The organism is Cellvibrio sp. PSBB006 (assembly GCF_002162135.1).
In the GTDB taxonomy this organism is placed as follows: Bacteria; Pseudomonadota; Gammaproteobacteria; order Pseudomonadales; family Cellvibrionaceae; genus Cellvibrio.
Genome location: NZ_CP021382.1, coordinates 4,823,285 through 4,880,955, shown reverse-complemented (window position 1 = coordinate 4,880,955; position 57,671 = coordinate 4,823,285). Strand labels below are relative to the sequence as shown.

The window sequence follows — 57,671 nt, the reverse complement described above, 5'->3', positions numbered from 1 at the left end:
CGGCATTTTTTGAGCCGGAGATACGAATCTCACCATTGAGCGGACCACCGCTCTTGATCATTAATTTATCCATTGGATACCTGGGCTAGGGAGAGATAAAGCTGTAAATCGGACATACCGATTATTGTTGCTGCTGTTGCTGCCACTCTTCCGGCGTAAACGTCTTCATGTAATCCACCGCATGTACGCGGCCGTCAGCAAATAATCCGGCCAGCGCGGCATAAACAAGTTGCTGTTTCTTGACGATGGACAAGCCGGCGAATGCCGGGCTGATCACGACCAGATTGATATGGTCGCCCTGCACGCCAACCTGGACCTGGCTATCAGGGATACTGGCTTCGATCAGCGCTTTGATGTCTTCAGACTGCATAAATAAATTTCTCAGGGCGCGCGGCCCGATGATATGAATCGAGGATAAGTCAGGGAGGGAATCTTACCGGAATGCGCCGGGCGGCGCATCCCGCATCTACGGCTCCGGCCGCGATGGCCGGAGAATGTGATGGATATCTATAAGAACACTAGATCACGCTTCAGATAGCCAGTTATTGATAACCTTATCAATGTCACCGCCCTGCTTGGCTATCGCCTGACTGAATTGACTGCGGAACGATTGACCGAGATTAACGCCATTGAGCGTCACGTTGATCAACTTCCACTCATTCGTCTTCTTATTCAGACGCATGCTATAAGCCAGGTGGTGAACATTCCCCTTGTCGGTCACTTCCTGTTTAACCGTAACCGCCGTGGGCTTGTTCGGATTGATGTTAACCGGCAGGATTTTGATGTCGCTGTCGGCGTAGGCAGCAATGCCTTTGGCGTATGAACGGACCAAGCCGCTTTTGAATACCTCAGCAAATTGCTTCTTCTGCTCATCGGTAGCTTTTTTACCGCTTTCACCCATCACAACGTAAGCGATAAACGGGAAATCCACCACTTGCTCAAGGACAGTTTCTATCTTGTTGAAGTATGCCTCTGAGCTGGCTTTCTCGCCCGGATGAGCTTTCGCGACAGCAAACAACTCCTGCGCGACTTCCTCAACCAGATCGCGCGGATCTTTCACGTCCTTCTCGGCAGCGACGGCCTGAAAACTCAATACAAAACAGGCAGCGATTAACAATAAAGCGCCCGTTACCTTGTGCGATATATACGTCATCTGAACTCCTAACCTCATGTTGTCGTGGGGCAATTTCCGGTAGATAAGACTGCTATGACCCCGATAAGTGCCCTTGTCTGTAATCCGAATGAACAGACCTGGCACCATTGCTGAAATCGTGGCCACGCACTATACCACCGCCCTTTAAACGCGAAAACTCCACATCAATTTGAGCAATCGGATGAGCTGCATCCTATGGAGGGTGGCGACAATGATTTCCGTCGTTATAATGCCCGCTTGATTTGCTCCGATTACCCAGCAGCGAGATCTCGCCCCGCATGACTCAATTCGACTTTATCAGCTCCGGCCTGCGCACTATCGAGATTGAAGCAGGCGCCGTATCAGCCTTGCGCGAGCGTCTGGATCAGGAGTTCATTAAAGCCTGCGAGATGATCCTCGCCTGTCGCGGACGCACGGTCGTCACCGGTATTGGCAAATCGGGCCATATCGCCCGCAAAATTGCAGCCACCCTGGCCAGCACAGGCTCTCCAGCTTTTTTTGTTCATCCCGGTGAAGCCAGCCACGGCGATCTGGGGATGATTACCAAAGACGATATCGTTATCGCCATCTCCTATTCAGGCAATTCCGTCGAAATAGTCACATTGTTACCGCTGTTTAAACGCATGGGAATTCCCATCATCAGCATGACCAGTGACCGTAATTCCGTGCTGGGCGAGATAGCCGAAGCACATCTGGATATCAGTGTCGCCAGCGAAGCATGCCCCCTGGCACTGGCCCCCACCTCCAGCACAACCGCCACCATGGTCATGGGCGATGCCTTGGCTATCGCACTGCTGGAGGCGCGCGGCTTCACTGCTGAGGATTTTGCCTTTTCACACCCCGGTGGAGCCCTGGGTCGCAAACTGTTATTACGGGTTTCAGATATCATGCACGCCGGCGACAAGGTCCCACGCGTCGATGCTGATGCCCCCTTGTCCCATGCACTGCTGGTCATGACCGAGAAAGGTTTTGGTATGACCACGGTAGTCGATGAGCAGAATGCTTTACTCGGCATCTTCACCGACGGCGATTTGCGTCGCAGCGTTGATCAGGGGGTCGATATCGGCAAAGCCGTTATGCGCAACCTGATGAATCACCACCCTAAAACCGTGCGCGACACCACGCTCGCAGCGGAAGCACTAAAGATTATGGAAGACCGCAAAATTACCGCCCTGATCGTCGGCGACGAACAAAATCGTCCCATCGGAGTCGTACACATGCATGATATTTTGCGTGCCGGCGTAATCTGATCTACTTCCGAAACCCAGGCTCAGCCACATTTACACACTCACCCGAGAGCAATATTTGAATGACCCCCGATTTACTGGAACGCGCTCGCCGTATCAAATTACTTCTACTCGATGTCGATGGTGTACTCACCGACGGCAAACTCTACTTCAGCAACTCCGGAGATGAACTGAAAACCTTTTGTACTCTGGATGGCCACGGCATAAAACTCTTACAGGGGAGCGGCGTAAAAGTGGGCATTATTACCGGACGCACCAGCACGCTGGTTGCCAAACGGGCGAAGGACCTCGGCATTGAATTGTTAATCCAGGGACGTGAAGATAAATGGGCTGCATTACAGGAAAATCTGGACAACAGCATTTCTCTGGAAGAGATCGCTTTTATGGGGGATGACTGGCCGGACCTCAGCGTCATGAGTCGTGTCGGTCTGGCACTGACCGTCCCCAATGCCCATCTGAGCGTGGCCGATCGCGCCCATTGGCAAAGCCGGTTTCACGGTGGCCAGGGCGCCGTGCGCGAGGCGTGCGATTTGATTATGCAAGCGCAGGGTACTTTTGACTCTGCGCTCGCCCATTATCTACCAACCCATCACTGACGGATCAACTCATGTCACGCATTCCGTTGCCCTGGATTGTTGTTTCATTGCTAGTGATTGGCCTGGTAGCTTTCTGGGATAAATCGCCCACCGAATTATTGGGCGAGGATGTCGTCAGAAGCGCCAACTTTCCGCAAGCCTATATGACCGATATCAAACTGCGCGAATACGATGCCGACGGCAACTTGCGCAATATCCTGACAACTGACACGGCTGAACACTTTCAGATCAACCCGGCCCGGCCCGGCCCGAAGGATTACACCATGCTGAGCCAACCACGGATGTTATTTAGTGAAAACGCTGATATTGCGCCCTGGCATCTCACCGCCAACGAAGGAAAGATTGATCAGAACGGCCAGTTGGTCACCCTGTTTAACGATGTGCGCGTCTACCAGCAATCGGCCAATGAAGGTTTGCTAGAGTTGCTGACCAGCGAATTGCGCATCAAAGCCAGCCAGCAATACGCCGAAACTGATAAAGCTGTTAAGATGCGCGCCCAACAAGGCCACCTCGACACGCTGGGCATGAAAGCTTACTTGGGTGAGGACCGCATCGAGTTACTTTCCAGGGTCCGAGGGACATATGAACCTCAATAACAATGTCAGATTTTCTATGATGGCGTGCAAACCGCTTGTATCATTTTTACTCCTGTTACTGTGCGCCCTGTGGCTGACGACACCCGTTCATGCCCTCCCCAGCGACAAAGAACAACCCATCCATATTTCCGCCAATAGCGCGCAACTGGATCGCAAAAAGCGCACCGCTACCTACAGCGGTGACGTGAGATTAAAGCAAGGCACCCTGGAAATCAGTGCCGATCAGATCACCATCCATACCAACAGCAACGACGAAGTTGAGAAGATGGAAGCCCGCGGTAAGCCTGCACGCTACCAGCAAAAACCGGCAGAGAACCAGGCAACTATTACAGCGCAGGCCAACAGCATTCGCTATACCTTAACCAATGAACAGTTGTTACTTCTGGAGAATGCATTTCTGGAACAGGAAAATGGCGCATCGATTAGTGGTAACCGCATTGATTACGACATCCGCAAAGAGATCATGAAGGCAGCGGGCAAGAAGGATGCACAGCAACCACAGCGCATCGAAATCGTTATCCCGCCACAAACCATCAATCAAGATTGAGTCGACCATGCCGACCCTGCAAGCCCAACATCTCGCCAAGAGTTATAAAAGCCGTAAAGTTGTCATTGACGTGTCAATCGCCGTGACCAGCGGTACGATTGTGGGCCTGCTCGGCCCCAACGGCGCAGGCAAAACCACCTGTTTTTATATGATTGCCGGCCTTGTCGGTGCCGATGAAGGGCGAATATTACTCGACGGCAAAGACCTGACTCATCTGCCTATCCATGGCCGTGCCCGGGCGGGTATCGGTTATCTACCCCAGGAAGCTTCCGTTTTTCGCAAGCTGACCGTGGCAGATAACATCATGGCGATCCTTGAAACCCGCAAGGATCTCAACCGCAAGCAGCGCCACGCAAAACTCGACTCACTACTGCAGGAATTCCATATCACCCATATCCGCGACAGTTTGGGTATGTCGCTCTCCGGTGGTGAGCGGCGGCGGGTAGAAATTGCCCGAGCGCTGGCGACAGAGCCGCAGTTCATTCTCCTTGATGAGCCCTTCGCCGGCGTTGACCCCATTTCAGTGAACGACATTAAACAAATTGTGCGTCACCTCAAGGATCGCGGCATCGGCGTGCTCATTACTGACCACAATGTGCGCGAGACACTGGATATTTGTGAGACAGCCTATATCGTCAGCGAAGGCCATATCATCGCCGAGGGCGATGCAGAAACGGTACTGAGTAACAACAAGGTCCGCGAAGTCTATCTGGGCGAAAACTTCCGCCTGTAACCTCAGGTGCGTTCCGACAAATCACTTGACAAGCCACTAAATTTGTATAACAGGCACAAAGATTGCTAGGTGTTATTGCCTGCAAGACAAAGGCTGTCTAAACTCCACCTGAACAACATCATTTCTTTGGGGTTTAGTTCTACTTACGATGAAGCAGTCTCTACAGCTAAAACTCGGCCAGCAACTGACCATGACGCCCCAATTGCAACAGGCTATTCGTCTGCTGCAATTGTCGACCCTGGATTTGCAGCAGGAGATCCAGGAAGCTCTGGATTCCAACCCGATGCTAGAGGTCGAAGAGGGTTACGACAGCCACTCGCCTGCCGACAGCGGTGAAGGGGAAGACAGTGATTATCCCCGCCAGCAAGAAGTTGCTGCAGATGCCAATGGCGCAGATCTCGATTCGGGCTTTAACGATAAGGACACCTTTGCTGACAAGGAAAGCTACGCAGAAACTACCTATAACGAGACCGAAAGCTTTTCTGATACCGATAATTACGGGGACAGCGAACCCAATACCGAATGGAACGAATCCATCCCCAGTGAGTTACCGGTAGATACCAGTTGGGACGATGTCTATCAGTCCTCCCACACCAGCAGTTCATCCTCTTATGATGGCGAAGACAACGACTTTGACAGCCGGCGCGCCGTTACCGATTCCCTCTACGATCACCTGATGTGGCAGCTCAACCTGACCCCCATGTCAGACCAGGACCGGATCATCGCCATGGCAATCATCGATGCGGTCGATCCCAGTGGCATGCTATCCGTGAGCCTGGCCGATATCTACGAAGGCCTGATCACCGAACTGGATGAACTGGAACTGGATGAAGTCGTTGCCGTACAGCACCGTTTACAACAATTTGACCCCTGCGGCGTGTGCAGCCAAAACCTGTCGGAATGTCTGCTGGTGCAATTGCAACAATTCGCCCCGACCACGCCCTTTCTTGAACCTGCCAAGCTGATCGTCAAGCAGTATCTACCCTTGTTAGGCAGCCGCGATTATCGCCAGTTAATGCGCCGCACCAAGCTCAAAGAGAGCGAGTTAGGCCAGGCCGTGGCATTGATCCAGAGTCTGAACCCTCGCCCCGGCGATATGATTGCTTCCGGTGACACAGAGTATGTTGTGCCGGATGTGTTTGTGGAAAAGCGTGATGGCCGCTGGATGGTGGAATTAAATCCGGATATCGCCCCGCGCCTGAGAATCAATTCGGATTACGCCTCCATGGTGAAGCGGGCTGATTCGAGCAGCGATAACACCTTCCTCAAGGACAATCTGCAAGAAGCCCGCTGGTTCCTCAAAAGTTTACAGAGCCGCAACGAAACCCTGTTGAAAGTTGCCAGCTGTATTGTGGAAAAACAGCGGGGCTTCCTGGAGTACGGCGCCGAGGCAATGAAGCCACTGGTACTGCACGACATCGCCGAAATCGTAGATATGCATGAATCCACTATCTCGCGGGTGACCACCCAAAAGTACATGCATACCCCACAGGGAATTTTTGAACTTAAATATTTCTTTTCCAGTCATGTGAGTACAGACAGCGGCGGCGAATGCTCCTCTACGGCAATTCGCGCCATCATCAAGAAACTGGTGAGTGCGGAAAATCCAAAGAAACCCCTGAGCGACAGCAAGATCACTGAGCTGTTATCTGAGCAAGGCATCCAGGTAGCGCGTCGCACCATTGCCAAATACCGGGAATCACTCAATATCCCGCCGTCTAATGAGCGTAAAAGTTTACTATGACATCCTTTTTCTCCACTGCTAGGCTGATGAATACCCGGATGTGCAGAACACGTTCTACCACTATGCAGAATCAATAATCGTGCCGTCAGGCAAGATTGAGTAACTGTCATAACGAAGAGGAAGTACTATGCAAATTACTATTAGCGGTCACCACCTGGAAGTTACCGACGCCCTCAAGGATTACGTCAACAATAAACTTGAAAGACTCAATAACCATCACGACCGCATTACCAATACTCACGTGATTCTCTCGGTAGACAAGCTGGAGCAAAAAGCGGAAGCCACCGTGCACGTAAGCGGCAAGGATTTATTTGCCGATGCGACATCAGAAGATCTCTATGCCGCTATTGACCTGCTGACCGACAAGCTCGATCGGCAATTGATTAAACACAAAGAAAAAATGCGCAGCCATCGTTAATACATTATGCAAATACAATCTCTTCTCACCCAAGGTCGCACCCTGTGCGATATCGAAGGTGTCAGCAAAAAGCGTGTGCTGGAAATTCTTGCCAACACCATCGCTCAGGATATTCCCGCCATTGATGCCGACGACTTGTTTCGTCGGCTAATTGCGCGGGAACGACTTGGCTCCACCGGCATCGGCCACGGCATTGCTATCCCGCACTGCCGAGTGGAAAACTACGATGGTGTCATCGGCGCCCTGATCACACTGAATCAGCCGATTGACTTTGATTCGATTGATTCCGAGCCCGTGGATATTTTGTTTGCCATGCTGGTACCGGAAAATGCCCACGGCGAACATCTGCAAAATTTGGCAGCCTTGGCTGGCGCTCTCAACGACAGTGGCTTTCGCGAACGTCTACGTAGCGCGGAGAGTGATGCAGCCTTGTATGAGATAGCTGTCAGCAAAGATTGATTGGCGATCTTGGGAAAACACAAGCCCGGCACTCTCGGCGCATTGATGAATGAATCACAGGAATACACGCCCATGCATTTAGTGATTGTGAGTGGATTATCCGGCTCGGGTAAGAGTACTGCACTGCATGTTCTGGAAGATGTCGGCTTCAACTGTATCGACAATCTTCCCGTGAGCCTGCTGCCGGCGCTGGTGGCACAAATCCAGATTCACAAGGACGACACCCAGAAATTTGCCATCGGTATTGATGTGCGCAACGCGTGGCAGGATCTCAACATTTTCCCGATGATGATTGAGACGCTGAAGGAAGCCCATGTGCCATTTCGCGTACTGTTTCTCGACGCGCAACCCTCGGTGTTGATTCAGCGCTTCAGTGAAACCCGGCGCAAACACCCATTGAGCGATACCAATACCAATCTGGAAGAAGCGATTACCGAAGAACAAAACCTGTTGGAACCGATTCGCGATGCAGCGGACCTGGTGCTGGATACCAGCCATCTGAACCTGCACGAATTGCGCGATCTGGTGAAGGAACGAGTCGTTGGCCGTAGCGAATCCAACATGGCGATCCTGTTTGAATCTTTCGGTTTTAAACATGGTATCCCGGTAAACGCCGACCTTGTATTTGATGCACGCTGCCTGCCTAATCCCCATTGGAAACACAATCTGCGACCGCTAACCGGTAAAGATCAGGACGTGATTGATTTTCTTGAAGAACAGGATTCGGTTGAGGAAATGTACGAAGACATCGAGCGTTACCTCACCCGCTGGCTGCCGCGTTACCAAGCTAACAATCGCAGCTATATCACTATCGCCATCGGTTGTACCGGCGGGCAGCATCGCTCGGTTTATCTGAGCGAGCGTTTGCAAAAACATTTCAACCGGTTTTATAACGATGTACAGGTCAGGCACCGTGACATCAATAAACACAAGAAAGCGTGATGTCTTTTTATGCTCATCGAACGAGTAACTATCATCAACAAACGCGGCTTGCATGCCCGTGCGGCCGCCAAGCTGGTAACCACAGCAACGCCGTTCACGGCGCGTATCCAGGTACGCGTTGCCTCGGCAACCTGTGAAAACCACTGGGTCGATGCCAAAAGCGTTATGTCATTGATGCTCCTGGCTGCTACCCAGGGTACCGACATTGAGGTTCAAGTCGATGGCCACGATGAAGCCTGTGCGATGGAAGCCATCCTTAACCTGATCACCCAACGTTTCGAGGAAGATGAATAAGTGCCGGCAAACCACCGCAGATTCCAGTTGTTATTTGCCTGACTTTTACCTAACCTAGCCGCCCTTTTACATACCCATCGCAGATTGGCAACACCATGGTTTATTCATACGACGACATCAACCCCGACGACTACATCCGCAGCAAGTCACAAGCCAAGCGCGAGATGACAGCACTTCAGGAACTGGGCGAGAAGCTGGTGGAGTTGAATGATAACCAGTTGGCCCAGATACCCATCGAGCCCAAGTTGATGGAAGCCATCCATGAAACCCGCAAGATGGTTCACCGTGAAGCACGGCGCCGGCATTTGCAATACATCGGCAAACTGATGCGCACCACCGATCACGCAGCGATTCAGGAGGCTTATGATTTGCTGCAAAGTAAAAGTGATCGCTACATTCACCGTCAGCATCAGGTGGAGCGGTATCGGGATTTATTGATTGGTGGTGACAATCAGGCATTACAGGAATTTATCCAACTGCACCCTGGTGTGGACGTACAACACCTGCGTCAATTGATCCGCGTTGCTCAAAAAGAAGCAGCGGAGAACAAACCGCCTGCCAGCGCGCGCAAATTATTTCGTTATATCCGTGAACAAATGGAAGCCCACGATCACTGATCATTCAGGCGTAGGCTTCGCCTCATTCCTGCACAAAAAAAGCCGGATGGTAAGTCACAAATCCTTGCGGCGTCGGCTGGCAAAACGCCAAGGCAAGAAAATATTCCGCCGGAACATCCCGATAAACCAGTTCCGGCAAATGCCGGAAACCAAAATATTGATAATAATCCGGATCTCCCATCACCACACATCCTTGCGCCCCCGCAGATTGCAAATGCTGTAAACCATGGCGGATAAGCGCTTTACCAATACCGCGCCGTTGATATGCCGGTGCAACAGACACTGGCCCCAGTCCATACCAACGCTCTCTTCCGTCCGATATCTCAACCGGCGAAAAGGCCACATGGCCCACAACATCTTCGTCATCCCATTGCGCAACCAGTGACAAGGTCATGGCCTTGGCGGCACGCAGGGCATTCACAATCAATTGTTCTTTATGGTCACTGAAGGGATGGTCTTCAAACGCTGCCTGGGTGATACGAAAGATGGTGTCGATATCGGTGTGTCGTTCCTGACGAATCAACATGGCTTATTCTCCGATGATGTGAGCCATTTAATGTTGTACCGCAAAGGAGGATTTATCAAATATCACGGCGACGGGGTTTGTTGATCCGGCGCTGAAATATCCTCTTGCCCGGCGTCGCCCTGCGGCGTATCAGACACCGGTTCACCGTTTTCGCCCACACTGTTGCGCAAACTGGTTTCACTTTCGAACAGGCGATCGAATTTCATCTCCGGCTCATCCCAACTGCCGCGGATGCGATAGCTGATACTGGTGGCCTGATCCACCTGCTTTTTAAAGATTTTACTGACCACATACACACCGGCTGCAGCCGGAAGCCCAGTCGCCAATGCCGCGAGAAACGTCAGGTTACCCGCCACCGGCAAGGTGGCAACCAAACGGGAATCGATGGTTTCATCCAGCAGGTTAATACTGCCAGCCATCTGCAATTTGCTCGATGGGCTGCTCATTTGTAAGGGTTCGGTAAAAATTAATTTACCCGCCTCAAAGTTGACACTGCCACGCAGCTCATCATAGGCGAGACCGCTTTTATAAAGATCCGAAAAATCCATCCGCAGACGACGCGCCAGGGTATCGAAATTGACCAGCGCCACCAGCCGCAAAAAGCCATCGCTGCCCACACTGGGATTACGTTTGAAACGACCATTTTCCATCAACAGATTCACTTGCCCTTCGAGCCGCTTCAAACCCACCTGGTGTGGTGAACCGGGCCAGGATAAATCGACTTCATAGCGGGCAGTGGTGCTTTCGATGATGTCCGGTTTTTCCCATTGGCGCATCACATCGGCGATATCACCAGCACTCAACAAACCGACGAAACGCGTGCGCGCCCCATCATTTCCTTTCTGCCAAATTAACTGTGCACCAGCCGGGTTGTTGTTTGCTTCCGTGGGCAATCCGCTGACGGTAATACCACGAATATTGCCGCGAATATTATCGAATACCGTGCCCTGTTCATTCGGGCGCAGCTGCACCGACCAATTGCCGTAATTGCTGTTTTCGTAATGCAATTCTGCGATGCTGATATCCGCGCGGGGCAGACTGCGCGGATCGAATTCCGCCTCAATGCTGTCCAGGTCATCCGCCGATTCGCCCAACATGGAACGCGCCAAATGCAGGTATTTCAAATCCACCGTAATGGGCAGGTTTTCATCTTCTGGCAAACGCACCTGACCAGCCACCGTGGGATTGCCAAATTCAATATGCCAGGCATCAGCGTGCGGCTGAATTTCCAGGGCCAGATTTTCCAACGACACAGGGCCAAGTTCGTGTTTACCCAAGGTGATATCGGCCAGGAAAGGTAACCCGGCAATCCGGGTCGGGTCGGCTTTTTCCGCTGGTGGCGTGCTGGTCTGAACGTTTTCCGATGAAGGGTCAATCGGACTTGTTTCCGCACTCGCCACGGTGACTTTAGGCACGATTTGATCGGTGTAGCGCTGATAGCGTTCCAACACACTTTGCCATTGTTCCAGGTTAAATTCGGGTAAATAACCTTTGAGCAAAAAGCGCGATTCTGCGGGCAGCGATGCCGGTCGTGCGAGGCTGATATTGGCATTGAGCAGACGGTTTCCGTCGCGCTGCAATTTCAGCAAGGCCTGTACGGCGTGATCAGGAATCGTTTTGTTTTGCTCAACGGGAATGTCAGCGTCAGTGCTGACGGCGGCATCAATACCGGGCATGGCATACTTCACATCGATCAGTGAAGTGCGTTGATGAATATGCAGGCTTACTGCCAAGGCGCGTTGTTCTTCGGGTGCTTTACCGTAGGGCGCGGGCAAATCCACCGCCACCCCTTCAAGGCTAGTGTTAACCAGAATATTGGCAAGACGGCGATCCGCCGTGGTGTCAGCAGCCCGAGGTTGATCTTCTACAGGAGCTCCTTCTAAAGACACTTCTTCGCCAGCCTTCGGCACCTGCGCGACAGGGCGATGAATAACTTCAACGCGGGCGTCATAGGGAATCTTGCCGTCGAGGAACAACAGCTCGGGGCGTTTGCTCCATTCCGCCAGACGTTGGTGTTTAACCGCGCCCTTGACCTCAATCAGTGTCTTTCTCTCGTTGGTATTATCAACACTGTCGAGGTTGACGCGCACGGGTTCATCAAACAAACGGCCGGTCAGGTTACGACTACTTAAACCACTCCGACTCGAATAGCTGACCCGTCCACGCACATCTTCCACGTCCAGTTCGTAATCCGGCAGGTTAAAAATCGGCACATCCAGATCGACATCAACACGCTGGTGAGCGCCTTCGCCTGAGCCACCAAGGGGGACGGCGATATCGAGGCGAGCTTCCATGTCACCGTTCAAATCCCAGTGATCCATAGTGTCCCCGATGTATTGGCGTAACCGGCCTTCGCGCAGCGCCCGCAAACCATCGCTGGCCATACCGCTGATGGTGCCCTTTACGCGCAGCAGCGAGCCCTGGCCATTGGGGCGGGGGCGCGATTGCACATGGGTTTGTTGGAGACGGCTGCTGTAGACCCTGCCATCGAAAACACTGGCATCGACGTAATTGTCGTTGACCAATAAGCGCCCCCGTAAGCCGCGCAACGGTGGCCAGCCGTCCTGGTAGTTCAATTCGGCGTTATGGATATCGAGATATAACTGATGACTGCGCGCCATCGCCTCTTTGGTATTCAACGTACCGCGATAGACGAAGCCCACTTCGTTGACCGTCCCATTGTTGTGCTCGCCAATACTCTGCTTCAACCAGGACAACAGGGTTTGCGGTACAACCGCCGGGGTATATTTTTGGTAATGCCCGGCTGCGATCTGACGCGCGCCGATTTGCAGGTATAAATCAATATCGCCGCTGTTGCGCTGCCAGGGAATGGCGAGCCACATATGACCGGTGACTTCCTCTTTGCCACTGCGGAAGCTCAGTTCACCACTGTTGACATAAATCTGGTTATTCTCCGGTCGCAATGACCAGGCGACCTGGCCCTGGGCCGTCTCAAACGCCATGGGTGCCGCATAGGTGGGGATGTAATGCATGCTGAATCCCTGCTGGCTATCAATATTGACAAAGCCACCGCGCTGATCCGCCTGCACAAAACCATCCACCTGCCGCAAGGCCGGCACACCCCGCCAGGCATCCACCCCCACCTGATGGGCATTGGCTTGCAACTGCCAGGTCTTGGGTTCATCCAGCGGCAGGGTTACCTGAAGATTGCGCAACTCACCCTGGGGATTCAGGGTAAGCAGTATGTTCTGTAAATTACCGTCACCGAATGCCCCCGCATCATCGAGAATTCGCGTCCAGCGCTGTAAATCCAGCACATCACTTTGCAACAGCACCGGCCCCTTCAGGTCGGGAGCCGATGCCGAGATATTCAGGTCTTCGATACGGGTTTCATTAACGTCGGCACGAATATCTTGCAACGCCAGTTGCCAACCACCCTGGCGTAACCAATGGCCGTTCACCTGGGTGGTAAAACTGGCCAGGGCCAAACGGCGGTCCAACACCGGCAGGGACAGGGTTTGTAAACCGAGGTTGCCGGTCAGGTTAAATCCCTCGTTGTTTTCACGGGTGCTGAACCACAGGCGAGCATCCAATGAACCGTCACTGCGCCATTGCCAGTCATCGATACCGGGCAAGAGTAAAGCGCCGGCTGCCGCCAGGGGTTCGCTGGTGGGAAACTCGTCCAATTGCAGATAGCCGCGTGCGCTGAAACGTTTCTGCTTGCGCGGATCGCCCTGAGCCTCTATCACCAGCGTCACGGCATTCATATGTTCTTCAACATCGACCTGCAGTGAGAGGCGGTGGAAATTGCCTTTGTTTTCCAGCCTTACGGAGGGGGAGTCCAGCGAGATGGTATGTCCATCGAGAAAGGTAAAATCGAGGTGGGTTTGATGGAATTCGATATGGTTGGACAGCAGCAACATATCGAACAGTGCGTCCAGTTGCGCCGCCTCCTGGTCGTCTCTGGTTTGAAAACGCAGCCCCGGCAGCTGCCAGAAACCCTCAGGTGTCTGCTCAAACTCCAGCTCTGCCTGGTGCACGTTAATCCCGCCCCATACCAAGCGGAAATTGAGCAGCGAACTGATCAGGTCCAACCGCATACGCGCTTTTTGCAAACTCAAGATGGGTTCTTGCGCCTGGCTGGTAATGCGAATATCCCGCGCATCCACCACCGGTTTAAGCCCTTCCCAGTTGGCGCTGATAGCGCCGATGTGAACTTCGGCGTTGAGACGTTCGGAGAGATAGTCGCTTAACTCCTGCGGATACTCACTCAACAGGTGAGAAAAGCTCCGCCCACACTGCACCAACACCGCCAGACTGATCAGGACGATGGCGCACAGCGTGTAAAACTTTTTCACCAGATAGCGAAGCACGCGGATCATTCGAAATTATTCAATTCCAGGTATTAACAGATTTGCACGCAAGCGGTACGCGTTGATCGTGCACACATAAAATTACTCCGTTGACCGAGCGTGATGCGTCTAGACCAACACAATGTCGTATTGCTCCTGGGTAAACAGAGTCTCTACCTGAAACTCGATAGTGCGCCCGATAAAGGCTTCGAGATCCGCCACATAGGCGGCTTCCTCATCTAGCAGGCGGTCCACCACCACAGCGGATGCCAGCACCAGAAATTTCTCATTGTTATAGGTACGCGCTTCGCGCAGGATTTCGCGGAAGATCTCGTAACATACTGTCTCCGCCGATTTGACCTGCCCGCGCCCATGGCAAACGGGGCAGGGTTCACACATCATCTGCCCGAGCGATTCGCGGGTTCGCTTGCGTGCCATCTCAATCAGGCCCAACTCCGACACGCCAGTAATACGCGTCTTGGCGTGGTCTTTTTCCAACGCCTTTTCCAGCGTCCGTAACACTTGCCGCTGGTGCTCCGGGTCCTGCATATCGATAAAGTCCAACACGATGATGCCGCCCAGATTACGCAGGCGCAGTTGGCGGGCAATAGCGCTGGCCGCCTCCAGGTTGGTTTTGAAGATCGTTTCTTCCAGGTTGCGATGGCCGACAAACGCACCGGTATTCACATCCACCGTAGTCATGGCTTCGGTCTGCTCAATAATCAGATAGCCATTGGATTTCAGTGGGACACGGGTATCCAGTGCGCGCCGGATCTCTTCTTCTACACCGTAGAGGTCTAACAGCGGCCGACCATCGGTATAACACTCAATCAGTTCCACCAGTTGTGGGTAGTAGTTGGCGGCAAAGTCGCGCATTTGCTTCCAACTCAGCCGCGAATCGACGCGAATTTTTTCTAATGGCGCCCGCGCCAGATCGCGCAGGGCGCGCAGGTATAGCGGCATGTCTTCGTGGATCACGGCCGGCGCATCGACCGTTGGCTGTTTGGCACTCAAGTCTGCCCAAAGTTTCTGCAGGAAGGGAATGTCCGCCACGATGGAGTCAGTATCCACACCCTCCGCCACCGTGCGCACGATAAACCCGCCGCTAACGCCGGATGCCTGGGCCGCTGTTTCCACGCCCTGGCGCAGGCGTTCACGTTCCTGTTCGTCATCAATACGCGTCGACACGCCGATGTGCAGGCTGTTCGGCATATACACCAGATAACGCGACGACAAGGTCAAGTGCGTCGTCAAACGGGCACCCTTGGTACCGATCGGGTCTTTGGCAACCTGCACCAATAAGGTCTGCCCGTCACGTACCAACGTGCGGATATCCGGCAGGTCATGGCGGCGCGATTCGCCTTCCGGCGGTTCGGGAATCATATCGGCCACATGGATAAAGCCGGTGCGACCCAGGCCGATGTCGACAAAGGCGGCCTGCATTCCCGGCAGCACCCGCACCACCTTGCCTTTATAGATATTGCCTACATACCCCTTGCCGTGGCTGCGCTCAATGTAAAGCTCTTGCACCACACCGTTTTCCACCAACGCCACCCGCGTTTCAACCGGGGAGACGTTGATCAGTATTTCTTCACTCATCGGGTTGGTCCTTAACCGGCTGCCACCAGGGCACACCGAAGATTTGCATTAATTCCACCGTCATGTCGATGGGTAACCCCACCACCCCGCTGTAGCTGCCCCGCAGGCTGCTGACAAATACCGCACCCAGCCCCTGGATCGCGTAAGCACCAGCCTTGTCACAAGGTTCCCCGGAATCCCAATAGGCACTGATTTCCTCGTCGGTTAATACGCGAAACTGCACCTCCGTCACCGACAACCTGCTTTCCGATTGTTGATGATCGGAGAGTGCGACAGCCGTCATGACTTCATGCGTGCGGCCCGATAGCTGCTTCAGCATCGCATGAGCCTGGGCTTTATCCCGTGGCTTTTCTAATATGGCACCGTCACTAACCACAATCGTGTCAGCCCCCAATACCGGTCGTTCGGGCAAATCCAGGGCCTGCATTACGGTCACACCAGCCAGAGACTTTTCCCTGGCTAAGCGTTGGACGTACTCAACCGGCCGCTCGCCCGACATGGGCATCTCCGGCACATCAACTTGCAAAACGCTATGGTTAACACCGATCTGGGTGAGCAGCTCCCGTCGCCGTGGCGAGCGGGAAGCGAGGTAGAGATGAGATGTAGCAACCATCAACTGAACAACCCCTGAATGGTGTGAAGAAGAAGGAAAAAAGTATTTTTCATTATCGTCAGCCCGTCCGCTGCAACACATCATGCGATGCGATAGCGCCGGCGCACTGCCTCCAACCAAAGGTAGCAGATAGGCCAAAAACACGCGCTGGCAAACGCCGGGTATAAAAACATGATGCCACTCAGGGGGCGGCCGCTCATGGCCTGCACCCAGTTATCGGTTAACTGCGCGATGCCTACCAATACAAACACCCAGCAGGATTGTTTCCACAGACTGTAATTGCGTACACGCTGATAGGACAACAGGCAAATATAGGCCACGATCACCAATGCCAGCCCATGCTGGCCGAAAGGTACACCTTCCAGCAAATCCTGGAATACACCCAACAACATCAAGAGTATCAGGCTGGTGCGCAGCGGGAGGGTAAAAATCCAATAGATGGCAACCATGACCACAAATTCAGGCCGCCACCAACGCCAGGATAAGGGTAAGGGGTAAACAGCGAGCAGCAACGCCAGGATAAAGGTCGCAGCAATAACAACCTGGGTTTGATATCTGGCCGGCAGCATCAGGGGGTATTTTCCCGCGAATCAAAGACCAGCAGGACATGACGGCTGCGATCCAGACGCGCCATAGGACGAGCGATAACCGTAGCAAAGGCCTGACCGGGGTCGCGCTCAATGCTTTCCACTTCCGCCACCGGATAGCCCACAGGAAAACGTTTACCCAGTCCGGAACTGACCAGGAGATCGCCTTCGCGGATATCGGTGGTATTGGAAACGTGGCGCAAACGCAGCCGATTGAGATCGCCCGTACCTTCTGCAATCGCCCGCACCCCGTTGCGATTTACCTGCACGGGCAAGGCGTGGGTCGCATCAGAGATTAATAATGCGCGACTGCTGTGTTCACTGACCTCGGTAACCTGCCCCATCAGACCAAAGGCATCCAGCACCGGCTGGCCAATAAATACACCCTCGCTGTTACCACGATTGATCACCACGGTATGACTCAGGGGGTTGGGAGAAACACCGATCAACTCGGCAACCAGCACGCTGTCCTGCAAGATATCCGTCGCGTTCATCAGTTGACGCAGACGCACGTTTTCAGCGGCAAGCGCAGCCATTTGCTGGAGCTTACGCTGGTGAATCAGCAATTCTGTTTTCAGAGTTTCGTTTTCAAGTGCCAGTTCGCGACGGGATACGAAGGTGTTCTGACGCCATACATCCAGACGATGAGGTATATCCGTGAGCTGATAAAAAGGAACCGCGAGGACACTGAGTTGCTGACGCACCGGCGCCAGCCAATTGGTATAGATGCTGATAAAGATCAGGGCGATCATCAGCACAATAAATATCAACGCCCGCGACGTCCCCGCAGAACCTTTTGTGAACAGAGGTTTAATGGCAAGTTCTCCCGTTTAGCGAGGGAGCGGTAGGTACCGCCCCAAGACAACAGGTTATAGGAATTGGAGACCGACAATCCTGCGCACACCTGTTACATGACTATCGGTTGACGCTATGAATCAGGATGACAACAGGTCGATACGTTTGTCATTCATCTCCATTGCCATACCGCCACCACGGGCCACGCAGGTCAGCGGATCATCGGCAATGATAAAAGGTAGTCCGGTTTCGTTGGATAACAAGCGATCAATATCGCGCAACAGGGCGCCGCCGCCGGTTAATACCACGCCACTTTCGGCAATATCCGACGCCAATTCAGGCGGAGATTGCTCCAGCGCGCTCTTGACCGCCTGGACAATACCGGCCAGAGGATCTTGCAGGGCTTCGAGGACTTCATCACTGTTCAGGGTAAAGCTGCGCGGCACCCCTTCTGCTAGATTGCGACCGCGCACATCGATTTCGCGCATCTCACTGCCGGCAAAAGCACAACCGATTTCCTGCTTGATGCGTTCCGCTGTTGCGTCACCGATAACACTGCCGTAGTTACGACGCACATAATTAACGATAGCCTCATCGAAACGATCGCCACCAATTCGCACGGAATCGGAATACACTACGCCATTCAGGGAGATGACGGCGATTTCGGTGGTACCGCCGCCGATATCCACCACCATGGAACCGCTGGCTTCTGCAACCTTCAAACCAGCACCGATAGCCGCCGCCATAGGCTCTTCGATCAAACGTACCTCACGGGCACCGGCGCCCATGGCTGATTCACGGATAGCACGTTTTTCAACTTCGGTGGAGAGACAGGGGACACTGATCAGGACGCGGGGGCTGGGGCTGAACCAACTGTTTTCGTGGACCTTGCGGATAAAGTGTTGCAGCATTTTCTCGGTAACCTGGAAGTCGGCAATCACACCGTCTTTCAATGGGCGAATGGCGGTAATGTTGCCAGGGGTACGACCGAGCATGCGTTTGGCTTCTGCACCGACGGCTTCCACAATCTTGTGACCATTGTGGTGGCGAATGGCCACAACCGAGGGCTCGTTGAGTACGATGCCGCGTCCGCGAACATAGATCAGGGTGTTGGCAGTGCCGAGGTCAATGGAGAGATCGTTGGAAAAAGCTCCGCGCAGGTGTTTTAACATGAGTTGACGAGACCTTAATATTCTGTATCTGCACACCTCGGCAAGAGCACATCAATTAGTAAAAACTGATCTTGCATCTGCCGATAGTCAATGCAGTTATCTAATAAAAATCATTGGGTAAAAAATCCGGGGCCAGTCGGTTAACTGAGGTTCATCCAGAACTTGAATTTGACCGAACCAACCTGAATAAATTCGCCGAGGGAGCAGCAATTATTTTTTGCCCGTCACCCATTATTTTTCTGGTTGACAAACAAAATCTGCGAAGCGCTCACAGGTGCTGGCACTCTATCAACGAGAGGGATTTAGGGCAAGGCGCAAATGTGATAAGTTTAGCGCCCATTTTGACAAGATGCGTTTTTTTCTCACGTTATTCGACCTTTTTAACGAATAGTTAGCGGTCGACGTTCTCTGGAGTGAACCTGACAATGGCTGTAGACCGTTCCGATATTGCAAAACTGGCCGAGCTGGCGCGCATCGCTATCTCTGAAAATACTGCTGACCAGGTGGCCAATAGCATCTCCGATGTACTCGCATTGGTCGATCAATTGCAAGCCGTCAATACTGATGGCGTTGTCCCCATGGCTCACCCGCTGGACGCTGTCCAACGCCTGCGCGCCGACGACATAACTGAACCCAATCAACGTGAGCAGTTCCAGGCCATCGCCCCGGCAACCCAGGATGGTCTCTATCTGGTACCCCAGGTGATCGAATAAACCCTCATTGACCCCAGCCTGCTGGCAAATTTTGCCAGTCCATGAATGACCAGGAATCTTTTGCAATGCATCAATTTACCATTGCCGAGTTGACCCAGGGCCTGCGCCGCAAGGACTTCTCCAGCACCGAACTCACCCAGCATTATCTCGACCGTATCGCGCGGCTGGATAAAACCTACAACAGTTACATCACCGTCACCCCGGAGTTGGCACTGGCACAGGCCGCTGCCGCCGACAAACGTTTGGCGACCGGCAATGCGCCGACGCTGTGCGGCATTCCCATCGCCCATAAAGATATTTTCTGTACCACCGGCGTACGCACTAGTTGCGCATCCAAGATGCTCGATAATTTCATCGCGCCCTATAACGCTACCATCGTGGAAAATTATCTGGCGGCCGGCGTGGTGATGTTGGGTAAAACCAATATGGATGAATTCGCCATGGGTTCATCCAATGAAACCAGTTACTACGGCCCGGTGAAAAATCCCTGGGCCACCGACTGTGTGCCCGGTGGTTCGTCGGGTGGTTCAGCGGCGGCTGTAGCGGCCCACCTTGCGCCTGGCGCAACCGCATCCGATACCGGCGGCTCTATCCGTCAACCGGCTGCCCTGTGCGGACTTACCGGTATCAAACCAACCTATGGTCGCGTATCGCGTTGGGGCATGATTGCCTTCGCTTCAAGCCTCGACCAGGCCGGTACCCTAACCCGTACCGCCGAAGATGCGGCCTTGATGATGAACGATCTGGCCAGCTTCGACCCGAAAGACTCCACCTGTGTCGAGCGTGATGTGCCGGATTACACCGCTGACCTGAACAATCCGCTGCACGGTTTAAAGATCGGTATTCCCAAAGAATATTTCGGCGAAGGTCTGAATCCGCAAACCGCCGCACATGTGGAAGCGGCCATCAAGGTTTATGAAAAACTCGGCGCGAGCATTCACAGTATCAGCTTGCCGCACACCCATCTCGCGGTGCCGGCTTACTACGTGATTGCACCGGCGGAATGTTCGGCCAACCTGTCGCGTTTTGATGGTGTGCGTTACGGTTACCGCTGTGATAATCCGAAAGATCTGGCCGACCTGTACAAACGTTCGCGGGCGGAAGGTTTTGGCGATGAAGTTAAGCGTCGTATTCTGGTGGGCAGTTATGCCTTGTCCGCCGGCTACTACGATGCCTATTACAGCAAGGCGCAAAAAGTCCGTCGCCTGATCAAGCAGGATTTCGTTGATGCCTTTACCCAGGTGGACGTTATCCTCGGCCCGACATCGCCTTCGCCCGCCTTTGCTTTCGGTTCCAAGACCAAAGATCCGGTCGCCATGTACCTGGAAGATATCTACACCATCGCCACCAACCTCGCGGGCCTTCCCGGCCTGTCAATTCCGTGCGGACTGGTGGACAACAAGCCTGTTGGTTTGCAGTTGATCGGTGATTATTTTGCCGAGGCCCAGTTGCTGAACGTGGCACACCAGTTCCAGCAGGCAACCGACTTCCACCAGCAAACTGCACCGGCTATTGAGTAAGCACAAAGCTGAGAGCCAAACCGAACAAGAGAGCATCAAGATGCAATGGGAAACTGTTATCGGCCTGGAAGTGCATGTGCAACTGGCCACCAAAACCAAAATTTTCTCCGGCGCCAGCACCGCCTTCGGCGCTGAGCCAAACACGCAGGCCTGCGCGATTGATCTGGCCATGCCCGGCACCTTGCCGGTGGCAAACGCCGAAGCCTTTCGCTTTGCCACCATGTTCGGCCTGGCGGTGAATGCGGAAATCGGCAAGCGCTCAGTCTTCGAGCGTAAAAATTATTTCTATCCGGACTTGCCCAAGGGCTATCAAACCACGCAACTGGCAGAGCCGATTGTCGGCCCGGGCTATGTGGATCTCGAACTGGAAGGCGGCAGGACTAAACGGGTGCGCATTCACCACGCGCATCTGGAAGAGGACGCGGGTAAATCCTTGCACGAAGATTTTGCCGGCATGAGCGGGATTGATTTGAATCGCGCGGGCACGCCTTTGATTGAAGTTGTCACCGAACCGGATATGCGCAGTGCGGAAGAAGCAGTGGCCTTTGCCAAAAAACTTCATTCCATTGTGACCTCGCTGGAAATCTGTGACGGCGAAATGTCGCAGGGTTCCATGCGTTTTGATGTGAATATTTCTATTCGCCCAAAAGGGTCTGACAAACTCGGTACGCGCACGGAGACCAAAAACCTTAACTCATTTAAATTTATGGAAGAGGCTATCGAACTGGAGGTCGAGCGGCAAATTGATGTATTGGAAGACGGCGGCAAGATTACCCAGGAAACGCGCCTGTATAACGGCGATACCAAAAAAGCGCGCTCCATGCGCAGCAAGGAAGACAGCAACGATTACCGCTACTTTCCCTGCCCGGATTTGTTACCGGTCATTCTGGACGATGCCTATATCGAGAATGTGCGCAAGCAAATGCCGGAATTGCCTGAAGCCAAACGCGCCCGCTTTGTGGAGCAATATGGGTTGGGCGATTACGATGCAGGTCAATTAACAGCGGACAAATTTACCGCTGCATTCTTTGAGGCTTCGGTAAAAATTTCCGGTGAGCCGAAACTGACGGCGAACTGGATCATGGCGGATTTGGGTGCGTATTTGAATCGTACCGAGCAGCGTATTGATAAGTCGCCGGTGACGCCGGCGCTGTTGGCCGGATTGGTGGTGCGCGTTAAGGATGGCACGCTGTCGAGCAAGATTGCGAAGCAGGTGTTTGAGGCGATGGCTAACGGTGAGGGCGATGCGGATACGATTATCGAAACCAAGGGTTTGAAGCAGGTTTCGGATACGGGTGCGCTGGAGAAGATGATTGATGAGGTGTTGGCGAGTAATGCGGCGCAGGTTGAGGGTTATCGTGCGGCAGATGAGGCCAAGCGTGGCAAGATGTTGGGTTTCTTTGTTGGCCAGGTGATGAAGGCGAGCAAAGGTCAGGCGAACCCGCAGGCGTTGAATGAATTGTTAATTAAGAAATTGAATAGTTAGAGTGAGCGGTCAGTGGGTGCAGGGGTTCACGACACGCCGTGAACCCTTCCCTGGGGGCTCAGCGCCAACATCCATGTTGGCGATGGTCGTGAACCCCTGCACCCACCGCCCATAGCAACTTTTTACCACTGGAAGACATCATGAGCTTACGCAAAGACAAAGAAAAAGTACTGGGCGAAATCTTCGACGAAGCCCGTATCAAAACCTTTCTGGAATACACCGCCCCGGCGGGCGTTAATACCGATTTCCATTTATTGGAAAAAGCCTATCGCGGGATGCGCGGTGAAAATTTTGAGACGTTTGTGAAACTGTTTATCGAAGCTGGTAAAGACTTGAATGCTGTCGGGCCGGAGGGCAAAACGTTTTTGCAAGTCATCAAGCCCCATCGCAACAGCGAGGAATATGTCATCGCGCTTGAAAAAGCCGGCGCTCACTGACCGTAGGTCGGATTAGCGTAGCGTAATCCGACACCTCTCTCATAAGAATCACAAAAAACCCAATGAACCTCCCCCGCCCAACACCCGCCCTTTGGCTGACACTTTCTCTGGCAGGAGTGCTGCTGGTGTTGGGCTGGCTTTCCTCGTCGGACAATAATTTACTGGAGCTGGATCGCTTGCATATTGCGGAGGGCGAGTGGTGGCGGTTGTTGTCGGGGAATCTGGTGCATTACGGGTTTTATCATCTGCTGATGAATTTCGCGGCGTTGTTGGTGTGTGGTTATGTGTTTTTTCTGCGCTGCAATCTCTGGCTTTACAGCGGGCTGTTGTTGTTCAGTGGTTTGTGTGTGGGGTTGGGGGTTTATTGGGGTACTCCGGAGTTTATGTTTTATCGGGGGCTTTCCGGGGTTTTGCATGGGCTGATTATCTTCGGCTTTTTGTTTAGCTTTAAACAAACGCCGTGGATTAACGGCATTGGATTGATGTTGGTTATCGGCAAGTTGATCCATGAGCAAAGCGCTGCTTACCAGGCGACAGACCTCCAGCAACTCCTGCCAGTTCCGGTGGTCGTAGATGCGCATTTGTATGGCGCCGTCAGCGGTTTACTGTTTGCTTTAGGCTATGCTGCCGTACAAGGTTATCGCCGCCGTTCTATTCGCTGATCGTTATGGACACTCATTATGCTTAACGGAAATCCTGCCAATGCCCTGAATTATCTGACGCGTGGTGCCAGCTTGTTAGTGCGCCCCGGCTTAAAACGCTTTGTGCTGGTTCCGCTGCTGGTGAATCTGGTTTTATTTGTTGTGGCAACCGTCGCGCTGGTTCATGTCTATCGCGATCTGCTAACGCAATTAGTGGAATGGATGCCGGAGTGGCTGGCATTTGTCGCGTGGATTTTATGGTTGTTGTTCGCGTTTTTGTTGCTGGTGGTGTACGGCTATACGTTTAACATCATCACCAATCTGGTCGCCGCGCCCTTTTACGGCATACTCGCCGAGAAAATCGAGCAGGAATTAACGGGCAAGGAACCTACATCAGAAAGTTTATCGGCATTGATTCCGCGCACTCTGGCAAGAGAGTTGACCAAACTCTGGTATTTCATCAGTCGCGGGTGCCTTGTGTTATTAGTTCTGATTGTGCTGTGGTTTATTCCGGTGGTGAATCTCGCTTCGGCATTTATCAGTGTGTTATGGGCCGCCTGGTGTATGTCAGTGCAATATATTGATTACCCTGCGGATAACCATCAACTTGAATTTCGCGAGATGCGTCGTCGGTTAAATGCTGAGTCATTGACCAGCTACACCTTCGGCGGTCTGGTAATGGCGGGCAGCATGATTCCTCTGGTTAATATTTTCATGATGCCGATTGCCGTGGCGGGTGCGACTATTTATTGGGTGGAGGAGCTATCCATCAAGGAATTCAATTAGCCCATCAAGGAAATCAGTCAGTAACCTCTTCGTCATCACCAACCACCATGCCGCCACTGGATTCTTTAGCCAGCTGCAAGAATTTGATTGCCTGATTCAGTTGCTCATCAATACTGGTACTTATCTGGTTAGTGACGCCCGCGCTGAAATTGCAACAGAAAGACTCTCCCTGAACAACCACGGGTGCCGCCGCGACCAGCTGGCGTATTTTGCTGATGAGCGAAACCGCCTTTTCATTATCCAGGCCCGGCAACAACACAAAGAACTCATCGCCGCCCGCGCGACACAATAAAAAGCGATCCAGCATTTCATATAACAGTGAAGCGACATGTTGCAAAACCAAATCGCCACCCTGGTTACCGAAGCGCTGGTTAATCAATGCGAAGCCATCGATATTCAACACGGCCAAGGCCAGAGGGGTAGATTTTTCCCGTGCCTGGTTTTGCAATTCCTGCGCGCTACGGAAGAAATAACTGCGATGATACAGACCCGTCAAGGGGTCACGATCAGCGTTGTAATCCAGCAGCGCAACCTGCTCCATTAATTCCAGGTTGTGGATCACGCGGCAGTAGAATTCTTCCGGATGGAAAGGTTTGCGCAGAAAATCATTGGCGCCGTGTTTGATAAATTTTGCTGATAGCGCTTCACTGCTCTCACCGGAGACACCGATCATAATCAAATCGGTTTTGTCGTATTTGTAACGCAGGTTTTTGACCAGCTCGAAACCGTCCATACGCGGCATGTTGTAGTCAGTGATCAGCAATTTAATATCGGGGTGCTCAAGCAGCACTTTGATCGCATCCATTCCATCAACAGCCTCCAGCACCTGAAACAAATGGCGTTTGAACAGGTTGGCCACATACTTACGTGACATGTCGGAGTCATCCACAACCAGCACTTTAATCTGCTCATTTTTCTCAAGCCGCTGAAACAGTTCAATGGCTTTGCTGTAAGCGTAGCGCCCTTCTTTGGTAACGTAATCGACAATGCCTTTGCTGAACAATTGCTCACGACGTTGCTCGTCGTAACTGCCGGTCAACACGATGGTGGGAATTTTTTTGCCCAGCGTAAAATCCACCACTTCGCCATTCGGTGCATCGGGTAAATTCAGATCGACCAGCGCCGCGAAAAAACCATCCGCCTGCTCTTCGCACAATGCTTTTGCCTGGGCCAGGCTGGTTGCGTAAAACGCCTCGTAGGGCAAGGTGTTTTGTATCAGGTGGCGCAATACACGCATCACCATCTCGCTGTCTTCAACAATTAGAATTCTTTTCATTCTCATCTACTCACTCACCATATCTGTTGAGTGTAGACGAGCTTTGGTGAATGCTCGAATTATGCCGCCGCCGTCGCCTTGTGGTGTTCGCGCACAGATTCATAAATGGCCGCCGCCACGATGATGGCGCCACCAAATAACGTTGTCAGGTCGGGGTAGGATTGGAGGATCAGGATTTCATAAATCACTGCATAAACAGGCTGTAAGCAAGCAACCAGGCCTACAGTTTTGGCTTTGAGGTAGCGCAAGGCTGACCCCAACAAGGTGTGCGTATAGGCAGTAAATACAATGCCCAGACCGATCAGCAACCACCAATCGTGCGGTGTCGGTTCGTGGCGAGAAAATACCATCACCGGCGTCATCAGCAGCGCAACAATCAGCACCTGATAACTCATAGAGCGCGTTGCAGATTGGCCGCGAAACCAGTGGCCGAGCAACAGATTACGCAGTGCAAAGACCAGGGCGGAGAGCACGCCCCACAGCACACCCTGCGTGGTGGTATTGGTCAGGTCAAATTCCGGCACCAGCAGATAAATCCCCACCAGTACCAGCACGCCGCTGATGACATCGCGCCAGTCGAGACGTATGCGTTTGATCCAGGGCTCCAGAAATACCGTCATCACCGGATAGGCGTAGAGCGAAATCATGCCCACCGCGACGGAAGAAACCTGCATGGAATGAAAAAACGTAATCCAGTGGATGCACAGCAAAACGCCGAGGAGAAACATGCGCAGGTAATCGCGCAACGAGCCCAGCCCGATGCTGCGTTCACGCCAGATGAGCCAGGCAAACAACACCACCGAGGCAATCGCTGTGCGATAACCGGTGATATCCCAGGCGGGTAATTTGATCAACTGCGAGAATAAACCCGTGGCTCCCATCAATAACACCGAAAAATGCAGCGTCATCATGGCGGATTTGGTTTGCGACATCGAGCGGGCCTTGAGTTAAGCGTTGGAGATGTGTACTAGAAGACAACGTGTCAGCTGCATTCAGCAACTATAGCCTTTTGTAAGACAAATTGGCAAAGATTGATTGCTGCTGGCTTTCAAGGATTGAGCGAAGACTGAAAGCCAGCTGTCATGATCAGGCACGCGGGGAGCGGCTGCGATTACCGGAACTGCGCGACCGCGAGCGTTGGCCGTCGGGCCGTTGGCGGCGAGGCCCTGGCGGAAGTTCCGGAGTCATCAACAGCAATTGTGCCGGCGGTTGTTCGTATTTGATTTCCTTGCCCAGCAGAGCCTGCAAAGGCTCAAGGCGGAAGGCGTCGTCTTCACAGGCAAAGCTGATGGACGTACCGGTTTTACCGGCGCGGCCAGTGCGACCAATACGGTGGACGTAGTCTTCCGGTTCTTCCGGCAGAGTGAAATTCACGACGTGGCTGATACCGCTGATATGGATACCCCGACCCGCGACATCGGTAGCGACCAATACCTTGATGGTGCCTTTTTTGAAGGCATCCAACGTGGATACGCGCTTGTTCTGGGCAATCTCACCAGACAGCAGACCGGCCTTGATACCGTGGCGCTGGAGCTTGTCCTGCAGGTCGCGACACTCATCGCGACGGTTGGCAAACACAATCATGCTCTCCACGTCATCCTGCTGGATCAGGTTATAGAGCAAGGTGTATTTTTCTTCCGTTGAGGAGAGGTAGACATGCTGGGTGACCGAGTCCGTCGCCACGCTTTCCGGTTGAATCTCCACCGTGACCGGTTTAAAGGTCCACTGATCAACCAGGTGACGAACTTCATCGGTAAAGGTGGCCGAGAAAAACAGTGTCTGGCGATCTTCCCGGCGCGGTGCCTGGCGCACAATCTGGCGCACTTGCGGGATGAAACCCATATCCAGCATGCGATCCGCCTCGTCGATCACCAGCACTTCCAGCTGATCCAGATAAACATCTTTATTGCCGCAAAAATCCAGCAAACGCCCCGGCGTTGCCACCAGGATATCCACCAGTTCATTGTGCAGATGGCGTTGCTGACGCGTGTAATCCATGCCGCCGACCAAGGTGTGGATCTTCAGGTCAGTGTGCTTGCACAAGGCTTTCGCATCGTCGGCAATCTGGATAACCAGTTCCCGCGTCGGCGCAATGACCAATGCTCGCGCTTCACCGGCGTAGCGTTTCTCGGTAATCGGGTTCTTCAGTAAGTCATCAATAATGACCGTCAAAAAGGCCGCAGTTTTTCCGGTTCCGGTTTGCGCCTTGCCGACGACATCCGATCCTTTCAGTGCGTGAGGCAGGGATTGCGCCTGTATCGGAGAGCAATACTGAAAACCGAGATCCGCGATACCGTGCATCAACTCCGGGGCCAGATCAAAGTCGTGAAAGCGGCTTTTGCCCTCCATCGGGGGAACATCAAACTGGCTGATATCCCAAAGCTCGGCCGGTGTAGCGGGTTCTGCACGCTTGCGGGAATGCTGGCGCTGCCCCTGGTTTTCCGCGGCCACAGTGGTGCCCTGCTCCGATTCGGGTTTGCGCCCCTGTCCACCCTTGCGACGACGTGAACGAGATTTTTTATGACCGTCAGCTTTGCTGCTATCTACCGCGCCCGGATGCTTATCTACTTTATCACCGCGTTGATTACGTGAATGATGGCCAGCACCACCGGCTGACGCTTTGACGGGTTTGGCTGAGCTTGGAGGCTGCTCGCCGGTGCCTATCAATTTCTTAAACAATTTACCAATCAAAACTTATCACCTGTTGTACAAAATGTGGCCGGGAGTATACACGATAAGGCCGACGATTCCTCTACCAGTTCCGCCCATGGCATACTCGCGCAGGCCGGTATTTACCCCTCAAGGAGCTTTTTTGATGCGTATTCATTCATTGCAACATGTGCCTTTCGAAGACATCGGGAGTATGGCACAGGACTTCGGTCAAGCGGGTTACACCGTGAGCACCACACACTGGTATCGCGGCGACGCTACGCCCTCCATCGATGACCTGGATGTTCTGGTGGTAATGGGCGGGCCGATGGGTGTTTACGATGAGCAGGAATTTCCCTGGCTGCGCGCGGAAAAAGCGTTGATCAAAGCGGCCATTGATGCCGGGAAGACGGTCATGGGTATTTGCCTGGGCGCCCAACTGATTGCCTGTGTTTGTGGAGCCAAGGTCAAACCCAACAAGCACAGGGAAATCGGCTGGTTTCCCTTGACCCTGCAAGCACCGGAAGACCCGATCGCGCGTTTGCTCGACGGACAAACCGTCTTCCATTGGCATGGCGACACCTTCGATTTACCCGAGGGCGCTATCTGGTTGGCCAGCAGCGAAGCCTGTCCGCACCAGGCCTTCCGCTTGGGAGATAACGTGTTTGGCTTCCAGTTTCATCTGGAAACAACACCGGCTTCCGCGGCCGCACTGATAAAACATTGCGCATCCGACCTGGATGGTTCGCCCTATGTGCAGGACGCAGAAACAATGGAAAAACATACCGCCGACTTTGCGCGGATCAATCAGGTAATGTCCGCCGTGCTGCATGAGATTTTGCGTAAAAGCTGGTCAGCGGTTCTTTAGAGCATCACACCAAACACGCGCCCGATACCCGCCGTCAGTCCCATCGCCAGGGCGCCCCAGAAGGTCACACGAAACACAGCACGTAAGACTTTGCCACCGCCAACTCGCGCTGCAAGTCCACCCAAGGTTGCAAGACATAACAGAGATACTACCGCCACCACCGGAATCAGATACTGCAGGTCGGTAAACACCGCCATCAATAACGGCATCAGGGCACCCAGGGAAAACGCCAAAGCTGACGACATAGCCGCCAGCAAAGGGCGCGCGCGGGTAATATCAGAAATACCCAATTCATCGCGGGCATGAGCGCCGAGCGCATCGTGTTGCATCAATTGATGGGCGACCTGCCGTGCGAGGGGCGCATCCAGTCCGCGCTCGATATAAATATCCGCCAGTTCCTTATGTTCGGCGAGCTGATTGGTTTCCAGCTCATGCTTTTCCTGGTTCAGATCTGCCTCTTCCGCATCGGCCTGCGAACTCACCGACACATATTCACCGGCTGCCATGGACATAGCACCGGCGACCAGAGCTGCCACACCAGCAATCACAATATCGTTTTGAGTTGCTTGCGCCGAGGCAACTCCCACTAACAAACTGGCAGTAGAAACAATACCGTCATTCGCGCCGAGCACGGCCGCACGCAACCAGCCATTACGATGGATTCGATGATGTTCACGATGGTACATAAGGCACCCTGAATGAATAAGCTTATAAAAAATCAGGCTGCCAGTTTCCAACAGGCAAAAAAAACCCGCAACCGAAACATCGTGGTGCGGGTGGGTTTAATACAACACACTGCATTTAAGACGCTGCGCAAGCAGTGTCATAAATTCCGGATCAGGGAGGGGGCGATTCTCTGATCAGGTTTCACCTCTTCACTGCGTCACCGGCGTGCAAGCGGCGCAGTAATACGGCGAAGTGAAATACATCTATTCATTAGCCTCGTACGAGGGAAAGGATGTCCGCCACACTGGGCTGACGCTCGACGTAAACCGGCGTATGTAACCGGCGGGAGATTTCAGTCGACGACACCACACCACGGATATGATGTTGATCGCGGTCCACGACGATGTAGTACTGCTGGCCATGGCGCTGCAAGGTATAAATAATGTCTGCCACACTGGAGCGTTTGAACTCGTCGTAATTAATTGCGCGAATGGATTCGCGGTGATGCATCAAGTCAGCAACCAGGACTTCATCGCGACCTGCACCGTTGGCAACTTGCGTTAACAGAATGCTTTGGTCAGACAGATCCTCAATGCTGATCAAACCAACAAACTCATTGTGTCGATCCACCACCAACTTAAACTTAATATTTTCCTGATGCATTAAATCCGCTGCTTCAACAGCCGTGATATGCGCCTCGACAACATGCGGACGATGCTCTTTGAAATCGGTAAGAATGGTCAACGCAGAAGACTCTGGCGTTACATCATCAAACTCATCGGGTTGCACCAAGTGATCAATGGCATCAACCGTATAAACCGTTAAATTTTTCATAAACACCTCTCCATGCATCAATTGAGATACAGATAATCGATGCAAAATTGAATAAACCAGAACCTGTTGGCAAAGCGCATAGCAGGCTGTGGGAACCAACACCGGAGGCAACAGAAAAAAGAAGTATCAAGTCACCATGAAACCGGCGGTACAGCGGTTCAAGCGAGAGTGTTTAACGGAGGAGCTCGGGCAAAGTGACCATTATCAATGCGATTGTTCAGCACCAATAATTGCCAATGCGCTAAGGGAGAGGATTGAATAACAACAAGGGGTAATTCGAGATCAGTAATAACAGCTTTATCATCTTCCGCTGTGCTTTGTTGACCAAGATTGATATTGGCATCAAAGGCAGATACGGCAAGCAGGCTGTGGCCACCAGATTTGGAAGCATGGCTGCTACTGGTGCCGACAAACGTCGCCAGTAACAAAACAACCTTGATAAAGAGAAGTGCCTTACGCATTACTGAATCTCGCAGGAGGATCGCATCGCAGACATCTACAACCGACGCTTGAACCAATACTAGTCAAAGCAGGTTATGGAGTCCACCACTATTACACTTTTAAACGAAAACTTTTACGCCGTGTTTACTCCACAGCATTATTAGTCGCACCCGCGCGCTAATGAATAGACAATCCTTATTACCGTTATAGTTTTTCGGGCCAAAAAAACGGCCCCTGAAGGAGCCGCCAAATAAAACGCACAGTAGGTGGTCGTTCTTTAAACCTGAAAAGACTACATAATCAAACGTCTGTTACCGTTTCTGATCAATGACTAACATCAGCGTCATCACTGCAAAAGTCAAAAGTGTGACTGATGACACCACCGCAAGAACAATACCCAGCGCAATTATTATATTCATTTTTTATCACAACACCTTGATACAAAATTAAGCCGACGCGTAAAGAGGCGTCGGCTTGCAGTGGATACTTATTCAGTTAATACAAAATCCTGGGTCGTTTGTTGATCGGCTATAACCGTCACATCAACAGCGCCAACAAAAACCAACTCATCGACCTGCTCAGGATTATCGTCAAGTGATCCGCAGGTATAAGCCAGGGTGTATTCCCCACCTGCCAGGAAGCCGACCTCGTAACGATACTCAGCTGCCTCGCCGTAACTCACCAACGCAGACGTTAACGGATCATTTTCACTACCGCTCATGTCTGTCGGCACGGCTCCGGAACCGACATACACATAAACGGCACCGGCGCTGACACCCGCATCGGCACATTGTTGCGCGACCAGGTTGGCATCAACGCTACCGGAGATGCTGCCGACCTCAAGGTTATCGATTAAACGTAAGGCGGGCTTGAGTAAAGCACCGGGCAAACCAGGCGGATTGGTAACAGATTTACGCAGATCAAAATCAATAGTGAAATCTGCGTGACCATCCGCCGCCAGCGTAAAACCACGCACCAGTTTTAAGCCCGTCTGGCTGCCACTTGGCACGCGCAGCTCCAGTTGCGAGCCATCGCCCAGTTCAATAAAGGAGTCGAGGATATTGTCGTGTTCGGCATTCACATGCAGACGAATCCACTCGTATTCGCCGGCGGGCACCGTCTCATCTGTAATGATGGCCTCCGACGCGCTGCCCTGTAACTGCAACAGGTCAATTTGACGCGGCTCTTCGAACATAAACTCGATGGCTTCACCATCCACAGGCTTAATCGATACGCCGGAAAATTCCACCACCACCTGATTGGCACTGTCCACCGGCCCATCGGTTAAGGCCAGCGAGAAACTGCCGGTTTGTTCGGTCGAATCGGTACCGCCACTACTGCCTCCACAGGCATAGAGACTCGATAGCGCGGTAAGGGCGAGGCAATGGACGAAGGTGTTGTTGATTTTCATGGTTAGGCTCTCCACACAATTTTTGACACTATAATCCCAAAAACATCACACAAATAGTGATGCAAGTCACATTTCAAAAAATGATTTTGACGCTATAATCCCAAACCATGAGCAACAGAACCCAACAAGTATTATTCAAAGCCCTTTACCGGCTGCTAAGGCCTATGGTGCGTCTACTGATGCGCCATGGCGTGTCTTATCGCTTGTTCGCTGATGTGGCCCGCCATGTTTATGTGGATGTGGCGGAAGAGGATTTCGCACTGCCGGGCCGCAAACCCAGCAATGCCCGGATCGCCGTGTTAACCGGCATCAACCGTAAGGACATCGCCAAACTCAAAGAGCGCCCGCACCCCCTGGCAGACGGCGCCATCGACAATCCCACCCCCTGCTCTCGTATCATTACCGCCTGGATCAATCACGCCCGCTTCCACGACCCGCAGGGACAACCCCTGGAGCTATTGATTGATGACGACCCGGCCGAACCCAACTTCACAGAATTAGTGCGCGACTTCAGCAGCGATGTGCCGGTGCGCGCCATCCTCGATGAACTGGAGCGAATGGGTGCTGTGGTTAAACACGATGGGCGGGTAAGATTGGTCGTTCAGGCGTATGTGCCTCAGGAAGACCTGGCGGAAAACATCCGCATCTTTGGTACCGCCGCAGCGGACTTGATGGGCACCATGGATTACAACATTGCCAAACTGGGTACAGCGTTTATCCAACGCACCGTGTCCTACGACGATATTCCGGTGGAATTGCTCGACCGCATCCGCCAGCGCAGCCGCACCGAAGGCGAAGCTTTTTTGTTGCAGGTGAATGATTGGCTGGCCGATTGTGATCGCGAACAAACGCCAAGCCTGATAGGTTCCGGCCGCGCCCGTGCCGGCATCGGTATTTACTATTTTGAACAACTGGCAAATGAAGAAAGCCAGGAGGATAAAAAATGAAGCTGTATTTCTCCGTGCCTTTGATGGTGGTACTGGCCTGGTTGCTCGGCAGTTGTGGCGGCAGCGACTCTACGGCAGGTATTGAAGGTACCGGCAGCCCGGTTATCGCCACGGGTGCAGTCACCAGCTTCGGCAGCGTCTATGTCAATGGCGAACGCTTTATCATGCGCAATGCCAGCGTCACGCTGAACGGTATTGCCGCATCGGAAGATGATATCCAGGCCGGCATGGTGGTTGAGATTCACGGTACGACGGACCCGGACTCCGGTGAAATGCTGGCTGAAAAAGTTATCTACGAACGCAACCTGCTCGGCACGATTACCGCTATCGAAAAACTCGATGCGGAAGCACAGCTGATTACCCTGCTGGGCCAACGTGTTTATGTCGCCAACGACAGTGTTCTGGATGGCATCGAATTTGATGAGCTTACCGTCGGCGATACGGTGGAAGTCAGCGGATTTATCAATAACGAAGAATTGTTTGAATCAACGCGCCTGGAAGAAGCCGATGTCGTCAACCTGAGCGAAGTATCCGGCAAAGTCAGCCAACTCGACCGCGATAACCAAAGATTCCGCCTGCGGGATTTACGCGTCGATTACAGTGAAGCGACTTTCGGCAACGGCGCCGCCGATGACATCGAGGCGAATGCGCGGGTAAAAGTGAAAGGCTCTGTGAATAGCGACAACACCTTACTGGCCACACAAATTACGTTCCAGACTCGCACAGCGCCCGAAGCAGACACACGCATCCTGCTCGAAGGCATCATTGACAGTTTTACCGGCCTGAATACCTTCACGCTGGATGGCTACAACATCAACGCCGCAGACGCCAGGATTCACGGTGGCCGTGCCGAGCAATTGCAAGTCGGCGTGCGGGTATCTATTGAAGGTGTTGTCGACACCAACGGCAATGTGGATGCAAAAAGTCTGCGCTTACAATTGAGCAGCCAACATAAAGTGCGCGGTGTCGTGGAAGATATTGATCCACAAAATCAAACGCTGACAGTACTAGGCACCACCTTCGCCGCTGATTCACTCACCGCGTTTGAGGATCGCAGCATCCAACGCGATAGATTCATTAATTTTGAAACGTTGGCAGTCGGCGATAACCTCGAAGTGTTTGGTCGCGAAGTAGATGGCGAATTAGTTGCCGTGCGTATCAAGCGCCTGAACAGCAACAGCCTGGTCACCATCAATGGTCCGGTGAGTAGAATCGACAGCAGCAGTTTATTTTTTGTGATGGATGTTCAAGTTGATGGCAGTGACGCCGAAGGTGCAGAACTGATCAGCAGCTTCACCCCAGGAACGCGAGTGTTGGTGGAAGGCATACAAACCGGCAGCAATGCGATTCAGGCTAGCTTGATACAACGCCTGAATGAATGCAAAAAAACACCCGGCCCTCACGACTGCGATAAAAACGAAGACAATGAGGGAAATAGTGAAGAAGACGGGGATGATGACGACGAAGATTAATCACAACGCAATCAGGTAAGCCGACATCGGCTCGACTTACCTGCAAATCTTAATGGCTGATCATCCACGGCCGCATGGAAGGAAACATCTTTTTACCATCGGCGGTATAAAGCAAATTGGATTTGCGAATCGGCTTGTCACCACAACCGCAACCTTTCCCATGTTTGTGCTCCCGCCGCGCCTGTTGTTCCTGGCGATACTCCACTGTAGAAAAAACCGGCGCATGCGCGCTTTGTTCGTTGCGTTTATGCGCTTCGCGATTTTCCTGCTTCATACTGAGGATATCCGGCGAAAGCATAATGACGCGCGCGGACAACGCACCGCATTGCGGACAAGCGCAAGGCTTGGCGGAATCAGCAACGGTGGCTAACTCGTAGAATAAACCGTGTTGACCGCATTTATAGTCGTAGAGAGGCATTGAGTGTCTCCTGGAAAACGAGTGATAGATATCGAAATAGTGGCGGTATTTGAATTGGCAGGTGTGTCGGATTACGCTGCGCTAATCCGACCTACGGAACCCACCAACTTCTTTTGCCCACCTATTTATCCGGCGACAACGGCACATCCATACCACCACTCACCTTCTTCGTCGGCCCCTCTGCACTCGGGTTCACATCAAAATCAAAAATATCCGTCGGCAACCATAAGGTCGCGCAAGCATTCGGAATATCCACTACACCACTGATATGCCCCTGCACCGGCGCGCAACCAAGAATCGCATAAGCCTGTGCTTTGCTGTAACCAAACTTCGTTAGATACTCAATGGCATTGAGGCACGCCTGACGGTACGCCACATGCACATCGAGATAATGTTGTTCTCCATATTCGTCTACCGAAATACCTTCAAAGATCAAGTAATCGTCATACTTCGGCGCAATCGGGCTGGGTTTGAAGATTGGATTTTTTATGCCGTATTTTGCCATGCCGTCCTTAATCAAACTGACTCGCAGATGAATCCAGCCAGCCATCTCAATCGCACCGCAGAACGTGATCTCGCCGTCACCCTGGCTGAAGTGCAAATCCCCGACGGACAAACCGCCGCCGTTTACATAGACCGGAAAATAAACCTTGGAACCACGCGATAAATCTTTGATATCGCAGTTACCACCGTGCTCACGGGGCGGCACCGTGCGCGCACCTTCGGCCGCAGCTGCCTTGGCCGCATCGGGAGTCATCTTGCCCATGTGCGCCGTATCCGCATAAGGCAAGGTAGCCAAGGCCGGCACGCGATCCGGTTCAGTGTCATAAAGTTCTTTCTCGCGCTTATTCCACTCCGCCAACATGTCTTTCGACGGCAAGCAACCGATTAAACCCGGATGCACCAGGCCCGCAAATTCCACATTAGGCACATGGCGCGACTTCGTGAACATGCCATTGATATCCCAAATGGATTTTTGCGCTTCCGGAAAATGTTCCGTTAAAAAGCCGCCGCCATTTTGTTTGGAAAAGAAACCGTTAAAACCCCACAGGCTTTCCTGGAATGCACCGATATCCAGAATATCCACCACCAATAAATCCCCTGGCTCCGCGCCTTCAACACCCACGGGGCCAGACAAAAAATGCACCTGCGACAAATCCACATCGCGCACGTCATCTGCGCTGTCGTTGTTAGCGATTTGTCCGCCGGTCCAGTCGTAACATTCAATAATAAAATCATCCCCCGGCTTCACCGTCGCCACCATCGGAATATCAGGATGCCAGCGGTTATGAATCATCTCGTTTTCATAGGGTGATTTTTTCAAGTCAATCTTGATGATGGTTTCGGTCATTGTGGTGGCTCCTGAAGGAAACAGATAAACGGATTATTGTTGGACGACGACACACCCGTCCTTACCACCAGTATCAGTTTCCACCCACCACCAAACAATACGACAAATGACCACACGCCTACGTCATTTAACGTATAGCCCCTCAGCCCAAATTGCCTCCAACGTAGGTCGGATTAGCGGAAGGCATAATCCGACGCTTATCGGAAACTTCCCCTCACCCCCAACATCTAATACGCTAATTCCCCCCACCAACTTTTCAGGAGCCCATCATGGCCGGAGGCTGGACCCGCGACGGCGCCGTGCAAGACCAAATCGACGCAAGCATCGACGACGCCATAAAAGAAGCCCGCAGCCGCCTACCCCACGGCAAAAGCCTCACCCACTGTGAAGAATGCGGCGCACCTATCCCCGAAGCCCGCCAAAAAGCCATGCCCGGCGTTCGGTTATGTGTGGCTTGTCAGGCTGAACTGGATAAAGAGCAGATGACATCAAGCTGAGTTAATTAACGGAAATAGGGCTAATCTTTGCGGTTACTGGAATAACCTTGGACAGACTCCATCACTCCGCCCTCTTGATACCTTTTATTTCGACAGCAGTGCAGTTAATATCTCAACACCCATAACTCCGAAGCTCTTGGCATAGCTAAAGCCAGCTATTTTATGATTGGGCATAAATGGAAAGAATACGGATTTGATCGATTGTTTGATGCTGTGCTATTCAGCCCTGAGCTTGTCCCAACGATGATAAAAGACGAGCCTGAGCTACTAAAATGTGAGAACTACGCGGGTGAAACAGTACTTCAATTCTTTTCGCTAGAGGGCAAACTTGACATCGTAGATCTACTTCTCCAATGCGGAGCAGTAGCCGATGAGTGGTCTATTTATTTTGCATCCGAAATGGGACACCTGGACGTTATACTGATGCTGTTCGAATCAGGCGGTGTCCCTAATGTAAGGGCATGTAAAAATGCATTCATGCGATCCAACCCAAAAAAATTTAAAGCAAAGCAAATGCGAAAGCTCTTCAATAGCTATGGTTATGAATGGAGGCCAAAATCCTTACACGAACTATGACGGCAAGCCATAACAGAAGTCCGTCAATACCACTGACCAGGCTTATTTGAGAAAACTATATGAAGAAACCTAATGCAATATCTCAAATATTCTGCAAGATAATAAGAATATCATCGCAGGAGGACTCCTGGCCTCTAATTGAGGAAAATGCAAGTGCGTTTTTTTGGACTGACAGTGATATCGAAGAGTTTTGGAGTTGCCTTGCGCTAAGCGAGGGTTATGACCCTATACGAGTAGCTATTGATCAAGCAGAAAAGATGCACATTAGCTACAAAGATAAACATGCCGAAATAAACCTCACAGGGACCCGACAAGATCGCACTGCTTCGATTTTAGCGCTCGCCAACGTTATTTCGGATGATTTCACCGTCTTATATTGTAAAGATAGCTGGCACAGCAGTGACCTTGCTTTTCTTGTGCTACCCAATGAAATATTTACTGATACGGTTAACTCACAGAAAGCCACGAAGATTAATAAAAGGTTTATTGTCGTAGACCACGATTTACACAGATTTGAAACCGAAGCCTTTTCGGAAAAGAATCAGAATTTATACATTGGTGATGAGCTGACAATCATCGTTCGAGGAACCTCAATGCCATCACCAGCAGATTGGGAAACTTGGTTTAAAAAACTCAACATAGATGTAGGCTGGCGACATTTTTCTGGTGAACAAATTCCTGCCGAAAGAGTGCCACAGATGTCGTATGAAGGCTGGTATCTACAGGAAATCAGCAAGATATCGAAAACCAAACAAGGGCTATTTTTTGAACAAAGCGTTATCTATCCAGATTCTTTTAAAATTACTGTTCAGAAGAAAGAGGTATCCAGAAAAATCTGGAACACCTATTTAAGATTAACTGCTTCATTAGATACTATGTTTATTCAGTCCCGCAACAAAACATTTCGCAACACCGAATGGAAATCTCTTTTCGGCTGACTCCCTCACTAACACACCATAAAGCAAATAGTTTAGTAAGCTCCCGATATAGAATTTCATATCGTCATCAAATAAAAGCCAAGAAATTTCCTTTCAAACTTATGCCAAGATGGATCAGTCACTAGACTTATAGTTATGAACGAAGCGCCAGAGAGGATGACGGATCAGCAAGGATGAGAGTGCAATCACCTTTACAGGAGAACCTGAGCCAAAGACAGGAACAGGTTACATTTTTCAACTTCTGAAGGAAATTTTGAGGATCAAATTTTCCTTAGCCGACCAATCACTCGTGCAAATAAAATATACGGAGAAGGGAGAATACTCGTTCATCTGGCCTGATGGAAATTCTTCCGAGCAAGAACTAATAGATATAACAGTAAAAATCATTGCGGTGCCTAAAGGCGGCGGCCTCAGCGAACCACAAAACACTTAAATGTTGTCTATCCAGGGATAAAAAGGGAGTTAGGTATCTAGCTCCATAAAAAAGCCCCGCCGGCTTCCACCAACGGGGCTTTTCTAAAACCAACTCAGCAATTATTTAGCCAAGGCAGCTTTCTTCTCTTTCTCTTTGGCGATAACCGTTTCAGCTACGTTCACCGGGCATGGTGCGTAGTGAGAGAACTCCATTGAGAACTGACCGCGACCAGAGGTCATGGTACGCAGGGTGCTGATGTAGCCAAACATTTCTGAAAGCGGTACGTCAGCTTTAATGCGCACGCCAGTCACGTTTGGCTCCTGGCCAGAGATCATGCCGCGACGACGGTTCAGGTCACCGATCACATCACCTACGTGATCTTCCGGGCTGTACACGTCAACTTTCATGATGGGTTCAAGCAACTGCGGACCAGCTTTTGGCATGGACTGACGGAAAGCGCCTTTAGCGGCGATTTCAAACGCGATGGCCGAGGAGTCAACGGCGTGGAACGCACCGTCGAACAGTTCGATCTCAACGTCCAGTACCGGGAAGCCGGCCAAAGGACCCGTGCCCATCATTGACTTAAAGCCTTTTTCAATGGCGGGATAGAATTCTTTCGGAACGCTACCACCAACCACTGTGGTGTTGAACTTGAAGCCGGTGTTTGGCTCACCGGGCTTGATACGGTAGTCGATCTTACCGTACTGACCAGAACCACCTGATTGCTTCTTGTGGGTGTAGCTGTCTTCGATCTCGCGGGTAATGGTTTCGCGGTAGGCAACCTGTGGTTGACCAACAACCAACTCAACGCCGTAGGTACGTTTCAGAATGTCTACTTTAATATCGAGGTGCAGTTCGCCCATACCTTTCAGGATGGTCTCGCCTGAGTCGACATCCGTTTCAACGCGGAAAGTCGGGTCTTCTGCAACCATCTTGCCGATCGCAATACCCATCTTCTCAACGCCGCCTTTATCTTTCGGGGTTACCGAAATAGAGATTACCGGCTCAGGGAAGATCATCGGTTCAAGGGTACAGGGGTGCTTCGGATCACACAGGGTGTGACCGGTCTGTACGTTCTTCATACCGACGATAGCGATAATGTCGCCCGCTTGAGCCGTGGTCAGGTCGGTACGCTCGTTCGCCTGCATCTCCACCATACGACCAACGCGTTCGGTCTTGCCGGTGAAGGAGTTGAGGATGGTGTCACCCTTGTTCAATACACCGGAGTAGATACGCACGAAGGTCAGGGCACCGAAACGGTCATCCATGATCTTGAACGCCAGAGCGCGGAATGGCTCAGCGGCAGAAACGATCGCGTACTTGCCGGTTTCGTTACCTTCTTCGTCAGTCAACGGTTGTGGGTTAACTTCGGTTGGAGCCGGCAGGTAATCCACTACCGCGTCCAACAGCAGCTGCATACCTTTGTTTTTGAAGGCAGAGCCACAGTAAGTGGGGAAGAATGCCAGGTCGCGGGTACCTTTACGGACGCAACGCTTGATGTCTTCAATAGAAGGTTGTTCGCCTTCCATATAGGCCATCATCAGGTCGTCGTCTACTTCAACTGCGTTCTCAACCAATTGATCGCGGTACATCTCAACGTCGTCAACCATGTCGGCTGGTACGTCGGTGATGGTGTAATTTTCAGGCTGACCGGTTTCGTCCCACACGTAGGCTTTACGGGTCAACAAATCAACCACGCCTACGAAGGTGTCTTCGCGGCCTATTGGCAGGGTCATGATCAGTGGCTTGGCGCCCAGAACTTTTTTCACCTGGTCGGTAACACGCAGGAAGTCAGCGCCGATACGGTCAAGCTTGTTGACGAAGATCAGGCGGGATACTTCCGCATCGTTTGCGTAGCGCCAGTTGGTTTCTGACTGAGGCTCAACGCCGCCAGAACCACAGAATACGCCGATACCGCCATCCAGTACTTTCAATGAGCGGTACACTTCAACGGTGAAGTCAACGTGTCCGGGGGTGTCGATGACGTTGAAGCGGTTGCCTTTCCAGAAACAGCTCACTGCTGCTGACTGAATGGTAATACCGCGCTCAGCTTCCTGCTCCATAAAGTCGGTTGTGGATTCACCTTCGTGAACCTCGCCAAGTTTGTGGATTCTACCGGTGAGCTTGAGGATACGCTCGGTAGTGGTGGTTTTACCGGCATCAACGTGGGCGAAGATACCAATGTTTCTGTAAAGGGATAAGTCAGTCATAGGACTCTCGTGTAAGCTGGGTTGGAAAATAGCGGCGTAATATACAGGAAGTTGTTCGAATTTACCGCATAGAAAGGAATAAAATTCGTTGTTTAGGCGGCCAGGAAAGTCGGATTACGCCTTTGGCTAATCCGACCTACGCGGGGCTAGTGAAGGGATTGAGTTGGAGGTGCTATACCGAGAGGTATGAGGCGACTTTGGCTTCGTCGACGGTGGCGCGCAGCTCTTCGTGGACGATCTCGCCTTTTTCGATGACCAGAATCCGGTCAGCAATATCCAAAGCGAAGCTAAGTACTTGTTCTGAAACGACAATTGACAGTCCACGCTGGTCGCGAATGTGTTTCAGGGTGCGGCCCATTTCACGGATGATCGAAGGTTGGATGCCTTCGGTGGGTTCATCCAGGAGCAACAATTTCGGGTCACTGGCCAGTGCGCGGGCAATGGCGAGCTGTTGCTGCTGACCGCCGGAAAGGTTGCCGCCGCGACGGTTGCGCATCTCCAGCAGTACCGGGAACATGTCATACAGGTCGCGCGGGACTGTTTTTTTCTTTGAGGTGGTTAAACCCGTTTCAATATTTTCCTTGACGGTCATGCTGGAGAAAATCATCCGCCCCTGGGGGACAAAACCGAAGCCGTTGGCAACGCGCTGGTAGCTCTTGAGCGACGACATCTCCTTATCCTGCAATTTCACGCTGCCACCGGCGCTGGGAATTACCCCCATCAGTGACTTCATCAGGGTGGTTTTGCCCATGCCGTTGCGGCCGAGGATGGCCACAATCTCGTTGGGCGCGACAGAAAAATTCAAGCCGTGTAACACTTCACTCTGGCCATAACACACACGATAATCCGATACTGCAAGCATGATGTTGCCCTCTTAATGGCCGAGATAGACTTCAATCACTTTCGGGTCCAGCTTCACCTTTTCGGCGGAGCCTTCGGCGAGGATTTTCCCCTGGTGTAACACGGTGACTTTATCGGCGATCTGCGCAACGAATTGCATATCGTGCTCAATCACAATCACCGAACGATTTTTGGTGATTTTGCGTAGCAGTTCAGCCGTTTGTTGCCGCTCGCCGACCGACATACCCGCCACGGGTTCGTCCAGCATCAATAATTCCGGGTCCTGAATTAATAACATGCCGATTTCCAGCCATTGTTTTTGGCCGTGACTGAGCAGTTCCGCTTGCCTGTGCAGCTGATCACTGAGAAAAATCATCTCCGCCACTTCGTTGACTTTGTTGATGACTTCCGCATCGCGCTTAAACGCCAGCGCACCGAATACCGAACGACCGCGCGGAAAAGAAATCTCCAGGTTTTCAAACACCGTTAAGTCGCCATAGATTGACGGCGTTTGAAATTTACGCCCGATACCGGCTTTAACGATGTCGTGCTCTTTCATCCGGGTGAGTTCGCGATTGCGAAATCGTATCGATCCTTCCGTTGCTTTGGTGCGACCGCAAATTAAATCAAGCACGGTGGTTTTACCGGCACCATTCGGGCCGATGATCACGCGGATTTCATTTTCATCCACATAGAAACTCAAATCGTTTACAGCTTTAAAGCCATCGAAGGAAACGGTGAGCCCTTCAACCGCAAGCACATAATCTGTATTACTGGGGGTCATGGAGAGCTCCTTCATTCAGGCTGGATGCGGAAGTTTTCGGCGTGGGGGATTTTTTTATCAGCAGTTTTGCCAGCAGCGGTTTTACGCGTGGCGCCACATAGACGTTGTAGAGTCCGGCAAGTCCATTCGGAAACGCCATCACCACCGCGATAAATAATCCGCCCATGGCGAACAACCAGAGTTCAGGAAAACTTTCGGAGAAAGACGTCTTGGCCCAATTCACCAGCAGCGCGCCGTAAACGGCGCCGATGATTGACAAGCGACCGCCCACTGCACAGAAGATCACCATCTCAATCGACGGCACGATGCCCACCAGGGTCGGTGACATAAACCCGACTTGCAAGGTAAACATGGCACCGCCGATAGCAGCAAAGGTAGCCCCGACACAGAACACAAAAATTTTAAAGTTGGCTACGTCGTAACCGGAGAAGCGCACGCGATCTTCCTTATCGCGCATCGCCACCAACAGACGACCCAGTTTACTTTTGCGAATGAACTGCGCGATGAACAAACACACAAACAACATGAACACGCACACAAAATAAAATACATATTTGGCGCTATCGGTACGGATATCCCAACCGTGCAAGGTGCGCAAATCGGTAATACCATTTACGCCGCCGGTATAACCTTGCTGGCCGATAATCAGGATCGTGAGGATCGCGGCAATCGCCTGGGTGATAATCGCAAAGTAAACCCCGCCCACCCGCCGCTTGAACATCGCAGCACCGATGATGTAAGCAAAGATCGACGGAATCACGATAATCGCCAGTAGCGTGAAGGTAAAACTGTAGAAGGGTTCCCAGAAAAACGGCAGCTCGGTAATCTGGTTCCAGTCCATAAAATCCGGAATGCCGGGTGTGGATTGAATCTTGGTACTTTCAGGATCAGACGCTTCCAGCTTGAGAAACATCGCCATGATGTAGCCGCCCAAACCAAAAAACACGCCCTGCCCTAAACTCAGAATGCCGCCATAGCCCCAGCACAACACCAAACCAACGGCAACAAACGCGTAGGTTAAATACTTACCTACCAGATTCAAACGAAAAATATCCATGCTCAGCGGCAGCACCACAACCAGCAGCAGCGCCAAAATCACAAAGCCCCACAATTCATTTTTCGGTAACAGGGAACGCAAACCTTGATACGACATGACTGAGGTCTCCCTAACGACGAACTTTGAGGGTAAACAAACCTTGCGGACGCACCATCAGAATCAGTACGACAAACAACAAGGTAAGTACTTTGGCCATAGAGCCACTTATAAAAAATTCCATGGTGGATTGCGCTTGCGAAATGCCAAACGCCGATGCAATCGTGCCCAGCAAACTGGTGGCACCACCGAACACCACCACTAAAAAGGTATCAACAATATAGAGCTGCCCCGATGTCGGGCCGGTGGAACCGATCATCGTAAACGCGCTACCGGCAACACCGGCAATGCCGCAACCCAACGCAAAAGTAATGCGATCAACCTTGGCCGTATTGATGCCGACGGCACCGGCCATCGCGCGATTTTGTACAACGGCGCGTACCTGGATTCCCCAGCGCGAGCGATACATCAGGATCGCTACTGCAAGCGAAATACCCAGCGCCAGACACATCACAAAAATACCGTTGATCGGCACTTCAATGGTGTCGGAAATTTGATAGGAACCCATCAGCCAATCCGGCAGGGTTACGCCCACTTCACGAGCGCCGAATACGGTGCGATAGAGTTGTTGCAGGATTAGGCTCAACCCCCAGGTGGCGAGCAGCGTGTCCAGCGGGCGGTTGTATAAAAAGCGAATCATGCTCCATTCCACCAGCGCGCCCAGGGCGGCGGTGACAAGGAAGGCGAGCACCATCGCGAGTAAGAAATAAAAACTGAAAAAATCCGGTAAGTGATTCGAGAAAACCTGCGAGGTTAAATAAGTAATGTAAGCACCGAGAATCATAAACTCGCCGTGCGCCATGTTAATTACGCCCATTTGTCCAAAGATGATGGCTAATCCCAGTGCCATCAGGACAAAGACGGAAAACAGAATCAATCCGGCGAAGCCTTGCATCGCAAAGATCGACATTAATTCCGAGGTGCTGTAGTCAGCAAACATTCGCATGTCCTCTGTGGAGTGCGCGGCTTGGCGCGGTTTGATGTTTGATAAAGTGCGGGTGGATCATCATGTTGAGTTTTAAGGTGTTCTTCCCGTTTGTTCTGTCGGATTACGCCGCGGTGCACGGCGCAATCCGACCTACTTCTGTTACTGGTAGCCTTTGGGGAATGGATCGGGTTCGATCAACTCTTTGGTCTCATAGACGACTTTATATTGACCGTCACTTTGGGCGTGACCGATACGGGTTTTGGACCAGAGGTGATGGTTGGGGTGAATCTTCACGTAGCCTTCCGGCGCGGTGGTTAATTCAATACCGGGCGATGCGGCGCGCACTTTGTCGATATCAAACGAGCCCGCTTTTTCTACCGCTGCTTTCCACAACCAGGGGCCGAGATAAGCGGCTTGGGTTACGTCACCAATTACAATGTCATCGCCCCAGCGTTCTTTAAAGGCTTTAACAAACGCCTGGTTGTTTTCGTTGGGCAGGCTTTGGAAGTATTTCATGGCCGCGTAAGCACCCACCATGTTTTCACCACCGATACCGAGAATTTCGTCTTCGGTCACAGAGATGGTTAACACCAGCGGTTTTTCTTTGGTCATATCAATACCGGCGGCTTTCAATTGTTTGTAGAAGGCCACGTTGGAACCGCCGACCACAATCGCGTAGATCACGTCGGGTTTACGCAGTTTGATCTTGTTGATTACCGAGTTAAATTGCGTGTGGCCCAGCGGGTAATATTCTTCACCCACAACTTTCAGGCCCAGTTTTTCGATGTGCTTACGTGCGATCTTGTTGGAGGTGCGCGGCCAGATATAGTCCGAGCCGAGCAGGTAAAAGGTTTTTGCGTCTTTGTTTTTTACCACCCAATCGATACCGGCAATAATTTGTTGCGTGGCTTCCTGACCGGTGTAAATCACGTTAGGTGATTGCTCCAGACCTTCGTAGAAAGTCGGGTAGTAGAGCATGCCGTTGTATTGTTCGAAGATCGGCAGTACGGCTTTGCGCGATGCGGAAGTCCAGCAGCCGAACACGGCGGCAACTTTGTCGTTTACTAACAGTTTGCGCGACTTTTCGGCGAAGGTTGGCCAGTCGCTCGCGCCATCTTCCTGGATAAATTCGATCTTACGTCCGAGCACGCCGCCCATGGCATTGATTTGTTCGATGGCGAGTTTTTCGGCTTGTACGGAGCCGGTTTCGCTGATGGCCATGGTGCCGGTGACGGAGTGGAGGATGCCGACTTTGACGGTGTCGTCGGTGACGGCGAGACCGGTGGTGTTGACGTCGGCTGCGTGTGTGGTGGCGGCGATCAGTGCGAGTGATGCGGCCAGGGTTTTTAGCGTGTTGAGTATCGGCGAGCGTGAGCTGCCGGTTCTGATTTGTTGCCTACGCATGGTCTTTCCTCTTTGATTATTGAAAAGCCGGGGGATTTTTTCGGTGTTGGTGTTGCGTTCCCAGGTACAGACACGGTGTGCCCACGGTTTTTATTGTGCGGTGAGTGGGGTGCTGCGCCCATTCGACAAATACCCTATGGGGGTACGTCATTTGACGCATACCTTGGGGTGGGGAATGGGGTTATTTTCGGGCGCGTTATAAAAAGGGATTTTGTGGGGCATGCCTTCGGTAGTTGTTTCTGTGACACGCCGTGAATACGTCCCTGTAGGCTCGGCACCGGCATCCTTGCCGTTGACGGTCACAGAAACAACTACCGAAGACATGCTGCAAGTACGAGGTAAATTCCATGTGGTATGGGTTTTGATAGAGGTATTTGGTGTGGGTTGATCGAACAGATAAGTAGCGGAACAGATGGTGGGGAAACGGATGAATCTCGGCACGGAGCACTAACAAAGAGCAACAGCCATTTAAAGCGCACCAAAACACTTCACTCGCTTGCGCAGGGAGAGTTTTTTTCCTGGAAGAATGACTTTAAGGAACCGCTGGAAAATGTTTGCGAGGCAGCCAGCGCAAGGCAAAAACAGGCGAGAAAGCGGAGTTTACTAGAGTAAATGAGCATTTTGAGTCTGTTTTTAACGCCGCGATGGCAACGCAGGTAATTTTTCAGCGGTTCCTTAGGAAACTCCATGACAGCCAAGCAACACATCTTTCGCGTACGACGTAATTACAACCAGTGGGTCGCTAACCAGACTCTGGAAGACTACGCCTTGCGTTTTACGGCGAAGAGTGCGCGGCGGTGGTCGCGGGCGCGGGTGGCTACGACGGCACTGGGGGCGATTTCGTTTTTGGCGTTAGAGGCGATTGGTGGGGCGATTACGCTGCATTATGGTTTTAATAATGCGGTGGCGGCGATTTGTACGGTTGGGTTGATTATTTTTTTGACGGCGATTCCGATCAGTTATTACGCGGCGAAGTATGGGGTGGATATTGATCTGCTGACGCGTGGGGCGGGGTTTGGTTATATCGGGTCGACGATTACGTCGTTAATCTATGCGTCGTTTACGTTTATTTTTTTCGCGCTGGAAGCGGCGATCATGGCGATGGCGTTGGAGCTGTTGTTTGATATTCCACTGGTGTATGGCTATTTGATCAGCGCACTGGTGGTAATTCCGTTGGTGACTCACGGGATTACGTTTATCAGTCGCTTTCAGTTGTGGAGCCAGCCGGTGTGGGTGGTGCTGCAGTTGTTGCCGTTTGTTTTTATTATTTATATCGACGCGAGTGCGGTGGAGAGTTGGACGGCGTTTACCGGTACTGAGCAGAAAGCGGATGCGGATACGATTCCCGGTGTAAATATTTTGTTTTTCGGTGCGGCGTCGGCGGTGATGTTTTCGTTGATTGCACAGATCGGTGAGCAGGTGGATTTTTTGCGTTTCCTGCCGGCGCCGACGCCGGAGACGCGCGTGCGTTGGTGGTGCGCGTTGATGGCCGGTGGGCCGGGTTGGATTGTTATCGGTGTGCTAAAAATTCTGGCCGGTTCTTTTCTTGCGGTATTGGCGCTTAATCACGGCGTGCCATTATTGGAATCCGCCGATCCGACGCGGATGTATATGGTGGCGTTCAGTTACATCACCTATTCACCGGAAGTGTCGCTGGCGGTGGCCGGGATTTTTGTGATCCTGTGTCAGCTAAAGATTAATGTCACCAATGCTTATGCGGGCTCCATTGCCTGGTCGAATTTTTTCTCGCGCTTAACCCACAGCCATCCCGGCCGAGTGGTGTGGCTGGTGTTTAATGTCACCATCGCGTTGCTGTTGATGGAGCTTGGCGTTTACCACGCGCTGGAACAAACCCTGGGGGTTTACGGGATTGTGGCGGTGGCCTGGCTCGGCGCCTTGGTCGCGGATCTGGTGATCAATAAACCTCTGGGGTTTAGCCCAAAACATATCGAATTTAAACGCGCCCACTTGTACGACATCAACCCTGTCGGTTTCGGTGCGATGTTACTCGCCTCCGCGATTGGTATAACTTGCCACACTGGCGCGTTCGGTGACATCGCGCAAGCCTTGTCTCATTTCATTGCACTCCTGGCTTCGCTGATTATTGCTCCGCTTATCGCTTGGGGCACCAAGGGGCGTTACTACATTGCGCGGCCGGTGGTGGAGATCAGCACTATCGATGGCACCGTCCATTGTTGTATTTGCGAACATAAATTCGAGCGCGAGGATGTCACCTACTGCCCTGCTTACGCTGGTCATATCTGTTCATTGTGCTGCTCCCTCGATGCGCGCTGTAACGACCACTGTAAACCCGGCGCTGGCTACGCTGAACAGTTGCGCGGATTCTTTACCGCGTTTTTACCGGAGTGGCTGACACCGAATATTAATTCACGTATCGGCCATTTTCTGACACTGGTGATCATCATCAACGGCTTATCCGCTGTGCTGTTATCGATGATTTATTTCCAAACGCTGACGGAAGATATTGCGACGGCGCAATTGCTGGCTACCACCCTGTGGAAAGTCTTTTTTCTGTTGGTGATTATCACCGGCGTGGTGAGTTGGTTATTTGTATTGGCTCACGAAAGCCGTGTGGTTGCACAGGAAGAAACCCAACGCCAAACCCGTTTGCTGATGGAAGAAATTGTTGCCCACGAACGGACCGATAAAGCACTGCAAGAAGCCAAGGAGCACGCCGAAGCGGCGAACCTTGCCAAAAGCCGTTACCTGACTGGCATCAGCCACGAATTGCGTTCGCCATTGAATGCAGTGCTGGGCTACACACAATTGTTAGAAAAAGATCCGGCCATGCCAGCGAATCGCAAAGATGCCCTGGCAGTGATTCGCCGCAGTGGCGAGCATTTAGCGGATTTGATTGAAGGCCTGCTGGATATATCCAAGATTGAAGCAGGCCGTCTTGATTTGCATAAAGATCAGGTGCGTCTCGCAGTGTTGATGGACCAACTGGTGAACATGTTTCGTTTGCAGGCAGAAGCCAAAGGCTTGATATTTGAATACCACTGTAATGATCGCTTACCGGAATTTGTGCATACCGATGAAAAACGTCTGCGACAGATTTTAATCAACCTGTTATCCAACGCGATTAAATACACGGAACAAGGCAAGGTCAGCTTTACCTTGCGTTATCGCAATCAGGTGGCGGAGTTCAGTGTGCTGGATACCGGCGAAGGGATTGCGTCTGAAGATATTGAACGCATCTTCCGCCCCTTTGAGCGCGTGCGTAAACCTGGCTGCACGGCGCTGGGAACCGGTTTGGGTTTAACCATTACCCGTTTGCTTGCCGAAATTATGGGCGGTGATATTTCCGTTAAAAGTACACCGGGGCAAGGCAGTTTATTCAAAGCCAGCTTGATGCTGTCGAGTGTGAGCAAACCGCTGCCGGAATCAATTACCGCACCGGCACAAACCATCTATGGTTATCGCGGCAAAGTGCGCAACCTGATGGTGGTCGACGACGAAGCACCGCATCGGCAATTGTTACGCGCCATGTTAATGCCGCTCGGTTTTAATATCAGTGAAGTGGGCAACTCGCTGCTGGCGATGGAACAACTGCAACAGGAAACTGACAACGGCGCCTGCCCGGATTTAATCCTGCTGGATGTATCCATGCCCGGCCTGAATGGTTGGGAATTGGCCGCGCAGTTGCGCGCAGCCGGTTATCACGCACCGATTATTATGGTATCTGCCGATGCCAGCGAAGGCCGTAATCGCCCCAAAGACGCCACGGATAGGCCACCGCTGCACGATGCCTATGTGATAAAACCGGTGCGGCTCAATTTGCTGCTGGAGCATATCGGTCGCTTATTAAATTTAACCTGGTGTTATGAAAAATCGCCGGCAAGCAATACTGTTCAAACACCCGCTCCGGCAATCCCTGTTTTACAGCTCCCGGACGACATTCATATCAAGCGGTTACGCGAGTTAGCCATTATCGGCCACAAAAAAGGTTTACAGGATTACCTGCAACAGATGGAGCAAGATCGTCAGGCGCAGCCGGGCTTTATTGAACATATCAAAACCTTCGTCAACAATTTTCAGTTTGAAAAGATCATCACACTGCTGGGCAAACACACAACAGAATCAACGGGTGTCAGTTATGAACAACCATAAAAAACAGCGTCCTGTGGTATTAGTCGTCGATGATGCGATTGATAGTATCCATATGCTTAACGATGTCCTGGAAGACGCCGCCTTCACCGTATTGGTTGCCCTGGAGGGCGCACAGGCGTTAACGATTACACAAAACATTACGCCGGATATTATCCTGCTCGATGCAATCATGCCCAATATGGATGGCTTTGAAACTTGTCGGCGCTTGAAACAAAACCCCGACCTGGCCAATGTGCCAATTATCTTTATGACCGGCCTCAGTGATACCGAACATGTGGTGATGGGATTGGGCGCGGGCGGAGTGGATTACATCACCAAACCGATCAACGCCGAAGAATTGGTTGCGCGTATGCGTGTGCATCTTACCAATGCACGCATGACCCAAAGTGCGCGCAGTGCGCTGGATACTGCCGGCCAGTTTTTATTGGCCACTGATCAGCAAGGACATTTATTATGGGCGACGCCGCAAGTGCATCACCTGTTGCAAACCGCCGGCGCCGATGAACCGACGCAACGCGCAGCTATCAGCCTGGCTTTGCGCGAATGGCTTGCGCACAAACCGGAGGGCGGTCACAGCCTCAGTTTTAATTTCTTGCCACGCACATTGAGCGTTGAATTTCTTGCGTTGGTGGATAATAAAGAATATTTACTACGCTTGAGCGATACCCCGAAACCGGCCGCCGCGACTGATGCATTCAAGCAACAATTTGCAGTGACCGGTCGCGAAGCCGATGTGCTGTTGTGGATTGCCAACGGAAAAACCAATCGCGAAATCGGCCAGATTCTGGAGATGAGCCCACGCACAGTCAACAAACACCTGGAGCAAATATTCCGCAAACTCGGCGTAGAAAATCGTACCTCGGCAGCGGCCGTGGCGATCCGTTGTCTCGCCAAGGCCTGATGAATATTTGATTTACTCGAATCCAGAGGTCCGGAAAATAGAGATCCCACTTTCCCAGGGAATTTCACCCGGCGTGTTTATCACACGAACCGAAAAATAGTTGTCACCGGGAACCAACGGCGCCTCAACTGAAAAGCGTCCGCTGTTTTCTGTCACTTCAGTGATAGTTACTGGCAGTTCACTGGGCAAGTGATCTGCAACCAGCACCAGCCCATGCCATTCAATATTATGCTGCGGCCCCGGTATGCCGAAAGTGCCGGTTAAGGTAATCGTTTCTGCATCCGTTTGTAGATCTTCAGGATCAATCTCCACATAAACTTCCGCAGGGTGATAGGTCACTGTTCCCCGATGCTCCAGATAACCGTTGGGCGAATCCAGTGAAATGTCAAAACGGTTATACCAGCCAGGCAAATAGTAGGTCACCTCAAAGCGATAGACTCCGTCCCGCACGCGAATCAATGCCACCGGTTCACTACCGACCATCAGCATTAAATCGCTCGCGTCCCAAAAGCTATGCACCTCACCGGTAATCACGACAAACGGTTCTTCGGTAGTATCCGGGTAACTGATATTGGCAAATTCAGTGGTTGGTATAGGGTAACCACTGGATGCACGACAGATATTTTTAAAGTCCAATGTCTGCGCTGCTGCCGCGTTATATACAACCTGGCTCTCGGTGCGCATATCAATAAATTGTGCTAATACACCGCCATTTATGCGCGCGCGATGATGCATAAAGACTTCATTGTCGGTGCGGATAAATGCATAGGTTTGACTGCCCACATAAAACTCGGACGCACTGTAGGTATAGATGGTCATCTGCGCCGGGTTTTTGGTATTTTCGTTCAGCTTGACATTCAGTGGAACCAGCAAAGAATCAATCACGTAGAGATTGACTGTGCCCTCCCCCATCACATCGATCCGGCTTTCAACTTCCAGCCGTAAATCCCGAACCCAGTACTCACCAGCCGGCAAGCGCACTGAACTTTTATAACCCACATGCAATCGATCAATTACATACACATTGTGATTTGTTGAAAATTCAGCCGTCGCCCATTCCGATACAGCAACGCGACCGAAGTGATTGATGTCACCGTTGCCAACCGTTATTTTTTTCTTGGCCGGTATCACGACTTCAACAGAAGAACCGGTCATATATTCACGATCATCCACCAACCTGGGCAGCTCAATGCCCGTCGCACTACACGTTTCAGGCGCACAACTTTTACGAATCGACCAGGCGTTGTTTTGTACACCCAAGGTATTAAGTTCGGCAGAGGAGGCATTCACCACCTGCGCGTTGTAATCAAAATGAACGTAGCTGCCAGGGCCAAAGGTCTGCACACCGTTGCTAAAAATATCGGCACAATAAGGTAAACTGGCCTGCACTTGTTGAACGGAAACGAGAGCACCTATGAACAACAACAGAAAATAAATCACCTTTCCTTTTACATCAAACCCTTGCATATGTGTCATGACGGTATCCTTTTGAAGTGATGATGATATGACGCAGTTATCGTGGTTCGGCGACATAGAATAAATCGCGACCAACATGGGGAGGGAGTTAGCAAGAGAAGGTTGTAGATCGAAACCGTTTGGCTTGCAAGGCATGTTTAGCAAGTGATACGCCATAATTTGCAAAATGCCTGGTGGTCTGACAGAGATCGCGCGCGAATCAACCGAATGTCATTGAATTTTTTGTAGAATGTGGCACATTCTCTCTCATGACAAAGACAGCCGATGAACGATTTAATCTCTATCCATACCGATTACCACACCGTTTAGTCACTATGGTTATTTCTCTTTTCAAGTCCGCCAGGAATTATTCGCGCCGGGTAAAACCCAGGATGGCGCTCACGTTGATTACTCTGATCTATTTTTTTTGCAGCGCGCAGGTTGTTAGCGCATCCACGCAAGTCCGACTTGATGGCCACCAAATCATCTATCGCGGCGGACTGACAGCTGAAGCCAATTCCAAGGTATTTGCGCTGTATGAAAAGGCTACCGTCAAACCGACCCTGCTCTCCATTCGCAGCCCTGGCGGCCCGATTGATGTGGGTTTAGCACTGGGAGAATGGACCCACCAGCAACGCCTGGACGTGCGCGTGGATGAATTTTGTTTTTCGTCCTGCGCGAACTACATCTTTACTGCCGGTGTGAAAAAAATCCTCGGCAAGGACGCCATCATAGGTTTTCATGGCGGTGCGTCCAGTGACAGTTTTAATATGGCGCAGATGAATGCCACCTTGACCCGGATTCCTGCGGAACAACGGGAAAAGGTGCGCGAAGATGTGGAGCAACAATTAAAGGCTTATATAGAATCCAACAGAAAGCGGGAAGCCGATTTTTATCAGGCCATTTCAGTAGCGCAAAAAATTACCACCCTGGGTCAGGAAAGTGTTTATCACATCTATCAAAAAACCGGGTTCAGGGGTTGGTATTACTCATTGGACGATATGGAAAAGTTGGGATTAAAAAATATCCACGTTATCGGCGGCGACTGGAATCCCGAGCGGCAGGAAAATCGTTATAAGATCTATCGAGTGTCGCTGGAAAACATTTAATTTTACTTCGGCCTTGCCATACAGAAAACCGGTTAACTCCTGCGGAGCTAACCGGTTCACGATCACTCAGCTGATTATTGAATTACCCACGAATGCGGCGCAGACACATTATTGCCCTCGCCGCGCGTCGCGGTGTTAACCGTAAAATAATACGTCAACGTACTACCCACCTGTTGATTGGGAATAACAACCTCAAAGCTATTGCCGCTGGTGCGTGCCATATCATTCCAGCCGGGTGTAAAACACCAGGCCCAATTAAGATTCTCTTCGGTGGTGAAGGTAATCGTCACTGAGCCATTCGCGTAGCTGGCGGTAGTGGTGTAAGCCACGGTTGCACCATTTGGTAATGTGGCGGCTGCGGAATAACCTGCCGTAGCAGAGCTTGTTGATGATGCCGCCGAGCTGCTGGTTGCAACTGAACTGGATGACACACTAGTACCCCCGCTGTAGGTCATACTGCTCCAACTGGCTTCTGCCGGCCCCGGATAAAAAATCTGGCCACTGGCAGGTTTGTAGGTATAAAAGCGTGCTTCGACCAGGTCACCGACATCGTAGACGTTGGCGCGCGTGATCTGATAGGTAAATGTGCCGTCACCATTATTAATTTCTGCACCGGCTTTTGTTTGCACATCAATCACATCGTAATCCTGTTGGCCGTTGCGCCGCGCAAACAGGTGCACCTGATCTTTTTCTTCCGGCAAGCGAATGCTGAATTGCACACTGCCGTTGGCCAAGGGCGTTATATCGACAACACCAATATCGCTCGGCGTGCCAATAGAAGAAAAGGAAGATGAGCTGTCGGAGCTTGATGCACTGCTGACCGAGGACGAGCTCGATGGATTGGCCACAGACGAACTGCTTACCGACTCGCTCGAAATACTGCTGGCCGTCGAACTTGCCACTGAGCTTGATGAGGATGATGGGGTGCTCACACCGGATTGGCTCATCACTTCCATCTCACCCGGCCCTACATTCACTACCATGCCATCATTGAACTCAACATTTTTGCTGTTGCTGATGTCAGCGTTGTAAACAACGTAGGTGCGCGTATCGCCTTTGATAAAGACGGCATAGGTTGCATGATTTTCTGCCACTACACTTTTATCAATTGCGCCGAATTGCTCAAAGGTTTTGATCCAGGTAAAGGTGTTGGCCAGTGAATTACCTTCTTCTGTAAAAGACGATGGTCCGCTGACCGATCCTGACATGCGGCCTTCATTATTGTTGAAGTTCGTCAATGCACCCGCTGGATCATAGATGCCTTGATAGGCATAGAAGATTGCATCCCACATCGCAAATTGTGTGCGGCCATTGGCAAGGAACTCGTAATTTTTCTGCACGTTATCGGGAAATAAACCCAGGTATAAAGAACCGGACTGAATGGGCAATAAAATAATGCCATGCATCGCTTCGGGTAATCCACTGAACCAGGTGGCGTAGTCTGTTTTACCGCCCCACACTAGAGATGCCATTGGTTTATCGTAATTAGGGTGGTAGTTATCCTCGTGTACGTTATTCCAATATTCCTGAATTGCGGTCATCTCCGTGGTATACAAATAAATCCCCGCATCGCGCAATGCGGTGTTGCCAGTTTCTTCGCCCCACAGAATCATTGCCGTCCAGGCATTCATGGCTTCGGAAGAGGATTCGTTGTTGTTACCCGCCCCAAAACGCGCATGACCCGATGCCCAGGAATGTCCGGCATAGATATCGAAATTGCGCAAGAACGGAAACATTTTTCCCCGCGCACTGGTGGCGGAATCGCGCGGGCGTTCCCAATTTCCATAATCGCGAACCAATAATTCCACCATGCCACCAAAGGCTTGCTGATCGCTCCAATCATGATCGTTGCGTGCAATTTCCGCCGCCGCACGCACGAAATAACCGTAATGAAAATGGTGGTCGTTTAATTGCGTCAAGCTGCCGAAACTACCATCGATGCCGAGCATCGTTCCCCAATTGCTGTTGTAGTAAAACAAATTCTTGGCAAAGGGCGACGGTTCAAGGTCATCAATGACATCCGCTTTTAACCAGCCTTCAATACGCCATTTTAATTCGTTAAGGAACTGTGTCTCGGCAGCGGTATTACCGGATTGTTGTGCCAGGGAAACCAGAGTCGCTATTTTGCCGAGGCGTTTGCCGGTGTAATAGGTATCACGGTGCGTAAAACTTTCACTGCGCACATTATTCACCAGACCGGCCAAGCGGGTTTTATCGGCGGAGCTTTCAAGTTCTGGCAATGTAGGAATCACACCATGAAAAGTTACCGCCGTGGTAAAGGATTCACCTTCGGCTAATTTCATGGTGCCGCGCGGCGTAAAATAGGTATCGCCGGTTAAATTCGCACCAGAAGATAAATTACGCCACTGGTGCGGATATAAACCGAACAAGGTGCCGCTGGCATTGCTTTCGGGATAATCCTGCGTGGTGATGTTGAAGGTGGTTAATACCTTGCTGTCACTGTTGCGATAATCCCAATTCACTTGCGTGTCAGTAATATGGTTGTAGGCATAGTCTTCCACGTAGGCCAAGGCCGCGCGATTCGGTAAAGCGGCCACAGAAAAATATCTTTTTCCCGACGGCAAGTTGGCGGTAATAGTTGATGTGCCCAAGCCACTCCAGGTCGTGCCCTCTGGTGCAAAGGCAGCGTAGTTTCGTCCTTCCACGGAGAATCCGATCACACGGGAATTTTCTGAGCCGGACCAGATTTCTGCTGCGCTGGCTGCATCCGGCGCAGTGCTGTCAGTGGAAAATTCCAGGGTAGGATTACCGCTGTTGTAAACCGCAAATACATAAGGAGAACCGTGGCCGAAGGTCAGGTCCATCGACGCGCCCGACGCTTCCATGCGCGCGGTAATAAACCAGTCGCTGTAATCGTGCACACGGGTTACAAAATTATCGTTTGCTGCACTGTTACCCAATACGAAATCCAGATCCTTGAAATATACTGTGTGATGCAGCGGCGTAGGTGTGCCGTTAATCCACTCTTCCACCGGTGCAGGCATGGTGCCCACAAAGGCGTAATCTGCACTCCAGTAATCTTCAATTCGGGGTGAATAAAGCCGCATACCATTCCGCTCTGCTTTCAGCGCGAACGGATGCGCATAGCTGACGTTGTGACTGCCGCGACTCCCCCAATCCAACCAAGGCAAATTGGTGCCTTCCCACACCAGCGAACTCCACCAGGAGTTCGTAGGAATAGGATGGCCGGCGATGTTATCAGTAATATGTTGCGTGGTTTGTACATCGCGGTTATCGGGAATTGCCGCATCAATGCGACTGTCCCAAGCGCTGAGATAGCTACCCGCACCCACACTCACAGCGCTACTCGTCGGTGTGGTGCTTGGCGGTGGATTGGTTTGCGCGGATGCTGTTGCGGCAGCAAAAAAAAGACTGAGCAATAGTGGAGGTAATTTCATTACATCCTTCCTTACTTATGTTTATGTTGTTGGTTTAATCCACC

At 51.8% G+C, this 57,671-nt stretch carries 54 protein-coding genes (1 of these 54 cut by a window edge); 27 read left to right on the top strand and 27 right to left on the bottom strand.

Annotated features, from left to right (window positions below; translation table 11 throughout):
• The 3 genes from murA to CBR65_RS20335 all read right to left on the bottom strand — a co-directional run.
• Positions 1-73: the 5' portion of a UDP-N-acetylglucosamine 1-carboxyvinyltransferase gene (murA, locus tag CBR65_RS20345; RefSeq protein ID WP_087468559.1), read on the bottom strand. 1,193 nt of this gene lie to the left of the window's left edge; only the first 73 of its 1,266 coding nucleotides appear in the window; it begins with the start codon at positions 71-73; the stop codon falls past the left edge of the window.
• Between the two features lie 48 nt (positions 74-121).
• Entirely contained in the window at positions 122-370 is a 249-nt protein-coding gene (locus tag CBR65_RS20340) for a BolA family protein (protein WP_087468558.1), read from the bottom strand.
• 153 nt (positions 371-523) lie between these two features.
• Positions 524-1,153, bottom strand: a complete 630-nt coding sequence (locus CBR65_RS20335; RefSeq protein ID WP_157672173.1) for a phospholipid-binding protein MlaC — start codon at positions 1,151-1,153, stop codon at positions 524-526.
• Between the two features lie 278 nt (positions 1,154-1,431).
• Between CBR65_RS20335 and CBR65_RS20330 the strand changes: the two genes are divergently transcribed.
• The 11 genes from CBR65_RS20330 to yjgA all read left to right on the top strand — a co-directional run bounded on the left by CBR65_RS20330 (position 1,432) and on the right by yjgA (position 9,346).
• Positions 1,432-2,403, top strand: coding sequence for a KpsF/GutQ family sugar-phosphate isomerase (locus CBR65_RS20330; protein WP_087468556.1), 972 nt, complete (start codon positions 1,432-1,434; stop codon positions 2,401-2,403).
• Between the two features lie 59 nt (positions 2,404-2,462).
• The gene (locus CBR65_RS20325; protein ID WP_087468555.1) at positions 2,463-2,996 is read left to right on the top strand and encodes an HAD family hydrolase; all 534 of its coding nucleotides are present in this window, start codon (positions 2,463-2,465) and stop codon (positions 2,994-2,996) included.
• A gap of 11 nt (positions 2,997-3,007) precedes the next feature.
• A complete protein-coding gene (gene lptC / locus CBR65_RS20320; RefSeq protein WP_087468554.1) occupies positions 3,008-3,592 on the top strand; it encodes an LPS export ABC transporter periplasmic protein LptC in 585 nt (194 codons plus the stop codon).
• Positions 3,579-4,139: a lipopolysaccharide transport periplasmic protein LptA gene (gene lptA / locus CBR65_RS20315; RefSeq protein ID WP_087468553.1), complete on the top strand. Its 561-nt coding sequence runs from the start codon at positions 3,579-3,581 to the stop codon at positions 4,137-4,139. Before lptC ends, lptA begins: the two co-directional genes overlap by 14 nt.
• A 7-nt stretch (positions 4,140-4,146) precedes the next feature.
• Positions 4,147-4,872, top strand: coding sequence for an LPS export ABC transporter ATP-binding protein (gene lptB / locus CBR65_RS20310; RefSeq protein WP_087468552.1), 726 nt, complete (start codon positions 4,147-4,149; stop codon positions 4,870-4,872).
• Positions 4,873-5,020: 148 nt separating this feature from the next.
• Positions 5,021-6,616: an RNA polymerase factor sigma-54 gene (locus CBR65_RS20305; RefSeq protein ID WP_087468551.1), complete on the top strand. Its 1,596-nt coding sequence runs from the start codon at positions 5,021-5,023 to the stop codon at positions 6,614-6,616.
• A gap of 127 nt (positions 6,617-6,743) precedes the next feature.
• A complete protein-coding gene (hpf, locus tag CBR65_RS20300; RefSeq protein WP_087468550.1) occupies positions 6,744-7,034 on the top strand; it encodes a ribosome hibernation-promoting factor, HPF/YfiA family in 291 nt (96 codons plus the stop codon).
• Between the two features lie 6 nt (positions 7,035-7,040).
• A complete protein-coding gene (gene ptsN, locus CBR65_RS20295) occupies positions 7,041-7,493 on the top strand; it encodes a PTS IIA-like nitrogen regulatory protein PtsN (protein ID WP_087468549.1) in 453 nt (150 codons plus the stop codon).
• 72 nt (positions 7,494-7,565) lie between these two features.
• Positions 7,566-8,435, top strand: a complete 870-nt coding sequence (gene rapZ, locus CBR65_RS20290) for an RNase adapter RapZ (protein ID WP_087469187.1) — start codon at positions 7,566-7,568, stop codon at positions 8,433-8,435.
• Between the two features lie 9 nt (positions 8,436-8,444).
• Complete coding sequence (locus tag CBR65_RS20285; RefSeq protein ID WP_087468548.1) at positions 8,445-8,729, top strand: HPr family phosphocarrier protein; 285 nt, start codon at positions 8,445-8,447, stop codon at positions 8,727-8,729.
• Positions 8,730-8,824: 95 nt separating this feature from the next.
• Positions 8,825-9,346 (top strand): ribosome biogenesis factor YjgA, encoded by a 522-nt coding sequence (yjgA, locus tag CBR65_RS20280; protein ID WP_087468547.1) that lies wholly within the window; start codon positions 8,825-8,827, stop codon positions 9,344-9,346.
• 22 nt (positions 9,347-9,368) lie between these two features.
• Here the strand turns inward: yjgA and CBR65_RS20275 are convergent, their stop codons facing one another.
• The 7 genes from CBR65_RS20275 to CBR65_RS20245 form a co-directional block, all read right to left on the bottom strand.
• Positions 9,369-9,872, bottom strand: a complete 504-nt coding sequence (locus CBR65_RS20275) for a GNAT family N-acetyltransferase (protein ID WP_087468546.1) — start codon at positions 9,870-9,872, stop codon at positions 9,369-9,371.
• Between the two features lie 62 nt (positions 9,873-9,934).
• Positions 9,935-14,215 (bottom strand): YhdP family protein, encoded by a 4,281-nt coding sequence (locus tag CBR65_RS20270; RefSeq protein ID WP_087468545.1) that lies wholly within the window; start codon positions 14,213-14,215, stop codon positions 9,935-9,937.
• 99 nt (positions 14,216-14,314) lie between these two features.
• The gene (gene rng / locus CBR65_RS20265; protein WP_087468544.1) at positions 14,315-15,784 is read right to left on the bottom strand and encodes a ribonuclease G; all 1,470 of its coding nucleotides are present in this window, start codon (positions 15,782-15,784) and stop codon (positions 14,315-14,317) included.
• Entirely contained in the window at positions 15,777-16,397 is a 621-nt protein-coding gene (locus tag CBR65_RS20260) for a nucleoside triphosphate pyrophosphatase (RefSeq protein ID WP_087468543.1), read from the bottom strand. Before CBR65_RS20260 ends, rng begins: the two co-directional genes overlap by 8 nt.
• An 80-nt stretch (positions 16,398-16,477) precedes the next feature.
• Positions 16,478-16,966: a rod shape-determining protein MreD gene (gene mreD / locus CBR65_RS20255; protein ID WP_087468542.1), complete on the bottom strand. Its 489-nt coding sequence runs from the start codon at positions 16,964-16,966 to the stop codon at positions 16,478-16,480.
• Entirely contained in the window at positions 16,966-17,790 is an 825-nt protein-coding gene (gene mreC, locus CBR65_RS20250; RefSeq protein WP_255377188.1) for a rod shape-determining protein MreC, read from the bottom strand. The genes mreD and mreC overlap by 1 nt, the downstream gene beginning before the upstream one ends.
• 129 nt (positions 17,791-17,919) lie before the next feature.
• A complete protein-coding gene (locus tag CBR65_RS20245; protein ID WP_087468540.1) occupies positions 17,920-18,951 on the bottom strand; it encodes a rod shape-determining protein in 1,032 nt (343 codons plus the stop codon).
• A 425-nt stretch (positions 18,952-19,376) separates the two neighbouring features.
• Between CBR65_RS20245 and gatC the strand changes: the two genes are divergently transcribed.
• The 6 genes from gatC to cysZ all read left to right on the top strand — a co-directional run bounded on the left by gatC (position 19,377) and on the right by cysZ (position 24,534).
• The gene (gatC, locus tag CBR65_RS20240) at positions 19,377-19,664 is read left to right on the top strand and encodes an Asp-tRNA(Asn)/Glu-tRNA(Gln) amidotransferase subunit GatC (RefSeq protein WP_087468539.1); all 288 of its coding nucleotides are present in this window, start codon (positions 19,377-19,379) and stop codon (positions 19,662-19,664) included.
• 65 nt (positions 19,665-19,729) lie between these two features.
• Positions 19,730-21,184, top strand: coding sequence for an Asp-tRNA(Asn)/Glu-tRNA(Gln) amidotransferase subunit GatA (gene gatA, locus CBR65_RS20235; RefSeq protein ID WP_087468538.1), 1,455 nt, complete (start codon positions 19,730-19,732; stop codon positions 21,182-21,184).
• A 40-nt stretch (positions 21,185-21,224) separates the two neighbouring features.
• On the top strand, positions 21,225-22,670 hold the full coding sequence (gene gatB / locus CBR65_RS20230; protein ID WP_087469186.1) for an Asp-tRNA(Asn)/Glu-tRNA(Gln) amidotransferase subunit GatB: 1,446 nt from the start codon (positions 21,225-21,227) through the stop codon (positions 22,668-22,670).
• A 140-nt stretch (positions 22,671-22,810) separates the two neighbouring features.
• On the top strand, positions 22,811-23,107 hold the full coding sequence (locus tag CBR65_RS20225; RefSeq protein WP_087468537.1) for a PA4642 family protein: 297 nt from the start codon (positions 22,811-22,813) through the stop codon (positions 23,105-23,107).
• Positions 23,108-23,169: 62 nt separating this feature from the next.
• Positions 23,170-23,769 (top strand): rhombosortase, encoded by a 600-nt coding sequence (gene rrtA / locus CBR65_RS20220; protein ID WP_087468536.1) that lies wholly within the window; start codon positions 23,170-23,172, stop codon positions 23,767-23,769.
• A gap of 18 nt (positions 23,770-23,787) precedes the next feature.
• The gene (gene cysZ, locus CBR65_RS20215) at positions 23,788-24,534 is read left to right on the top strand and encodes a sulfate transporter CysZ (protein WP_087468535.1); all 747 of its coding nucleotides are present in this window, start codon (positions 23,788-23,790) and stop codon (positions 24,532-24,534) included.
• Between the two features lie 13 nt (positions 24,535-24,547).
• Here cysZ and CBR65_RS20210 read toward each other — a convergent pair whose 3' ends face one another.
• The 3 genes from CBR65_RS20210 to rhlB all read right to left on the bottom strand — a co-directional run bounded on the left by CBR65_RS20210 (position 24,548) and on the right by rhlB (position 28,501).
• Positions 24,548-25,810: a response regulator gene (locus CBR65_RS20210; protein ID WP_087468534.1), complete on the bottom strand. Its 1,263-nt coding sequence runs from the start codon at positions 25,808-25,810 to the stop codon at positions 24,548-24,550.
• Positions 25,811-25,869: 59 nt separating this feature from the next.
• Positions 25,870-26,742, bottom strand: a complete 873-nt coding sequence (locus CBR65_RS20205; protein ID WP_087468533.1) for a DMT family transporter — start codon at positions 26,740-26,742, stop codon at positions 25,870-25,872.
• Positions 26,743-26,896: 154 nt separating this feature from the next.
• A complete protein-coding gene (gene rhlB, locus CBR65_RS20200; protein WP_232461261.1) occupies positions 26,897-28,501 on the bottom strand; it encodes an ATP-dependent RNA helicase RhlB in 1,605 nt (534 codons plus the stop codon).
• Between the two features lie 124 nt (positions 28,502-28,625).
• On the opposite strand from rhlB, the gene CBR65_RS20195 reads away from it, so the two are divergent.
• On the top strand, positions 28,626-29,327 hold the full coding sequence (locus CBR65_RS20195; protein WP_087468532.1) for an amidotransferase: 702 nt from the start codon (positions 28,626-28,628) through the stop codon (positions 29,325-29,327).
• Here the strand turns inward: CBR65_RS20195 and CBR65_RS20190 are convergent.
• The 4 genes from CBR65_RS20190 to CBR65_RS20175 all read right to left on the bottom strand — a co-directional run bounded on the left by CBR65_RS20190 (position 29,324) and on the right by CBR65_RS20175 (position 32,679).
• Entirely contained in the window at positions 29,324-30,013 is a 690-nt protein-coding gene (locus CBR65_RS20190; protein WP_087468531.1) for a VIT family protein, read from the bottom strand. The two genes, CBR65_RS20195 and CBR65_RS20190, sit on opposite strands and share 4 nt — an antisense overlap.
• A 250-nt stretch (positions 30,014-30,263) precedes the next feature.
• A complete protein-coding gene (locus CBR65_RS20185; protein ID WP_087468530.1) occupies positions 30,264-30,827 on the bottom strand; it encodes a CBS domain-containing protein in 564 nt (187 codons plus the stop codon).
• A 158-nt stretch (positions 30,828-30,985) separates the two neighbouring features.
• A complete protein-coding gene (locus CBR65_RS20180) occupies positions 30,986-31,288 on the bottom strand; it encodes a hypothetical protein (protein WP_087468529.1) in 303 nt (100 codons plus the stop codon).
• Positions 31,289-31,755: 467 nt separating this feature from the next.
• Positions 31,756-32,679: a DUF4382 domain-containing protein gene (locus CBR65_RS20175; RefSeq protein ID WP_087468528.1), complete on the bottom strand. Its 924-nt coding sequence runs from the start codon at positions 32,677-32,679 to the stop codon at positions 31,756-31,758.
• A gap of 107 nt (positions 32,680-32,786) precedes the next feature.
• On the opposite strand from CBR65_RS20175, the gene CBR65_RS20170 reads away from it, so the two are divergent.
• Both CBR65_RS20170 and CBR65_RS20165 read left to right on the top strand, forming a co-directional pair.
• Positions 32,787-33,626 (top strand): DUF6502 family protein, encoded by an 840-nt coding sequence (locus CBR65_RS20170; protein ID WP_087468527.1) that lies wholly within the window; start codon positions 32,787-32,789, stop codon positions 33,624-33,626.
• Positions 33,623-35,098 carry a DUF5666 domain-containing protein gene (locus CBR65_RS20165; RefSeq protein ID WP_087468526.1) on the top strand — a complete coding sequence of 492 codons (1,476 nt, stop codon included), beginning with the start codon at positions 33,623-33,625 and terminating at the stop codon, positions 35,096-35,098. The genes CBR65_RS20170 and CBR65_RS20165 overlap by 4 nt, the downstream gene beginning before the upstream one ends.
• A gap of 49 nt (positions 35,099-35,147) precedes the next feature.
• Here CBR65_RS20165 and CBR65_RS20160 read toward each other — a convergent pair whose 3' ends face one another.
• Positions 35,148-35,516, bottom strand: a complete 369-nt coding sequence (locus CBR65_RS20160; protein WP_087468525.1) for an FmdB family zinc ribbon protein — start codon at positions 35,514-35,516, stop codon at positions 35,148-35,150.
• 121 nt (positions 35,517-35,637) lie between these two features.
• Positions 35,638-36,867 (bottom strand): formamidase, encoded by a 1,230-nt coding sequence (fmdA, locus tag CBR65_RS20155; RefSeq protein ID WP_087468524.1) that lies wholly within the window; start codon positions 36,865-36,867, stop codon positions 35,638-35,640.
• Positions 36,868-37,136: 269 nt separating this feature from the next.
• Here fmdA and CBR65_RS20150 point away from each other — a divergent pair, with 269 nt between their 5' ends.
• The 3 genes from CBR65_RS20150 to CBR65_RS20140 all read left to right on the top strand — a co-directional run bounded on the left by CBR65_RS20150 (position 37,137) and on the right by CBR65_RS20140 (position 38,878).
• Entirely contained in the window at positions 37,137-37,364 is a 228-nt protein-coding gene (locus CBR65_RS20150) for a DksA/TraR family C4-type zinc finger protein (protein ID WP_087468523.1), read from the top strand.
• A gap of 162 nt (positions 37,365-37,526) precedes the next feature.
• Complete coding sequence (locus tag CBR65_RS20145; RefSeq protein WP_087468522.1) at positions 37,527-37,940, top strand: ankyrin repeat domain-containing protein; 414 nt, start codon at positions 37,527-37,529, stop codon at positions 37,938-37,940.
• Between the two features lie 59 nt (positions 37,941-37,999).
• Positions 38,000-38,878 (top strand): hypothetical protein, encoded by an 879-nt coding sequence (locus CBR65_RS20140; protein WP_087468521.1) that lies wholly within the window; start codon positions 38,000-38,002, stop codon positions 38,876-38,878.
• 534 nt (positions 38,879-39,412) lie between these two features.
• Here the strand turns inward: CBR65_RS20140 and fusA are convergent.
• From fusA to urtA, 6 genes are all read right to left on the bottom strand, one after another.
• A complete protein-coding gene (fusA, locus tag CBR65_RS20130) occupies positions 39,413-41,503 on the bottom strand; it encodes an elongation factor G (protein WP_087468519.1) in 2,091 nt (696 codons plus the stop codon).
• Between the two features lie 172 nt (positions 41,504-41,675).
• Entirely contained in the window at positions 41,676-42,365 is a 690-nt protein-coding gene (urtE, locus tag CBR65_RS20125) for an urea ABC transporter ATP-binding subunit UrtE (RefSeq protein ID WP_087468518.1), read from the bottom strand.
• 12 nt (positions 42,366-42,377) lie between these two features.
• Positions 42,378-43,127, bottom strand: coding sequence for an urea ABC transporter ATP-binding protein UrtD (gene urtD, locus CBR65_RS20120; RefSeq protein WP_087468517.1), 750 nt, complete (start codon positions 43,125-43,127; stop codon positions 42,378-42,380).
• A complete protein-coding gene (urtC, locus tag CBR65_RS20115; RefSeq protein WP_087468516.1) occupies positions 43,114-44,280 on the bottom strand; it encodes an urea ABC transporter permease subunit UrtC in 1,167 nt (388 codons plus the stop codon). Before urtC ends, urtD begins: the two co-directional genes overlap by 14 nt.
• A gap of 13 nt (positions 44,281-44,293) precedes the next feature.
• Positions 44,294-45,220: an urea ABC transporter permease subunit UrtB gene (gene urtB / locus CBR65_RS20110; RefSeq protein ID WP_087468515.1), complete on the bottom strand. Its 927-nt coding sequence runs from the start codon at positions 45,218-45,220 to the stop codon at positions 44,294-44,296.
• A 147-nt stretch (positions 45,221-45,367) separates the two neighbouring features.
• A complete protein-coding gene (gene urtA / locus CBR65_RS20105; protein ID WP_087468514.1) occupies positions 45,368-46,612 on the bottom strand; it encodes an urea ABC transporter substrate-binding protein in 1,245 nt (414 codons plus the stop codon).
• Positions 46,613-46,832: 220 nt separating this feature from the next.
• Between urtA and CBR65_RS22205 the strand changes: the two genes are divergently transcribed.
• From CBR65_RS22205 to CBR65_RS20090, 3 genes are all read left to right on the top strand, one after another.
• Complete coding sequence (locus CBR65_RS22205; protein ID WP_157672172.1) at positions 46,833-47,000, top strand: hypothetical protein; 168 nt, start codon at positions 46,833-46,835, stop codon at positions 46,998-47,000.
• A 299-nt stretch (positions 47,001-47,299) separates the two neighbouring features.
• Complete coding sequence (locus CBR65_RS20095; RefSeq protein WP_087468512.1) at positions 47,300-50,743, top strand: ATP-binding protein; 3,444 nt, start codon at positions 47,300-47,302, stop codon at positions 50,741-50,743.
• Positions 50,730-51,644 (top strand): response regulator transcription factor, encoded by a 915-nt coding sequence (locus CBR65_RS20090; protein WP_087468511.1) that lies wholly within the window; start codon positions 50,730-50,732, stop codon positions 51,642-51,644. The genes CBR65_RS20095 and CBR65_RS20090 overlap by 14 nt, the downstream gene beginning before the upstream one ends.
• A gap of 12 nt (positions 51,645-51,656) precedes the next feature.
• Here CBR65_RS20090 and CBR65_RS20085 read toward each other — a convergent pair whose 3' ends face one another.
• Positions 51,657-53,120 carry a hypothetical protein gene (locus CBR65_RS20085; RefSeq protein WP_087468510.1) on the bottom strand — a complete coding sequence of 488 codons (1,464 nt, stop codon included), beginning with the start codon at positions 53,118-53,120 and terminating at the stop codon, positions 51,657-51,659.
• Between the two features lie 383 nt (positions 53,121-53,503).
• Between CBR65_RS20085 and CBR65_RS20080 the strand changes: the two genes are divergently transcribed.
• A complete protein-coding gene (locus CBR65_RS20080) occupies positions 53,504-54,208 on the top strand; it encodes a peptidase (RefSeq protein ID WP_157672171.1) in 705 nt (234 codons plus the stop codon).
• A gap of 74 nt (positions 54,209-54,282) precedes the next feature.
• Here the strand turns inward: CBR65_RS20080 and CBR65_RS20075 are convergent, their stop codons facing one another.
• Positions 54,283-57,627 (bottom strand): glycosyl hydrolase, encoded by a 3,345-nt coding sequence (locus CBR65_RS20075; RefSeq protein ID WP_087468508.1) that lies wholly within the window; start codon positions 57,625-57,627, stop codon positions 54,283-54,285.
• Between the last annotated feature and the right edge of the window lie 44 nt (positions 57,628-57,671).

Excerpts from the sequence above, each read along its gene's own strand:
- CBR65_RS20340 (WP_087468558.1), bottom strand. The coding sequence starts at position 370 with ATGCAGTCTGAAGACATCAAAGCGCTGATCGAAGCCAGTATCCCTGAT.
- CBR65_RS20335 (WP_157672173.1), bottom strand. The coding sequence starts at position 1,153 with ATGACGTATATATCGCACAAGGTAACGGGCGCTTTATTGTTAATCGCT.
- CBR65_RS20330 (WP_087468556.1), top strand. The coding sequence starts at position 1,432 with ATGACTCAATTCGACTTTATCAGCTCCGGCCTGCGCACTATCGAGATT.
- CBR65_RS20325 (WP_087468555.1), top strand. The coding sequence starts at position 2,463 with ATGACCCCCGATTTACTGGAACGCGCTCGCCGTATCAAATTACTTCTA.
- lptC (WP_087468554.1), top strand. The coding sequence starts at position 3,008 with ATGTCACGCATTCCGTTGCCCTGGATTGTTGTTTCATTGCTAGTGATT.
- lptA (WP_087468553.1), top strand. The coding sequence starts at position 3,579 with ATGAACCTCAATAACAATGTCAGATTTTCTATGATGGCGTGCAAACCG.
- lptB (WP_087468552.1), top strand. The coding sequence starts at position 4,147 with ATGCCGACCCTGCAAGCCCAACATCTCGCCAAGAGTTATAAAAGCCGT.
- CBR65_RS20305 (WP_087468551.1), top strand. The coding sequence starts at position 5,021 with ATGAAGCAGTCTCTACAGCTAAAACTCGGCCAGCAACTGACCATGACG.
- hpf (WP_087468550.1), top strand. The coding sequence starts at position 6,744 with ATGCAAATTACTATTAGCGGTCACCACCTGGAAGTTACCGACGCCCTC.
- ptsN (WP_087468549.1), top strand. The coding sequence starts at position 7,041 with ATGCAAATACAATCTCTTCTCACCCAAGGTCGCACCCTGTGCGATATC.
- rapZ (WP_087469187.1), top strand. The coding sequence starts at position 7,566 with ATGCATTTAGTGATTGTGAGTGGATTATCCGGCTCGGGTAAGAGTACT.
- CBR65_RS20285 (WP_087468548.1), top strand. The coding sequence starts at position 8,445 with ATGCTCATCGAACGAGTAACTATCATCAACAAACGCGGCTTGCATGCC.
- yjgA (WP_087468547.1), top strand. The coding sequence starts at position 8,825 with ATGGTTTATTCATACGACGACATCAACCCCGACGACTACATCCGCAGC.
- CBR65_RS20275 (WP_087468546.1), bottom strand. The coding sequence starts at position 9,872 with ATGTTGATTCGTCAGGAACGACACACCGATATCGACACCATCTTTCGT.
- CBR65_RS20270 (WP_087468545.1), bottom strand. The coding sequence starts at position 14,215 with ATGATCCGCGTGCTTCGCTATCTGGTGAAAAAGTTTTACACGCTGTGC.
- rng (WP_087468544.1), bottom strand. The coding sequence starts at position 15,784 with ATGAGTGAAGAAATACTGATCAACGTCTCCCCGGTTGAAACGCGGGTG.
- CBR65_RS20260 (WP_087468543.1), bottom strand. The coding sequence starts at position 16,397 with ATGGTTGCTACATCTCATCTCTACCTCGCTTCCCGCTCGCCACGGCGA.
- mreD (WP_087468542.1), bottom strand. The coding sequence starts at position 16,966 with ATGCTGCCGGCCAGATATCAAACCCAGGTTGTTATTGCTGCGACCTTT.
- CBR65_RS20245 (WP_087468540.1), bottom strand. The coding sequence starts at position 18,951 with ATGTTAAAACACCTGCGCGGAGCTTTTTCCAACGATCTCTCCATTGAC.
- gatC (WP_087468539.1), top strand. The coding sequence starts at position 19,377 with ATGGCTGTAGACCGTTCCGATATTGCAAAACTGGCCGAGCTGGCGCGC.
- gatA (WP_087468538.1), top strand. The coding sequence starts at position 19,730 with ATGCATCAATTTACCATTGCCGAGTTGACCCAGGGCCTGCGCCGCAAG.
- gatB (WP_087469186.1), top strand. The coding sequence starts at position 21,225 with ATGCAATGGGAAACTGTTATCGGCCTGGAAGTGCATGTGCAACTGGCC.
- CBR65_RS20225 (WP_087468537.1), top strand. The coding sequence starts at position 22,811 with ATGAGCTTACGCAAAGACAAAGAAAAAGTACTGGGCGAAATCTTCGAC.
- rrtA (WP_087468536.1), top strand. The coding sequence starts at position 23,170 with ATGAACCTCCCCCGCCCAACACCCGCCCTTTGGCTGACACTTTCTCTG.
- cysZ (WP_087468535.1), top strand. The coding sequence starts at position 23,788 with ATGCTTAACGGAAATCCTGCCAATGCCCTGAATTATCTGACGCGTGGT.
- CBR65_RS20210 (WP_087468534.1), bottom strand. The coding sequence starts at position 25,810 with ATGAAAAGAATTCTAATTGTTGAAGACAGCGAGATGGTGATGCGTGTA.
- CBR65_RS20205 (WP_087468533.1), bottom strand. The coding sequence starts at position 26,742 with ATGTCGCAAACCAAATCCGCCATGATGACGCTGCATTTTTCGGTGTTA.
- CBR65_RS20195 (WP_087468532.1), top strand. The coding sequence starts at position 28,626 with ATGCGTATTCATTCATTGCAACATGTGCCTTTCGAAGACATCGGGAGT.
- CBR65_RS20190 (WP_087468531.1), bottom strand. The coding sequence starts at position 30,013 with ATGTACCATCGTGAACATCATCGAATCCATCGTAATGGCTGGTTGCGT.
- CBR65_RS20185 (WP_087468530.1), bottom strand. The coding sequence starts at position 30,827 with ATGAAAAATTTAACGGTTTATACGGTTGATGCCATTGATCACTTGGTG.
- CBR65_RS20180 (WP_087468529.1), bottom strand. The coding sequence starts at position 31,288 with ATGCGTAAGGCACTTCTCTTTATCAAGGTTGTTTTGTTACTGGCGACG.
- CBR65_RS20175 (WP_087468528.1), bottom strand. The coding sequence starts at position 32,679 with ATGAAAATCAACAACACCTTCGTCCATTGCCTCGCCCTTACCGCGCTA.
- CBR65_RS20170 (WP_087468527.1), top strand. The coding sequence starts at position 32,787 with ATGAGCAACAGAACCCAACAAGTATTATTCAAAGCCCTTTACCGGCTG.
- CBR65_RS20165 (WP_087468526.1), top strand. The coding sequence starts at position 33,623 with ATGAAGCTGTATTTCTCCGTGCCTTTGATGGTGGTACTGGCCTGGTTG.
- CBR65_RS20160 (WP_087468525.1), bottom strand. The coding sequence starts at position 35,516 with ATGCCTCTCTACGACTATAAATGCGGTCAACACGGTTTATTCTACGAG.
- fmdA (WP_087468524.1), bottom strand. The coding sequence starts at position 36,867 with ATGACCGAAACCATCATCAAGATTGACTTGAAAAAATCACCCTATGAA.
- CBR65_RS20150 (WP_087468523.1), top strand. The coding sequence starts at position 37,137 with ATGGCCGGAGGCTGGACCCGCGACGGCGCCGTGCAAGACCAAATCGAC.
- CBR65_RS20145 (WP_087468522.1), top strand. The coding sequence starts at position 37,527 with ATGATTGGGCATAAATGGAAAGAATACGGATTTGATCGATTGTTTGAT.
- CBR65_RS20140 (WP_087468521.1), top strand. The coding sequence starts at position 38,000 with ATGAAGAAACCTAATGCAATATCTCAAATATTCTGCAAGATAATAAGA.
- fusA (WP_087468519.1), bottom strand. The coding sequence starts at position 41,503 with ATGACTGACTTATCCCTTTACAGAAACATTGGTATCTTCGCCCACGTT.
- urtE (WP_087468518.1), bottom strand. The coding sequence starts at position 42,365 with ATGCTTGCAGTATCGGATTATCGTGTGTGTTATGGCCAGAGTGAAGTG.
- urtD (WP_087468517.1), bottom strand. The coding sequence starts at position 43,127 with ATGACCCCCAGTAATACAGATTATGTGCTTGCGGTTGAAGGGCTCACC.
- urtC (WP_087468516.1), bottom strand. The coding sequence starts at position 44,280 with ATGTCGTATCAAGGTTTGCGTTCCCTGTTACCGAAAAATGAATTGTGG.
- urtB (WP_087468515.1), bottom strand. The coding sequence starts at position 45,220 with ATGTTTGCTGACTACAGCACCTCGGAATTAATGTCGATCTTTGCGATG.
- urtA (WP_087468514.1), bottom strand. The coding sequence starts at position 46,612 with ATGCGTAGGCAACAAATCAGAACCGGCAGCTCACGCTCGCCGATACTC.
- CBR65_RS22205 (WP_157672172.1), top strand. The coding sequence starts at position 46,833 with ATGCCTTCGGTAGTTGTTTCTGTGACACGCCGTGAATACGTCCCTGTA.
- CBR65_RS20095 (WP_087468512.1), top strand. The coding sequence starts at position 47,300 with ATGACAGCCAAGCAACACATCTTTCGCGTACGACGTAATTACAACCAG.
- CBR65_RS20090 (WP_087468511.1), top strand. The coding sequence starts at position 50,730 with ATGAACAACCATAAAAAACAGCGTCCTGTGGTATTAGTCGTCGATGAT.
- CBR65_RS20085 (WP_087468510.1), bottom strand. The coding sequence starts at position 53,120 with ATGACACATATGCAAGGGTTTGATGTAAAAGGAAAGGTGATTTATTTT.
- CBR65_RS20075 (WP_087468508.1), bottom strand. The coding sequence starts at position 57,627 with ATGAAATTACCTCCACTATTGCTCAGTCTTTTTTTTGCTGCCGCAACA.